Origin of the sequence: Mesorhizobium waimense (assembly GCF_003601975.1) — a bacterium.
GTDB classification, from domain to species: domain Bacteria; phylum Pseudomonadota; class Alphaproteobacteria; order Rhizobiales; family Rhizobiaceae; genus Mesorhizobium; species Mesorhizobium waimense.
The window spans coordinates 172,476-229,083 of sequence record NZ_QZWZ01000003.1 but is presented as its reverse complement, the minus strand read 5'-3'; the positions used below and the strand labels follow the sequence as shown (position 1 = coordinate 229,083).

Genomic DNA, 56,608 nt, shown 5'->3' with positions numbered 1-56,608 from the left:
CGCGCGGCCGAATTTGCATGGTGCTGAACAGAACAAAATTCCGTGCTGTCCGGGGCGTCGGCCTTTTCAAAAGCCCGGAAATTTGAGCCTTCTGGCCTTGTCTTAAAAGCAGTCTGGCACTTCCCCCGCGCTGGATTCGCCGAAAAGGCGCAGGGCTGCGGCACAAAATTGCGAAATCATCTGCCCCAGCGATATTTCGAGACACGACATATTCGTCATCCTTCATGCCAGGGCCTGGCGGACATCGGGATCGTCCAGCGTCTGGTCAAGCGTTCGGCGTGTGCGCTCGACGATCGCATCGATGTCGCTATCGGTGCAGCAGAGTGGGGGGGCATAGCCGATTACCCCGTGCGCAAAGGCGCGGATGATGAGGCCGTTGTCCCACGCCCTGTCGAAGACCCGCCGCGCCGGCATGGCCGACGCGGGAAGCGGTGTCTTCTTCTGCTTGTCGACCACCAGTTCGAGTGCGGCTAGCATGCCGCGACCGCGCACCTCGCCCACCAACGGGTGGTCTCTGAGGCTTGCCAACCCGGCCATCAGGCGAACGCCGGCCTTGATGCCATTCTCCAGAAGGCCATCTTCGTAGAGCTTCAACACCTCGAGCGCGACGGCGGCACTGACGGGATGGGCCGAATAGGTGTAGCCGTGCCCGACCGCCGAGGCGCCCGCGCCGTCAGCGATGACGTCGTAGACATGATCGGCCATGAACACGGCGCCCATGGGAACATAGCCCGAGGTCAGCCCTTTGGCCGTCGTCATGAAATCGGGAACGATGTCCTCGTCCGTGCAGGCAAACAATGGCCCCGTGCGACCGAATCCGGTGATCACTTCGTCGGCGATGAACAGGATGCCGTACTCCCGGCAGAGTTCGCGCGTCGCCTTGATCCAACCTTTCGGCGGGACAATGACACCGCCCGAGCCCTGGATCGGCTCGGCATAGAAGGCGGCAACCCGGTCCGGTCCGATCTCCTCGATCTTGGCCTTCAGCGCGGCGAGCGACGCGGCAATGATCGCGTTCCCGTCTTCGCCCACCGGGTTGCGATAGGGATAGGGGGAGGGGATCTTATGCTGCCATTCGAGGGGAATTCCGAAGCCGGCATGAAAGGCGGGCAGTGCGGTCAGCCCTGCGCCGACCACTGACGACCCGTGATAGCCCTGCTCGATGGAGATGAACTGGTCGCGTTGTGGCTCGCCCCGGGCGTTCCAGTAGTAGCGGACGAAACGGATCGTGCTGTCGACCGCGTCAGACCCGCCAAGCGTGAAATAGACGTGATTGAGGTCTCCAGGCGCCCGCTCGGCCAGTTCCGAGGCGAGGCGGATGGCCGGCTCCGAGCCGAGGTCGAAATAGGCGGTGGCGTAGGGAAGCTCGCGCATCTGCCGGGCCGCCGCCTCGACGATGCTGTCGTGGCCGTAGCCGGCATTGACGCACCATAGCCCCGCAAAACCGTCAACGAGTTGCTTGCCGGACGCATCAGTCACGGTCGCGCCCTTCGCCGATTTCAAGACGCGCACGCCGAGCGCCTCATGGCCGCGATATGACGAGACCGGATGGATGAGATGGGCGCGGTCGAGTTCGATCAGGGAATTGGCGAGCATTGTTGTCCTCCGGACTAACCGAGCGCCTGGTTGGCGAGTGCGTAAACTTTTGGCCTGGCCTGTTGCGCGTCCTTCTTGGACGGACGGTCCATGGCCACGCCGCCGCCGACATGGGCGAGGCCGATTTCCGTGAGCCAGTCGGCAATGCCGCTCCTGCTGTCAGTGTCCACGCGCAGGAAGGCGCCGGGACGGTTTGCGGCGAAGAAACTAACAAGAGCCCTGGCGTCAACGGCGCTTCCCGCGATGACCGGACCGATCACCTCGCCGCGTCCGAACGGGCGGATTGCGGCATAGCCCTCGATGGCGCCGTCGCGGCGGATGACCGCGAACTCACCGCGCTCCGCCAGCGCATTGATCAAAGCTTCACGGTCGGCGCCATAAGCATCGCGGTCCAGCGCCTTGATTTCCAAAACATCGTCCGAGCCTGCTGCTTCCACGCCGCCGGGCGCGCCAAGCGCCGCAACCTTGCCCTGATGCTGCAGGATCGTGCCCGAGGGCACAAAGCCCAGTTTCTGATAGAGAGGCATGCCATCCGCCGTCGCGACGAGCCGCAGCGGACGGTCCTCGGCAAGGGCGAAAGCCTTTTCCATTAACCGGCGCGCCAGCCCCTTGCCACGCTCGTTCCTATCGACGATCACCATGTTGATCATGGCGCAATCCGCGCCGTAGGGCGTTACCAGAATGGTCCCGGTGAGCCGACCCTGGTCGCTTATCGCGACCGCGCCCCTCGAGAGCTGCAGAGCCATCTGCCAGTCTTGCGCACGATGCGGCCAATTCTCCTGACGAGAAAGCGCCACGGCGCCCTCGATATGGTCCGGTCCGAAGTCCCGGATTTCGATCTCTTCCTGCTGCATGAGGCGTCCTTCCGTCTGCGCTCAAGTCTCGACCATCGCCGCGCCACAGATCGTCTGAAGACTTCGATTGCGGCGGTATCTTTCGCCGTAGCGCGGGCGATGCGCCGCATCTTCTGCTGGTGCTGTCCCCGGCGGATGCGCTTCACGGCGCGCGCGGCGCGGGTATCGACCAGCAAGATGCTACAGCGTGCCAAACCGGACGCCGGATACGGAACTTTCTGCTTTCGAAAGGCCCATTTCGGGCAGGTGGCTCGCCGCCTACCGGCATATGATGAAATACATCCCAATGCGGATGTGCTTCCACCGGAGATCGACGGACATGGCTTCCTTCAGGCCCAAATACATCACCTTCGACTGCTACGGCACGTTGACCTTTTTCCAGATGGCGGAAGCGGCGCGCGACCTATATGGCAGCCGGCTCGACGAGCCGCGCATGCAGGAGTTCATCAAGAACTTCGCGGCGTATCGGCTCGACGAGATCATGGGCGACTGGAAGCCCTATGCCGACGTCGTCCACAATGCGCTCGAGCGCGCCTGCAAGCGCAACGGCGTCGCCTTCAGCCCCGACGACGCCAGGATGGTCTATGAGCGTGTCCCGAGCTGGGGGCCTCACGCCGACGTGCCGGCCGGCCTTGCCAAGGTCGCCAAGGAAATTCCGCTGGTCATCCTCTCCAACGCCATGAACGCGCAGATCATGTCCAATGTCGAGAAGCTCGGCGCGCCGTTCCATGCCGTCTACACGGCCGAGCAGGCGCAGGCCTACAAGCCTCGCTTCAGAGCCTTCGAATACATGTTCGACATGCTTGGCTGCGGACCGCAGGACATCCTTCACTGCTCGTCTTCGTTCCGCTACGACCTGATGTCGGCACATGACCTCGGCATCAAGAACAAGGTTTGGGTCAACCGTGGCCACGAACCCGCCAACCCCTACTACGGCTATGTCGAGATCGCCGACATTTCGGGTCTTCCAGGCGTGGTCGGTCTCTGAAACAGGCGGATTGCCGATGAAACTGGTCTCCTACTGGCACGACACCGCCCCTGTCTTTACCGGCGGGGCGCAAGGCCCGGTCCAGGGGCACTACGATGCCGCCATCATCGGCGGCGGCTTCACCGGTCTCGCCGCGGCGCGGCAACTGGCGAAGGCCGGCGCGAAGGTGGCAGTGCTGGAAGCGGAGCGGGTGGGCTGGGGCGCATCCGGTCGCAATGGCGGGCACCTGAATAACGGCCTCGCCCACAGCTACCTTTCGGCCAAGGCGGAGCTCGGCAAGGAACGGGCGATCGCGCTCTACCGGGCGCTGGACGACTCCGTCGACACCATCGAAGCTCTGGTCGCCGAGGAAGGCATCGACTGCAATTTCCGCCGCGCCGGCAAGCTGAAGCTCGCCTCCAAGCCGCAGCATTTCGAAGCGATCGCCCGCAACTTCGAAGCCCTTCATGCGGAAGTGGATCCGGATACGGCACTGCTGTCTGCGGCCGATCTCAGATCCGAGATTGGCTCGCCCTTCTATGGCGCGATGCTGTCGAAGAAGAGCGCCATGATGCATATGGGCCGCTATGTGGCAGGCTTGGCCACGGCCGCCGCCCGCCACGGTGCGGTGATCCACGAGAACGTGGCTGTGACCGACCGCAAGCAGGCCGGTGGCAGGCATGAGCTGACTACCTCCCAAGGCCGGATCAGTGCCGATAATGTGCTGGTGGCGACCGGCGCCTACACCACGCCGAATTTCAGTTACTTCCGCCGCAGGATCATTTCGGTCGGTAGCTTCATCATCGCCACGCGGCCGTTGAGCGACACTGAGATCGCCGCGACCATGCCCGGCAACCGGACATGCGTAACCTCAATGAACATCGGCAACTACTTCCGGCTTTCGCCGGACAGGCGCCTGATCTTTGGCGGCCGCGCACGCTTCTCTGCGACATCGGACCAGCGCTCCGATGCCAGGAGCGGACAGATATTGCAAGCGGGCCTCGCGGCGATCTTCCCGCAACTCGCCAAGGTCGAGATCGACTATTGCTGGGGTGGGCTGGTCGACATGACCAAGGACCGCTTCCCTCGGGCCGGCTACCACGACGGTGTCTGGTACGCGATGGGCTATTCCGGCCACGGCGCACAGCTTTCCACCCATCTCGGCATGATCCTGGCCGATGCCATGCTCGGCCGCGAGGACCGCAATCCGATGAAGGGGCTCGATTGGCCTTCCATTCCCGGCTATTCCGGCAAGCCCTGGTTCCTGCCGATGGTCGGCCTCTACTACAAGGCGCTCGACCGGATTCAATGATCGTCGATCCAGCAGGGTCTTTAGCCCAGCCCACCCATGTGGAAGCTTTTCATCTCGAGATATTCCTCGATGCCGGCCTGCGCTCCCTCGCGGCCGAGGCCGGACTGCTTGACACCGCCGAAGGGGGCCACTTCCATGGAGACCGAGCCGGTGTTGAGCCCCACCATGCCGAACTCCAGCGCCTCGCCGACGCGCCAAGCGCGTTTAAGGTTTTCGGTGTAAAAGTAGGACGCAAGCCCGTAGGGTGTGCCATTGGCCAGCGCGATCGCCTCCCCTTCCGTCTCGAACCGGAAAAGCGGTGCGACCGGGCCGAACGTTTCCTCGCCGGCGAGCTGCATGTCCTTTGTGGCGCCGGTCAGCACTAGCGGCGCGACATACTGAGGACCCTCCGGCAGCGCCGTCTTCTCGGTGATGATCGCCGCGCCTTTGGCGAGCGCGTCCTCGACATGGCGGTTGATCTTCTCGACTGCCGCCATGTTGATCATCGGCCCGATGGTGACGCCGGGCTGCGTGCCGGGTCCCACCGTCATGGCGTTGACGCGGGCGCAAAGCTTCGCGGCGAAGGTTTCGTAGACAGAGGTCTGGACAAGGATACGGTTGGCGCAGACGCAGGTCTGGCCGCCATTGCGGAATTTCGAGACAAGCGCGCCCTCGACGGCGAGATCCAGATCGGCGTCGTCGAAGACAATGAGGGGCGCGTTGCCGCCGAGTTCGAGGCTGAGCCGTTTCACGGTATCGGCCGCGCCGCGCATCAGCAGCGAACCGACCCGCGTCGAGCCGGTGAAGGAGATCTTGCGAACGGTCTCGTTCGCCATGATCTCGTTGCCGATTTCGGCCGGCATGCCGGTGACGATGTTGATGACGCCGGCGGGGATGCCCGCCCGTTCGGCAAGCACGCCGAGCGCCAGCGCCGAGTAGGGCGTGAACTCGGACGGCTTGATGACCACAGTACAGCCGGCCGCCAGCGCCGGCGCGACCTTGCGGGTGATCATCGCGTTGGGGAAATTCCACGGCGTGATGATGCCGCACACCCCGACCGGCTCCTTCAGCACGATGATGCGTCGGTCCGACGTCGGCGAGGGGATGGTATGGCCGTTGATGCGGCGTGCCTCCTCCGCGAACCATTTGACGAAGGAAGCGCCGTAACGGATCTCGCCCCTGGCCTCGTCCAGCGGCTTGCCCTGTTCCGTCGTCAGGATCAGCGCCAGATCGTCCAGATGCGCAAGCATCAGGCCATGCCAGGCCTCCAGGAGGCCAGCGCGCTCGGCGTTGGTCTTCTTCTTCCAGTCACCATAGGCGGAAGCCGCGGCCTCTATAGCCGCGCGGGTCTCCGGACCGGCCATGTCGGGCACCGTGCCGATTGCTGCCTGGGTCGCCGGATCGACGACATCGACCGTCTTGCCGGAACCGGAAGCGACCCATTTACCGCCGACCAGGCCGGCTTCGCGGAAGAGACTTTTGTCTTTCAGGTTTTTCATCGAAAACGACCTTGCAATCAGGTGAGTGCCGCAACGATGGCGGCCGTAATGGCTTCCGTGTTGTCCTTGCCGGGAGTTGTTCCAATGCCTCGCGCGGTCGTCGCTTCTACCGCCTTCATGACGCGTCCGGCCGCAGCCTTTTCGCCGAGATGATCGAGCATCATCGCGCCGGACCAGATGGTGGCGATCGGATTGGCGATGCCGAGATGGGCGATGTCGGGCGCGGAGCCGTGCACCGGCTCGAACATGGAAGGCGCCGAGCGGTCGGGATTGATGTTGGCGGAGGCGGCGTAGCCGAGCCCGCCCTGGATCGCCGCGCCGATATCGGTCAGGATGTCGCCGAAGAGGTTGGAGGCAACGACCACGTCAAGGCTCTCCGGCGCCATGATCATGCGCGCGGCGAGCGCGTCGACATGATAGCTGGTTACATCGACGTCCGGATAATCCGCAGCCAGCTTTCGCGTGATCTCGTCCCAGAACACCATCGAATATTTCTGCGCGTTGGACTTGGTGACGGAGGCCAGTTTGCGCCGCCGCGACCGCGCCTGCTCGAAGCCGAAGCGCAGGATGCGCTCGACGCCGGCACGGGTGAAGATCGAGGTCTCCACCGCGACCTCGTTCAGAGTGCCTTGATGCACGCGCCCGCCGGCGCCCGAATATTCGCCTTCGGTGTTCTCGCGGATGCACAGGATGTCGAAGCTCTCTGCCCGCAGCGGGCCCTTTACGCCCGGCAGCAGACGGTGCGGCCGGATGTTGGCATATTGCACGAACGCCTTGCGGATCGGCAGCAGCAGGCCGTGGAGCGAGACCGAATCCGGCACCTCCGCCGGCCAGCCGACGGCGCCGAGAAGGATGGCGTCGAAGCCGCGCAAGGTGTCGATGCCGTGCTCCGGCATCATGCGACCGGTCTCCTTGAAGAAGCGACAAGACCAGGGCAATTCGGTTCCCGTCAGGACAAAGCCGCAGTGCTTGGCCACTGTTTCCAGCACCGTCCAAGCGGCGGCGGTCACATCGCGGCCGATGCCGTCACCGGGGATCAGGGCGATCGAGTAGGACTTCATCGGTATCTCTTTACAGGCTGATCAGGACGCTCTTGGTCCTGCGGTTGGCAAGATAAGCCTCGCGGCCGAGATCCTTTCCGATGCCGGAGCGCTTGTAGCCGCCGGTCGGCAGGATGTGGTCGCGCGAGCGACTGTAGCGGTTCACCCAGACGGTACCCGCTTCGAGCTTGCGCGCGAGACGAATGGTGCGAGAGAGGTCGGAGGTGAACAGGCCGGAGGCCAGTCCGTAGGTCGGATGGGTGGACAGCGCCAGCGCCTCCTCCTCGGTCTCGAAGGTCTGGACGGTCAGGACCGGGCCGAAGATCTCCTCGACGATCGCCGGATTGGCCTGGTCGACATTGGTGATCAGCGTCGGCTCGTAGAAATAGCCGGGAGCATCCATGGCGTCACCGCCGGTCAGGCATTCGCCGCCGCCCTCGACCGCGGCCCGCACGATGCCATCGACACGTGTCCGCTGCAGGTCCGAAATGATCGGCGAATAGTGGGTGGCCTCGTCCCAGGTCGGACCGCAACGCACGGCCTTCATCTGCGTGATGATGGCCGTCGTCAGTCTTTCGGCCACGCCCTTCTCGGCGATCAGGCGCGTGCCAGCCACGCAGGCCTGGCCGGCATTGAAGGTGACGCTGCCGGCGATCGCCGTCGCCGCCTTGTCGAGATCGGCGTCGGCAAAGACGATCTGCGGGCTCTTACCCCCGAGTTCCAGCGTCATCGGCTTGACGCCAGTGCGGGCAACGTTCTCCATGATGGCCGATCCGGCGCGGGTCGAACCGGTGAAGCTCACCTTGGCAATCTCCGGATGGCCGGTCAGTGCCGTGCCGGTGGTTGGCCCATCGCCGAGCACCACGTTGATAAGCCCTGCCGGCAAACCCGCTCTGACGGCAAGCTGCGCCATATAGACGCTCGAGAAGGGCGTCATTTCTGAGGGTTTCAGGACGATGGCGTTGCCTGCGGCCAGTGCAGGGCCGAGCTTCCAGCCGGCCATCGAGATGGGAAAATTCCAGGGCGTGATCGCGCCGACGACGCCGTAGGGCTCGCTGATGATCATGCCGAGACTCGCGTCGTCAGTCGGCACGAGCTCGCTTCCTTCCTTGTCGGCGAATTCGGCGAAGAAACGAATCTGCTCTGCGGTTACGGCAATGTCGCCGGCGATGACCTGGCCGACAGGACGGGTCGAGCACAACGCCTCGATCCTGGCGAGCGTTTCGGCTTCCGCCTCGATCAGGTCGGCCCAGGCGTGAAGCGCCCTGGTGCGCTCGCGCGGCCGAACGCCGCCCCAGTTGCTGGCCTTCAGCGCCGCCTTGGCGCTTTCCACCGCCCGGTCGACCATGCCGAGGCCAGCCACGGGGCAGGCGGTGTATGCCTTACCGTCCGAAGGGCGGCGCATCTCGATCCCGCCCTCAGCCGAAATCAGTTTCCCGCCGATGAAGTGGCCGACGGGAAGGGGGATCGTATCGGGATCGAAGCTCAGGCTCATCGGCAATCACTCTGGCAGCATCGACCCGAGCCTAGCGCGTGCTGGCACGCAGCATGCACCGTTCGGTGATCCGCCGCCGACGAATGTTGCGTGCCAGACCTGGAGGACGGCAAAATCTTCGGCGGGGGCCAGCACCTCACGCGGATACGGTTATCCCACCGTCACGTAGATCTTGCGCACCGTTTCGATGGTCTTCCAAACACCGGTGAAGCCAGGCTTCATCACGAAGCTGTCGCCGGCGCGGTAGGTCACCTTCTCGCCGGTGTCGGGCGTGATTTCGATCACGCCGGAGAGGATGTGGCAGAACTCGAACGTGTCACCCTTGATCGAGCGCGTCTCGCCCGGCGTCGCCTCCCAGACGCCGGTGTGGACGAGGTCGCCCTTGGCGATATCCTGCGCCCAGGTCTTGAATGCAGGGTTGCCGGCAATCAGCCGTTCGGGCAGCGCCCTGGATTCGCGCGGCGGGAAGGCTGGGCTGGTGTCGACGGTTTTGAGCAGGGACAAGGGATGGCCTTTCAGGTTGGAGTTCAATAGCCGCGCGACCGGTCGACGACCCCGATGGGGTCGAGCCCGGCGCGGTGGCGTCGGATGTTTTCGATAACGGCCTGCGCGGCGCTCGCGGGCTGGGTGACGCTGGCAACATGCGGGGTCAGGATGATCTTCGGATGCGACCAGAAAGGATGGCCGGCCGGCAGCGGTTCGGGATCGGTGACGTCGATCATCGCCGCCGAAAGTTGGCCGCGGTCGAGCGCGGCGACAAGCGCTTCATGATCGAGCTGCGGCCCTCGGCCCGTGTGGACAAGCGCCGCGCCCTTGGGCAGTTTCGCAAACAGGTCGGCATCGAGGAAGCCGCGCGTGTCTTCGGTCAGTGGCAGCAGGCAGACCAGTATGTCGCTGGCCGCGAGCATCTCCGCCAGCCCAAGCTCGCCATGATGACAGGTCACGCCCTCGATCCGCCGCGGCGAGCGGCTCCAGCCGGCGAGCGGAAAGCCGAAGGACTTCAACTGGTCGAGGACGGCTTGGCCGAGCTGCCCGAGGCCGAGCACGCCGAGCCGGCGCGACCCGGCCTGAAGTTGCGTGATATCGCTCCATTCGCCGGCGCGCTGCTGGGCCAGATAGGCCGGCAGATTGCGGTGGAGCGCGAGCACGGCCAGCGTCACATATTCCTGCATCATGCGCACGATGCCTTCCTCGATCATGCGCACGATCGTCACGTTTGGAGGCACCGCATCGAGGCGAAGCTGGTCGACGCCAGCGCCGATGGAAAACAGGATTTCCAGGTTCCTGTAGCGGGTGAGGTTGTCCGGCACGGTCCAGCTGATCAGATAGTGTACGGCGTCGGGATCGACCGTCGCGGCATCCATCGTGAAGTGGACGTCCGGAAGTTCTTTGGCGAACGCTTCGGCGAAGATCGCTCCGCGGCGCGCGTCGGAATTGAACAGGAATGTCATCGCCGCTGCTCCTTTAAATCGTGCAGCGGGCGCCGAGCGCCTCGATCATTCGCTGGCAGGCGGCGAGTTCGCTGGCGAGGATGTATTCGTCCGGCTTGTGAGCGCGGTCGATGTCACTGGGGCCGCAGATGATCGCGTCGAACCCGGCGGCCTGGTAGAGCCCGGCCTCCGTGCCGTAGCTGACGGCGGCGAGCGGCGCTTCGCCGGTCAGATCGCGCAGCAGTCCCGCCAGTGCCGCGTCTTGCGGCAGCGACAGCGCCGGATAGGCGCTGATCGGCGTCCACTCGACCTGAAAGCCCTCAGTTGCATAGGCTTCGGCCTTCGCCCTGACGGGCGCGAGTAGGCTGGCCGGGTCGACGCCGGGTATGGCGCGGGCCTCCAGGTCCAGCGTGCACGTGTCGGGGATGATGTTGACCGACTGTCCGCCCGCGACCACGCCAGCCTGCAGCGAGGAGTAGGGTGGCTCGAAGGCCGTGTCGAGCGGCCCGCGCGTCAGCCGCTCGGCTTCGCTTACGGCCGCGCTCAGCGCCCCGGCCATGGCGTGGACGGCGTTGAGCCCGAGATCGGGCCGCGAGGAGTGGCCGGAGCGCCCTTTGACGATTACGCGGGCGGCCGCCTTGCCCTTGTGGCCGCGCACGGCGCGCATGCCGCTCGGCTCACCGACGATGACGCCGAGCGGCTTCGCGCAGAGTTCGGGGAGGCGGGCAATCAGATGCGGCACGCCGCGGCATCCCACCTCCTCGTCGTAGGAGAAGGCGAGGTGGATCGGTGTGGCGAGGCGCAGTTTCGCCAGCGCAGGCACGACCGCGAGCACCGCGGCAAGAAACCCTTTCATGTCTGTGCTGCCGCGCCCATAGAGCCGCTCGCCCTCCCGGCGCAGTGTAAAAGGGGCTGAACTCCATTGCGGCTCGTTGGCGGGCACGACGTCCATGTGGCCGGACAGGATGTAGCCCGGGACACCGGCGGGGCCGATCGTCGCGAAAAGATTGGAACGGTCGCCTTCCGGTCCTGGAAGGAGGGCGATCTGTATTCCGTATCCTGAGAGGTAGGCCTCGATCCACCCAGCGATGTCGCCGTTCGGTTTGCCGGCGACCGATGGAAAGGCGACGAGACGGTCGAGGATGTCGAAGACGTCCATTCCAGCCCTCAAAGCATTCGGGTGCGCCGGGATTGGTGCCGTCGACCGTGTGCTGCAACAATTCGGGTGAGGATGTGCGCCTTCCTTCGCGATTGCGTGCCGAAAGCGGAAATGTTTCAGTCGAATCTTGCGTTGGCGCGTGGCTTTCAGCCAAATCGTATCGGTCTTGGTCGTCTAGCGTTGGCAGGGGCAAGGGCGGCTATTGTGTGGCACCCTTTACGCGATCTTTCAGAGGCATGAAATTGAAGCCGTCCGGAAGCTTGAAAATCGATGCCTTCTCGATGCGCATTGGCGCCATCGAAGGCGTCGAACTGGATCGGTTGCACGCGCTATCTTTGTCCGTAGGATGGCCGCATCGGGCCGAGGACTGGCAAATCCTGCGCGAATCGGGACAGGGGCTCGTGGCGCTCGATGACATCGGCCGGGTCCTCGGTTCAGCCATGTGGTTCGCGCATGGCGCCGGTTTCGCGACCGTCGGGATGGTCATCACCTCGCCGCGACTGCAGACGCTGGGAGCCGGTCAGTGGCTGATGAAGCGGGTCTTCGACAATGTGGTCGGGCGCGACTTGCGCCTCAATGCGACCCGGGCGGCAAAGCGGCTCTATCTTTCGCTCGACTTCAAGCCGGAGAAGACTGTCTATCAGTGCCAGGGGATCGCCCGCGCTACCTGGGCGGCTAAAATAGACAAGCCGCGTGGCGAGGTCCGTCGGCTGTGGGCCGAGCACTTGCCGGCGATCATCGCACTCGATGCGGCTGGTTTCGGGGTGCATAGATCAGCACTTGTCGAAAAACTGTTCGACCAGTCCGTTGGCTACGGGCTCTTCGACGAGGGCGCGCTCAAGGCTTTTGCCCTCTGCCGGCCCTTCGGCCGTGGCCACGTCATCGGCCCAGTCATGGCAGAAGGAGATACCGATGCTATCGCGGTGGTCCGGCCGCACGTGGCCGACCATTCGGGCAGCTTCCTGCGGGTGGATACTCATATGGAAAGCGGCGAGTTCGCCGCATTTCTGCCGCACAGCGGAATGCCGGTCTTTGACACGGTGCTGACCATGTCGCTGGGCAAACGCCTCGCTGATTTTTCCGTCGGCGGCGCGGCTACACCGAGGGCCTATGCCCTTGCCAGTCAAACTCTCGGGTAGTTCAGCCCAGAACGCGCTCCGAGAGCCAGTCCGACGTTCAGCCCGATTGCCAGACGTCCGGCGGCAATGTTGCGTGCAAAGCCTTCAACTCCGCTTGCATCTCGGCAATCATCCAAGCGCAGATCTCGGAGACGACAGGCCGCAGCAGCCTTGAGCGCGGCGCAATCAGGTGATGAGTCCGGCCGGTGTTGATCTGTCGGTCCGAAGCCGGAACAAGTGCTCCCTGAAGCAAAGCCCTCGAAACATTGCTGAGCCAGCCGAGCGCGACACCTTCCCCGTTCATCGCGGCCTGAAGCACAACCGCGTAGTCCGAAAATTCGAGCCACTTTGCCCTGCTGGCCTTGCGGTCGGCGACGTGGCCCCAAGCGTCCAGCCACTGCAATTTGGGATCGGTGAGATGGAGCAGGACATGACCCCCACCGTCCGCGTCGTGCTTCAACGGGCCACGAGCCGACAGGTAGGACGGACTGCATACCGGAACGATGATTTCCGGCGAGAACGCCCAACGATGATAGCTCGTGTCGTCATCGGCCAGGATTCTCGTGGCAAGGTCGACGTTTTCGGCCGGCCCGCGCAGAACGCCCGCGATCAATTCGAATCTCAGGTCCACATCTGGAAATCTTGTGTTGAAGGCGCTCAGCCTCGGAACGAACCAATGCGTCACCAGCGAACTCGAAAGGGAGAGCGTCACGACCGGCTTTGCAGCATTCTTCTCCTTGATCCCGTGGATGACCTCCTCGATTCCGTCAAATCCTTCGCGCACCGCCGCATAGAGCGCCCGGCCACCCGCGGTCGGGGTCAAACCCGTCGTGCCCCGGGTGAAAAGCGCGACGCCAAGATCGGCCTCCAACTGGGCGATGCTGCGGCTGATGGACGGTTGCGTGACGTTGAATTCCCGGGCGGCGGCCGTGAAACTTGCCAGCCGGACAGCCGACTCGAAGACCAGAAGTCCGCGTGCGGAAGAAACGAGTTTTGCGAAGCCAGCCATACGCCAAGCGTATAGCTACCCCAAGAATTTTCAAGCTTTCTGCGGCACCGCAAATAGCAGACTATAACTTTCATGAATGGTTCGGAGCAGAACGTGATCATAACGGCGCCCCAGTCAAAAACACCGGCGGCATCGAGGGATCCTCTGCTTGAGCCGTTTCGGCTCAAGGGACTGGTGTTACGCAACCGCGTCATAAGCACCAGTCACGCTTCGATGCTGGACGACGGCGGCCTGCCGCTTGAGCGTTACCAGCGCTATCATGAGGAAAAGGCACGCGGCGGCCTCGCCATGACAATGGCAGGCGGCTCGGCGATGACGTCGCCGGATTCCAGTTGGGGTGGCGGTCAGCTGGACCTTTCGAGCGATCGCATCGTCCCGCATCTCCAGTCGCTGTCGCAGCGAATCCATCGCCATGGTGCCGCCGTCATGTGCCAGGTGTCGCACCTTGGCCGGCGCGCCACCGCCTATTCTGGCAACTGGCTCCCGCCGGTGGCGCCGTCGCGCGTTCGCGAGACGCGAAACCGGAATTTCCCGAAGGAGATGGATGCTGCGGACATCAGCAGGATCGTCAAGGATTACGCAAGTGCCGCCAGGCGCTGCCGCGATGGCGATCTCGACGGCGTCGAGACTGTTACCGGCGGACATCTGATCGGCCAATTCCTTTCTCGCAGGACCAACAGACGTACGGACGCCTTCGGCGGTTCGCTCGAAAATCGCGTGCGCTTCGGGCTGATGGTGCACGAGGCGATCCGTCGAGCGGTTGGCGATGACTTTGCTGTCGGGATTAGGTTCGTGATCGACGAGGCGGTCGAGGATGGCTCGGATTTCGAGGAATGCCTTGCCTTCGCCAGTCTGTTCGAACGGGAAGGCCATATCGATTTCTTCAACTGCATCTTCGGCCGCATGGACACCGACCTGTCCCTGGCCGAACAGAATATGCCCGGCATGTTCAGCCAGAGCGCGCCGTTCTTGCCGCTGGTTGGACAGTTCAAGCGCGAAACAAGGCTCCCCGTCATCCACGCCGCAGGCATTCGCGACGTAGCCACGGCGCGGCATGCGATCCGCGAGAACCTCGTCGACCTGGTCGGTATGACGCGGGCGCATATCGCCGACCCGCATATCGTCAACAAGGTAATGCGCGGGGAAGAAGAACGCATCCGCCCATGCGTCGGCGCATCCTACTGCCTCTACAAGAAGGTCCAGTGTATCCACAACCCGGCCAGCGGCCACGAAACGATCGTCAGCCACATCATCGACCGGGCCGAAACACCGAGACGGGTGGTCGTGGTCGGCGGGGGCCCGGGCGGGATGGAAGCGGCACGGGTCGCCGCCGAGCGCGGGCACGGCGTGATCCTGCTCGAAGCCGGGGCGCGGCTTGGTGGCCAGTTGCTGATCGCCGCCTCCGCCTCCGATCGCAGGGATCTCATCGGCATCGTCGACTGGCGTGGCGACGAACTCGCCCGCCTTGGCGTGGATGTCCGCCTCAACACATATGCGGTTGCGGAGATCGTCCTTGCCGACAATCCCGACGCGGTGATTGTCGCCACAGGCGGCATTCCGGACATGGAATGGCTTGAAGGCGCTGAACACTGCGACAGCGTCTGGGACGTGCTGAGCGGGGTCGTGCCGGCGAAGGACGATCTGCTCATCTACGACGAGACCGGTCGCCAGGCCGCTGTCTCCTGCGCCCTCCATCTCGCCCGTTTGGGGCGCACGGTTACACTCGCCATCGCGGACGACACGCTGGCGATCGAGACCCCCTACCCGGATAGGGTAAGTTTCCGCAAGCGCGTGTCAGAACTCGGCATCCGGGTCGTCAGTGATGTCCGGTTGGCCAAGGCAGCGCGCCAAGACAACGGGATCATCGCCAGGTTCCGGCATGAGCTCACAGGTGCAGAAACTGAATTGAGTGCTGCCCAACTCATCATCGAGCGTGGCACGGTCCCCATGGAGGACGTCTATCAGGAATTGCGTGCCCGCTCTTCCAACGACGGCGTCACCGACATTGCGTTGATGACGGGAGTGAGGGCGAAGGGGGACACCCCCTCCCCAATCGTGGGATCGTTCGAGTTACACCGCATTGGGGACGCGGTTGCCAGCCGGGATATCTACTCGTCGATCTATGAGGCCTACCGTCTCTGTTCGCAACTGTAGACGGGCGGAAGCCCGACAGCCGCGAAGGGGGCGGTGGCCGCGACCTTCCCTCGATCGTGGGTGACATTGGACCGCATACCTAACGTCCCAAAGCCGTGGATGATCCAGGTTGCGTTCAAATTGGATTGTGGGCGTCGTCACGACGTTGCTCGGAGCTAGGTGGCTTGTCGTCGGTACCAACCCTAACAGGATGATTCTCATGTCGCACCGATCGGAAGCTCGCGGAGTTCACGAAGGCGCTGACGACGCGATGAGTGGGCCATCGCGCCCGTGCCGACGCGATGGTCCTCCGTTTCAGATCGATGGACGTCCGGCCCGAGCCTTCCGTTTCTACGGCCATGGTCGGGGTCTATCGTGGATGCGAAGTCATTCTCGGCGCCCTGATTGGCACCGTGCTGCACTGGTTGCCGAGGTGGTCATCAAGACGCTTGGATACAGACCGGCGGCCGTTGGTGTTTCCTAATTTCGGTCCTTCACGTCACGCGTCTCTTTTCGAGCTTCCGCGCTAGCGTTCGCCGATGCATGCCGAGGCGCCGCGCCGTCTCCGAAATGTTGAAGTCGGTGTCGACAAGGGTCTCGTGAATGCGCTCCCATTCGAGGTTCTTTATCGAGGTGTGCCGTTCGGTGAGCGGGACTGACGCGTCCCCGTCGACCTTGCCGAAAGCAGCCTCGATGTCGTCCGTATTGGCGGGCTTCGCGAGATACTGGCAGGCGCCGAGCTTTATCGCCTCGACAGCCGTGGCGATGCTGGCGAAACCCGTCAGGACAACGATCCTCATCTCCGGGTCGTGTTCGTGCAGTGCCTTGACGCATTCGAGGCCAGAACCGCCGGCAAGCTTGAGATCCACGACGGCATATCGAAACGCAACCCTGCCGACGAGCGCCAGCACGCCATCGACGCTCTGGCAGATATGCGTATCGTAGTCGCGTCGTTCGAAGGACCGGCGCAGCGCGTTTGCAAAGGCGGTGTCGTCCTCGACGATCAACAGCGCGCGTTTAGTCGGCATGGTGGCCTTCTGGGGACAGAGCAGCCAGCGGTAGCTGCAACGTGACCGAAGCTCCCCCCTCGGATCTGTTCCTTACGGCGACGGTACCCCCCAGCTTGCGGATGACGTTGACGACGAGAAACAGGCCAAGCCCACTGCCGGGCCGGTTCTTCGTCGAACTGTAGGGCTTGCCGAATTCCGCAAGCATGGCTTTTTCAAATCCCGGCCCCGCATCGGCCACTTCGACAACGAGACTGTCCACCTGACGGCTGATGACCAGCCCGACCCAATGAGGCGACGCTTCGAGTGCATTGTCCAGCACATTGAACATCACCTGCTTGAGCGCGGGGTCGGAAACGATTTCCTGGTTGGTTCCGTAACCGTTGCTATATTCAAAAACGTGAGGCAGCCGTGTGGATTTCCACTCGGCCACCAGTTCTGCCAGGAAGGCATCTACGGAGGTGCGAACGGTTCCTTCGCCACGCAGTTCACCCGACGACATCAGGATACCCGAAACGATCTTCTTGCAGCGATCCAGCTGGCCCTGCATCTCACGGATTTCCTGCGTCAACTCCGGATCGGCCTTGAGGGTCGGCATGCGCCGCCAATCGTTGAGGATGACGGAAAGCGTGGCGAGTGGCGTGCCGAGTTCATGCGCGGCGCCCGAGGCGAGAAGGCCCATCCTGACGATATGATCCTCCTCCGCAGATTGCTGGCGCAGATCGGCCAGATGCGCGTCGCGGGTGCGAAGGTTGTGCTGGACCCTAGTGATGAAGAGCACCAGAAGCGTGGCCGCCAGGACGAAGCAGATGAACATGCCCTGGATGTGCAGGCTGAACAGCCCGGTACCGTGCGCATGCGGCAGGCTGATCTCCCGGTAGAAGCTGGTCAGCGCGACGAAGCACGCGCTGGTGATGAGAACCAGCGCCCATACCGACCAGGTCTCGAGCAGCACAGCGCCCAGAATGACCTGGAGCAAATAGAGGGAAATGAAGGGGTTGGACGCGCCGCCGCTCAAATACAGCTGAACAGTCAATGCTGCGACATCGAGCAGGAGTTCGAGAAAGAGCTCCGTGTTGGTGATGGCGTCCCGGCTGCTGTGCCGAAGCAGGCTGGCGATGTTGAGCGCGGTCAATAGCAAGATCACCACCGCCATAGGGATGAGCGGCAGGCCAATGCCGAGCCCGTAGCGGACGAAGAGAATCGTCACGATCTGACCGCCGACCGCAATCCAGCGCAATTGAATCAGAAGCAGGAAATTCTGCTTGTTGGTTTTATCGTGCAGGGTCATTCAGGTCGGTTCCGGTACCCGGCTTCAATCTACTGGCCAATCGGTCGATATGCTTGTCGGGACAACTCCAATCTTCCGATCTGCCCTTTGATCGGCCAGGGCGAGACAGCGCAAGTCTTGGAACCCTCCGACTCAAGCAGCGGTCCGGTCCAGACGCTGGCTCAGCCTGAGTGCCAGCAGGGTACAGGCTGCCCCTGAGAGCAAATAGGCGCCCGATGAAATCAGTCCGAAATGGCTTGAGAGGAACAGGGCGACGATGGGCGCGAAGCCGGCGCCGAACAGCCAGGCGAGATCGGAGGTCAACGCCGCGCCGGTATAGCGGTAGGTCCTGGAAAAGTTCGATGCCACCGCGCCAGAAGACTGACCGAACGACAGGCCGAGCAGGATGAAGCCCAGCACCATGAAGGCGGCCTCGCCCAGAATGCCGCCATCGAGAAGCTGCGGAGCAAAGCCGCTGAACGCTGCGATGGCAACGGCCGAGCCGCCCAGCAGGGGCCAGCGTCCGACCCGGTCGGCGACGAAGCCGGAGATCACGATTGCCGCAAGACCGAAGATGGCTCCGATCGTCTCGATGACCAGGAACCGTGCCGGCCCTTCGCGCGTGAACAGGAATATCCAGGACAGCGGAAACACCGTGACCATGTGGAACAGGGCAAAGCTTGCCAGCGGCGCGAAGGCACCAAGCACGACGGTGCGCCCTTCCGCCCGCAATGTCTCGCTCACCGAAGTAGGCTGCAGCTCCTGGCTTTCGAACAGCCTGGTGTATTCGGGCGTCACGACGATTCGCAGCCGCGCGAACAGGGCAACGACATTGATGGCGAAAGCGACGAAGAACGGGTAGCGCCAGCCCCAGCTGAAAAAGTCTTCTGCCGACAGATTGCCGACGAAGAATGCAAACAGCGCGCTGGCGACGATCAGTCCGAGCGGTGCGCCGAGCTGCGGGATCATAGCGTACCAGCCGCGACGATTTCCCGGTGCGTTCAGGGCCAGCAGAGAGGCAAGCCCGTCCCAGGTGCCGCCAAGGGCCAGGCCCTGGCCGATCCGGAACAATGCCAGTAGCCAGGCGGAAGCCGAGCCGATCTGCTCATGACCCGGAAGAAAGGCGATTGCGACCGTCGAAGTGCCCAGCAGGAATAGAGCGATGGTCAGTTTGGCGCTGCGTCCATAGGCCCGGTCGACTGCCGTGAAGATGGTCGTTCCGAACGGCCGCGCGATGAAGGCAAGCGCGAAGATGCCAAACGAGTAAAGCGTGCCTGTTAGCGGATCGAGGTAGGGAAACACGAGTTTTGGAAAGACGATGACGGAAGCGATCGCATAGACGAAGAAATCGAAGAACTCCGATGTCCGTCCGATGATGACGCCGACGGCGATTTCGCCGGGGTTCACCTCATGATGGCGCGCGGTGATGCGTCTCGCGTCGGCCTCGATCTTCGAAGTTGGACTCACAGCGTTCTCCGTTGCCCGGGAGACGCGTCTGGCACCACATTCAGATGCGATCGCGTGCCATGTGCGCGGGCCAGATGCCTTGATGCCGGTTGGCGCATGATTGCGGCATTGGACAAATTGTCCAATGCCTTCATTGCTGCAGTGCAGCTAGCACTTGGGGGAACAACCGACAGGTCATCCATTGAGCCGTCTTCGCACCCTCGTCCTGCTGCCCCTGCTGGCATCGCTCGGTTCCTGCAGCATGGTGGTCATGAACCCGTCTGGCGACGTGGCCGCGCAGCAGCGCGACCTGTTGGTGATATCCACGGCATTGATGCTGATCGTCATCATACCGGTGATGGCGCTCACCATATTCTTCGCCTGGCGCTATCGCCAGTCGAACCGCGAGGCGCGCTACGAGCCGGACTGGGACCATTCGACCCATCTCGAACTCGTCATCTGGGCAGTGCCGCTCCTGATCATCATCTGTCTTGGCGCGGTAACCTGGATGGGTACGCATCTGCTGGACCCGTATCGGCCGATCGGCCGTGTCGCTGCCGGCAAGTCGCTCACGCCGGGCGCGCGTCCGCTCGAGGTCGAGGTCGTCGCCCTCGACTGGAAATGGCTGTTCATCTACCCGGAATACGGCGTCGCCGCGATCAATGAACTCGCCGCGCCGGTCGATCGGCCGATCACCTTCCGCATCACCTCCGCATCGGTGATGAACTCCTTCTACGTCCCCGCTCTCGCCGGACAGATCTATGCGATGCCGGGCATGGAAACGAAGCTGCACGCCGTCATAAACAAATCCGGCGACTATGAGGGATTCTCCGCCAACTACAGTGGCGCCGGCTTTTCCGGGATGCGCTTCGCATTCCATGGGCTGAACGATGCTGACTTCCAGGCATGGGTTGCGAAGGCGAAAGACGGCGGCGGCAAGCTCGACCGAAGCAGCTATCTGGAGCTCGAGCGGCCCAGCGAGAACGAGCCGGCGCGGCGCTACGCCTCCATCCAGTCAGACCTGTACAAGGCGGTCCTCAACATGTGCGTCGAGCCCGGCAAGATGTGCATGAGCGAGATGACGCAGATCGACGCCAAGGGCGGCCTTGGCCTGGCCGGCATCTACAACACCGTTCCGCTGCTATACGACAAGTTCGCTCGGCGCGGCACGGTCTTCGGCCCCGCTCCATCCTATGTCGCCAGCATATGCACAACAGAGGAAGCGCTGGCGGCAGCCACGAACGCGGCGCAACCCGCCTTGCCGACAACCTTCACGCCAATCCTCGGTGCAGGTCTGCAACGGCCACCCGCCATGTCGATCCGACTGCCATCACGCTCCGCAACCGGCGCGTTTCGGTCGCCGTTCAACTCCTGAGGCGCCACGCAAGACATGTTCGACAATCCCACACTTCTCAAGGCGATCTTCGGCCGCCTGACGCTCGAGTCGCTTCCACTCCATGAGCCCATCGTCGTGGCAACCTTCGTTGTCGTCGCGCTGGGCGGCATCACCCTTGTCGGCGCGCTGAGCTATTTCCGGCTCTGGTCTTATCTGTGGCGCGAGTGGTTCACCAGTGTCGACCACAAGCGCATCGGCGTCATGTACATGGTGCTCGGTATCGTCATGCTGCTGCGCGGCTTCAGCGACGCGATCATGATGCGCCTCCAGCAGGCGATGGCCTTCGGCGGCTCGGAAGGCTACCTGAACTCACATCACTACGACCAGATATTCACCGCGCACGGCGTGATCATGATCTTCTTCGTGGCGATGCCGCTGGTCACCGGCCTGATGAATTTCGTCGTCCCGCTGCAGATCGGCGCGCGCGACGTGTCGTTTCCGTTCCTCAACAATTTCAGCTTCTGGATGACTGCCGGCGGTGCGGTCATCGTCATGATGTCGCTGTTCGTCGGCGAGTTTGCGCGCACCGGCTGGCTGGCCTACCCGCCGCTTTCGAGCATCGGCTACAGTCCGGATGTCGGCGTCGACTACTACATATGGGCGCTGCAGGTGGCAGGCGTCGGCACGCTGCTGTCGGGCGTCAACCTCGTCTGCACCATCGTCAAGATGCGCGCTCCTGGCATGACCATGATGCGGATGCCGATCTTCACCTGGACCGCGCTCTGCACCAACGTGCTCATCGTCGCTGCCTTTCCGGTGCTGACGGCGGTGCTGGCGCTGCTCTCCCTCGACCGCTATGTCGGCACCAACTTTTTCACGAACGATTTCGGCGGCAACCCGATGATGTACGTGAACCTGATCTGGATCTGGGGCCACCCCGAGGTCTACATCCTGATCCTGCCGGCATTCGGCATATTCTCCGAAGTGACGTCAACCTTCTGCGGCAAGCGCCTCTTCGGCTACACCTCGATGGTCTACGCCACCATCGTCATCACCATCCTGTCCTATCTCGTCTGGCTGCACCACTTCTTCACCATGGGCTCGGGCGCCAGCGTCAATTCGTTCTTCGGCATCACCACGATGATCATCTCGATCCCGACGGGCGCCAAGATATTCAACTGGCTGTTCACCATGTACCGCGGCCGCATCCGCTTCGAACTGCCGATGATGTGGACGGTAGCCTTCATGCTGACCTTCGTGGTCGGCGGCATGACGGGCGTGCTGCTCGCTGTTCCCCCGGCCGACTTCGTGCTCCACAACAGCCTGTTCCTGGTCGCGCATTTCCACAACGTCATCATCGGCGGCGTGCTGTTCGGCCTGTTCGCCGGCATTAGCTACTGGTTCCCCAAGGCGTTCGGTTTCCGGCTCGATCCGTTCTGGGGGAAGATGTCGTTCTGGTTCTGGATCGTCGGCTTCTGGTTCGCCTTCATGCCGCTCTACATCCTCGGCCTGATGGGCGTGACGCGCCGGCTGCGTGTCTTCGACGATCCGTCGCTGCAGATCTGGTTCATCATCGCCGCGTTCGGCGCATTCCTGATCCTGCTCGGCATCTTGTCGTTCCTCATCCAGATCTTCGTCAGCGTGCGGCGGCGCGAGGACCTGCGCGATGACACCGGCGATCCCTGGGACGGACGCACGCTCGAATGGGCAACCGCTTCGCCGCCGCCGGCCTACAATTTCGCATTCACGCCCGTGATCCATGACGGCGACGCCTGGGCCGACATGAAGAAACGCGGCTACCAGCGCCCGTTGACGGGCTTCCGCGACATCCACATGCCGCGCAACACCGGAGCCGGCGTCATCCTGGCCGGGTTGAGCGTGGTGCTTGCTGTGGCGCTCATCTGGTACATCTGGTGGCTGGCGATCGTCAGCTTCGTCGCCCTGATCGGCTACGCCATCGCGCATACGTTCAACTACGACCGCGACTTCCACATTGCGTCCAGCGACGTCACGCGGGTCGAGGACGAGCGCACGCGCCTGCTAACGGCCAACGGTCAGGTGGGGTGAACACAATGGCACTTGCGCATGATGTGAGCGACGACACGATCTTCCACCTGGAAGACGACCACGGGCTTGCCGAGGGCGGCAGCAGCACCATGCTCGGCTTCTGGATCTACCTGATGAGCGACTGCCTCATCTTCGCGATGCTGTTCGCGGTCTACGGCGTTCTCGGCGGCAATTATGCAGCCGGGCCCGCGCCGAAGGATCTGTTCGATCTGCCGCTCGTGGCGCTCAACACCACCATGCTGCTCCTGTCCTCCATCACTTACGGCTTCGCGATGCTGGAGATGGCGAAAGGGCGCGTCGGGTCCATGCAGGCCTGGCTGGTGGTCACCGGCCTGTTCGGCCTCGCTTTCCTCGGCATCGAACTCTACGAATTCGCGCATCTGATCCATGAAGGCGCGACGCCGCAGCGCAGCGGCTTCCTGTCGTCGCTCTTCACGCTGGTCGGAACCCATGGCCTGCACGTCACCTTCGGTCTGGTCTGGCTGGTGGTGCTGATGGTCCAGGTCTCCCGGCATGGGCTCATCGCCGCGAACCAACGGCGGCTGATGTGCCTGAGCATGTTCTGGCACTTCCTCGACGTCATCTGGATCGGCGTCTTCACCTTCGTCTATCTGATGGGAATGTTGCGATGAGCGCCGGACACCACGCCGACACCAAGGAACACGGGCATGCGGATCACGGCGTAGATCATGGCTCGCTGCGCGGCTACCTGACCGGCTTCGGCCTGTCGGTGGTGCTGACCGCAATCCCCTTCGCGCTGGTCATGAGCAACGCGCTCGGCAACCAGATGGCGTCGGCGATCGCCATCATGGCTTTTGCCGTGGTGCAGATCGTCGTCCACATGGTGTTCTTCCTGCATATGAACACCCGCTCGGAGAGCGGTTGGACCATGATGGCGCTGATCTTCACCCTCATTCTGGTGGTCATCGCGCTGACCGGATCGCTCTGGGTTATGTACCATCTGAACATCAACATGATGCCTGGCCACGACATGAGCCAGATGCCCTGAGAGGCTTGGCGGCTTGCACGAAGAGGCGCAGACGCGGCCGCATTCCGGTCCCGGCGATGGCCGGCGCGCACCGCGTTCGAAATGGGCACTGCTGTCGCTTTGCCTTTGCTTCGCCATCGGCGTGGCCGGGTTTTCAGCGCTTGGGATCTGGCAGCTGGAGCGCCGGGTCTGGAAGCTCGACCTGATCGACCGTGTCGACCAGCGTCTCAAGGCAGTACCCGTGGCCGCCCCGGGGCCTTCGGCCTGGCCGGCGATCAACGCCGGGGATGACGAGTATCGCCAGCTTGCCGTCTCGGGCAGGTTCGTCGATGGCCGAGAAACGCTGGTTCAGGCGGTGACCGATCTCGGCGGTGGCTTCTGGGTGATGGCGCCGTTCCGGACGGATGATGGTTTCACCGTGTTGGTGAACAGGGGTTTCGTGCCGCCGGACAAGCGTGATCCGGCAACGCGTCAGCGAGCCCGACCGTCAGGCGATCGCACTGTGGTTCATGGTCTGCTGCGCATGACAGAGCCGAAGGGCGGCTTCCTGCGTGCCAACGATGCGGCAGCCAACCGATGGTATTCGCGCGATGTCCAGGCGATCGCCGCAACACTGCGCATCCCTCAGGCCGCCCCCTACTTCATTGATGCCGACGCCACACCCAATCCGGGCGGATGGCCTGTGGGCGGTCTGACAGTTATCGCATTCCACAACAACCATCTGGTCTATGCCGTGACGTGGTTTGGGCTGGCTTTGATGGTGCTGGGCGCCGCCGTTGTCTTTGTCCTGTTTTGCGGGTCTGACAGGCGTAGTTGGCGTCCAGACCGGCAGGCATAGGAGCGCGCAGACCGACGAGGCGAAATAAGGATGCACGGACTGGTCGAACGCGACCAGTTCAGGGCCTGTCGTGCATCCACCCCGAGCGCTTCGTCGAGGACGGCTGGTCGCCGCCGGGCTTCACCCTGCGCACCCGGATCGTCACGTCCACGAGATCGACGGGACGCACGTGAAGCACCGCCGAAACGACCTCGCGAAAAGTGTGTTCGGCAATCGGCGGGGTCGGCATGATGCAAGTGTCGCGTGTCGGCTGAGATCGCGGCGCAGTTCCCCGTCAAGTCGGAAGAACGCGTCGCAAAGGGAAGTCGGCCTTGATCTTCTTGACCCCTGGGAGTCTGGAAAGGATGTTCCGATGCACCTCTTCGAATTCTTCGATCCCGTCGACCGCGACGAACAGTAGATAGTCGGTGTTGCCTGTCACGGCGTAGCATTCCTCGATCATCGGATGGCCCCGAAGAGAGCGCTCGAAAATCTCGCTCTCTTGTGAGTTCACCACTTCCAGTTCGATCCGGATCGCGACCTTTGTGCTCACTGACAGCTCCTCCTGCTGGCCGGACTGGTCGAAGCCTCGGGGCCATTACCCAAGCGCAACACAGACCGCTGAAATACGCCGCAACGCCTCCTCAAGCTCGGGCACGCCGGTCGCATAGGAAATGCGGAAATAAGGCGAGAGCCCAAAGGCCGAGCCTGGCACCACGGCGACATGGGCCTCTTCAAGCAGATGGTCGGTGAAGTCCGAATCCGTTCCGATGTACTTGCCGGCGGGTGTCGTCTTGCCAAGCAGGCCTGCGCAACCGGCAAACGTGTAGAATGCACCTTCAGGTGTGCGGCAGTCGATGCCGGGAATGGCGTTCAGCGCCGAAACGACCATATCGCGGCGGCGGCGGAAGCTCTCCTGGCGCTCTTTGAGGAAGTCCTGCGGACCGTTGAGCGCCTCGACCGAGGCCGCCTGACTGACCGAGCAGGGGCACGATGTCGCCTGGCTCTGGATCACGGCCATCGCCTTGATCAGCGCCCTCGGGCCGCTGGCATAGCCGATGCGCCAGCCCGTCATCGCATAGGCCTTCGACACGCCATTGATCGTCAGCGCGCGCTCTTTGAGCTTCGGTTCGAGCGCGACAGGCGTGACGAAGCGAAACCCGTCATAAACGATATGCTCGTACATGTCGTCGACCATCAGCCAGACATGCGGATGGCGCAGCAGCACTTCAAGCAGGGGGCGGTAGTCCGCCTCGCCATAGCCCGCGCCCGAAGGGTTCGACGGCGAATTGAATAGGACCCAGCGCGTCTTCGGCGTAATCGCCTTCTCGAGCTGGTCAGCCTCGAGGCGGAAGCCGGCTTCGGCGTTGCAGGGGATCAGCACGGGCACGCCGCCGCAGATCTCGATGATGTCCGAATAGGAGGTCCAGTAGGGCGTAGGGATGATGACCTCATCGCCCGGGTCGATCGTCGCCATGAAGGCGTTGAACAGGATCTGCTTCGCGCCGGTTGCGACAGTGATCTCGTCCAACGCGTAGTCGACACCGTTCTCGCGGCGGAATTTGTCGGCGATCGCCTTTTTCAGCTCCGGCGTGCCATCGAGCGCGGTGTATTTTGTGTCGCCACGGTCAATGGCAGCTTTTGCAGCCTCCTTGACATTGGCGGGCGTATCGAAATCCGGTTCGCCCGCGCCGAGGATGATGACGGGCAGACCTTCGCGTTTCATTGCCGCAGCGCGGGCACCGATCTGGAGGATCCTGGAGACGCCCACGGAGGCGATGCGCGAGGCGGGCTTGAAGCCCGTCTCGGAAACTTTGGAAGCGATGTTCAAAGATCCTACTCGATGTCGAAGGAGACGCCCTGGGCGAGTGGCAGCGCCTTGGAATAATTCACCGTGTTGGTGGCGCGGCGCATATAGGCCTTCCAGGCGTCGGAACCGCTCTCGCGTCCGCCGCCGGTCTCCTTCTCGCCGCCGAAAGCGCCGCCGATCTCGGCGCCGGACGTGCCGATGTTGACGTTGGCGATGCCGCAGTCGGAGCCGTCGACGCTGAGGAAGCGTTCCGATTCCATGATGTCGCGGGTGAAGATGGATGAGGACAGGCCGGCGCCGACCGCATTGTGGGCGGCGATCGCTTCGTCGAAATCGGAATATTTCATCACATAAAGGATCGGCGCGAACGTCTCCTCCAGCACCGGGCCTTCCTGCTTTGGCATCTCGACCAGGGCCGGGCGGACATAATACGCCCCCGAGTGACCGTTTTCGACGCGATCGCCGCCAGTGATCTTGCCACCATGCGCGGTCGCTTCCTTCAGAGCCTTCTGCATGCCGTCGAAAGCGGCCTTGTCAATCAGCGGACCGACCAGCGCCTTGGTCTCCAGCGGGCTGCCGACCGACACACTTTCATAGGCCCTCTTGAGGCGCGGTACCAACTGGTTGTAGACGCTCTCATGCACAAACAGCCGACGCATAGTCGTGCAGCGCTGGCCGGCGGTGCCCATGGCGCCGAAGGCGGTGGCGCGCAGCGCCATGTCCAGATCGGCCGACGGGCAGACGATACCGGCATTGTTGCCACCAAGTTCCAGGATGGCGCGGGCGAAGCGCTTGGCGAGCCGCGGGCCGACATCTCGGCCCATGCGGGTCGAGCCGGTTGCCGAAACCAGCAGCACCTTGGGATTATCGACCAGAACCTCGCCGACCGAGCGGTCGCCGATCAGCACTTCCGACAATCCCTCCGGCGCGTCGCCGAAACGCTTTGCCGCGCTTTCGAAGATCGCTTGGCAGGCGAGCGCGGTCAGTGGCGTCTTCTCCGACGGCTTCCACACAACCGCGTTGCCGCACACCAGGGCCAGCGCCGCGTTCCATGACCAGACCGCGACCGGGAAATTGAACGCCGAGATGACACCGACCACGCCCAGCGGATGCCACGTCTCCATCATGCGGTGGCCGGGGCGCTCGGTGGCGATGGTCAGGCCGTAGAGTTGGCGCGAGAGGCCGACAGCGAAATCGCAAATGTCGATCATCTCTTGCACTTCGCCAAGACCTTCGGAAGGGATTTTTCCGGCCTCGATCGACACCAGCCGGCCGAGCTCGGCCTTGTGGGCGCGCAATTCCTCGCCGAGCAACCGCACCAGCTCGCCGCGCTTGGGTGCAGGTACCAGCCGCCAGGCGCGGAAGGCCTTGTCGGCGCGTTCGATCGCCTCGGCCGTACCCGACGCCGAGATCATGGTCACGGCGCCGATCTGTTCGCCTGTCACCGGGCTTTGTAAGCGCATGTCGCCGCCTGTCCAGGCGTCGCGCGAAACGCCAAGCCCGTCGAGGATGCTCGCTGTTTCCTGCTTGACGTCGACTGCCTTGCTCATCGTGTTTTCTCCAATGTTTCGTTGTTTCGCAGCGACGTTGCCGCCGCCATTATCTCAAAATGCGACAGAGCCGAGCGGACCCGGTGATGCTTCCGCCTTTAGCGCCGCAGCGAGCCGCCGCAGTTTCGCGGGCGTGTATCGGTCGTAGAAGCTCTGGTTCTTGCGGCCGATGGCGTGCTCGGCACTGAAGCTGCCCTGAAAATCCTCGACGCAGACCGAAAAGACCCATTCGCGCAGCGCCGCCTCGAACGCTTCGTCTGCCAGGCGCGGATCGTCCTTCGCGACGACGAGGTTGAGGTGCACCCCACCATCGCCGACATGGCCGAAATCGCAGATGGTAATTCCGGGAAAGCGTTGCGGAATCTCGGCCTTCATCCGGTCGAGAAAACGCATGATGTCGCCGCGGCTGAAGGAGAGGTCGAAGGCGATCAGCCGCCCGGCATGCTTCACGCCCTCCGACAGGACATGGCGCAGCGCCCACAGCTCACTCGGCGGGCCAACGAAGGCGTCGGCGAGGAGTGCGTCTTCGTTTTCCCAGATTGCGGCCAGCACCTCTTCGAGCGCCGCATCGAGCTTCTGTTCGCCCTTGCGTGGCGCGTTTATGCGCGAGACTTCAGTCAGGATCACGAAATCCGGCACAACGCCGCGGCCGAACGGGTTGCGCAGGGAAGGGACATGTTCGAGCGCGGCGCGAACCGCGTTGCCGGACATGCCCTCAAAGGCGGACAGGTACGAGCCCAGCGCGTCCTCCATCGCCGTCAGGAGGGCGGGGATGGTCTGCGAGGACGATGGCACCAGCAGCGCAGTGGCGGTCTGGCGCGGCAGTGGCTCGAGGTTGAGCACGCATTCCGTCACCACGCCGAACGCGCCGGACGTGCCGATGAAGAGTTGTTTCCAGTCGACCCCAGTGTTGTTCTTGCGAAGCTGCGAGGAAAGGTCGAGCACCGTTCCCGCCTCGTCGGCAAGGACTACGGTAAGGCCCAGCGTGTTGCGGCGTACGTCGCCGTAGCGCAGGAAGCGCGAACCGCCGGTGTTTGTGGCGATCATGCCGCCGAGACGCGGATCGGCGCCGAGATCTACAGGAAAGAACAGTCCGTATTCCCCAAGCTTTGCGTTGAGGTCGGAAAGGCACATGCCGGCACCGGTTCGCACGGTGCGGTTGACCTGGTCGAGCTCAAAGCCACCCGTCATGCGGTCGAGGCTGAGTACGCCCTGCGCTCCGCTCATATCGGGAGTCGAGGCCGAGACGAGACCCGTGTTGCCGGATTGCGGGATGAGCGCAATGCTGTTGCGCACGCACCAGGAGACGACCGCCGAGACTTCGGCGGTCGACGTGGGGCGGGCGACAAAAGCGGCCCTTCCCCTGTCGTAGCGCGCGCCGGTCTCGTAGGCGGCGATATCGGCAGGCTTGTCGAGAAGGCCCTTCTCGCCGACCAGTCCGCGCAGCGCCGCAATGTGGCGGGCATCGATCATCGCTGTCCGTCACTCCGCCGCCGTCGTCAGGTCGATCACGGCGAGGCAGGCTTCGATCGAGGCCCGCTCGATCTCGGCGTAGTGGGCGAACTCGTCCAGCACCGAAGCGCCGAGATCGCGCTCGAACTTGATTTGATTCGGGCTCGCGACGAACGCTTGCGTCGCCTCGTCGCCGAGATTCGACTGGAAGATACCTGCGGCGCTCACTGGCAGAAAGTCCTCGTACACGATGGGATCGAACTGTATTAGCCCTTCCTCGATCGCGGTTTCGAGGTCGGCGCGGCGGCTTGCAGTGCGGCCCTTTTCCGTCAGCGAGTAGCTGAAATAGCCGAGCCCCGCCCTGCGGATTTCGTTCCAGTCGTCGGGGAACGCTTTGAAGACGCTGGTGAGCGTCGACATATACTCGTGTACGTTCGACCCGTCCGCCGCCGGAGTCACGAGGGCCCGCGTCTTGCTCAGGAGTTTGTCGTAGAGCGTCCGGCCCTTCGGCGTCAGCGCAACGCCGCGCTGTTCGATCTCGCCAAATCGCGCCGAATGCGAGCCCGCCTGCCACGCGCCATTCTCACCAATGAAGGAAACTGGCTCCTCCAGCGCCTTGAATGAGGTTTGCCGCAGCAGGATCGGGCACCTGCGTGTCGGCGGCCCTTCGACCACGGCTTTGGGCACGATGCCTTCTCCAGGCATCCGCTCTTGCACCTTATCGATGTCGAGCGTACGCGGCGTGAGGTGATTGATGTGTGGTCCCCTGAAAGAGACGACGTCGGCGACCAGCCGGTGCGCGTCATGCAGGCGCCTATACAGCGCCTCATCGACGATTGCCTTGTCGTGCCAGCGGAAGGTTTCCACAACCTCCTGGACGAGGCGAGCGGCATCGGGCGCGTCGAGGCCGCCGGAGCGCTCGGCCTTTTCGACCAGCTCGATCGCGCCATCCGTGAATATCTTTCGCGCCGCTAGAACCGTAGCCGCTTCTCTGCGGAGGGCTTCGTCCGCGATGAGATCCAGCCTCAGCAGCGAGGTGAACACCCGAAATGGGTTGCGCTTCAGGCTCGACTCTTCGACCGGCCGAAAGGCTGTGGAGTGGACGGGAACGCCGGCGCTCGACAGGTCATAGTAGCCCACCGGAACCATGCCCATGACGGCAAAGACCCGCCGCATCATCGAAAGTTCTTGCGCAGTGCCGAGGCGGACCGCGCCGTGGCGCTCTTCCGAAATTCGGGTCAGGGAATCGGTCGCTTCAAGCCTTGCCTGCAGGGCTGGATCGGCCGACAGCGTCTCCAGATTGACCTCGGCGACCAGCGCCATCAGCGTGCCGTAGGCCGGCACCTCATTGCAGTACATGGCCGACATCGCCGCCGAGAACGCGGCACGGATATCGTCGGCAGCGACAAAGCCTTCCGGCATGGTCCTCACCTCGAAAAGGTTGCACAAGGTCATTCTGATTACTAATCATATAGCGACAGATCGGCCGTTTGTTGTGATAGCTGTGACTGACTTGATGCGAGGTGGGAATGAACCTGAGCAGAGCACTGATACCCGACCTCGCCGTGCTGCAGGCGTTTGAATGTGCCGCCCGCCACGAGAACTTCACCAAGGCGGCGGCCGAACTAAACCTGACCCAGAGCGCCGTCAGCCGTCAGATCAAGATACTCGAGGCCCAATTGGGTGTGCTTCTGTTCGGAAGGATCCGCAAGCGGGTCGTCCTATCGGCGGCGGGCCGCAAGCTGTTGCCTGAGGTGTCGCGGCTGCTGCTCCAATCGGAGGAGATGGTGGTGCGCGCGAGGGCGTCCGCCGGCGGCAGGGAGGTTCTCTCGATCGCCACCCTTCCGACGTTCGGCAGCCGCTGGCTGCTACCCCGCCTGCCGGATTTCAAGCGGCGCCATCCCGGCACAGCGATCAACGTGGCATCGCGCGCCGAGCCTTTCGACCTTTCCGCCGAAGACTTCGATCTCGCCATTCACTACGGCCAGCCCGTCTGGGCGCATGCCACATGCACATATCTTTGCAGCGAGATCATCCTGCCTGTCGCAAGTCCTTCCCTGATCGGATCCTGCACAGTGGAGCGTCTTGAAGACCTGGAAGACAAGCCACTCCTGCATCTTGCGACGAGGCCGAAGCTGTGGGCTGAATGGTTCGAGCACAACGACCTCAGCCAGAAGCAAGCCTATCGGGGCGACCGTTTCGATCAGTTTGCCATGATCATCGAGGCCGCGGTCCGCAGCCTCGGCTTCGCCCTTCTGCCGCTCTATCTGATCGAGGACGAGATCTCCTCCGGCAGGCTGCGCGTCGTCTTCGAAAGGCCGATGACGACCGACAACAGCTACTACGTGGTTCTGCCGGAAGAAAGGCAGGGGAGCGCGGTGGGACGCGCCTTCCAATCTTGGCTTCTGGAGCAGGTCGGCACGAACGCGTTCCCGATCGATCCAGGCAAGGTTTCCTAAACGCGCGCACCGACGAAATGCGCAAGCTGTGCGCCGGTTTCATAGAAGGCTTCGCGCAGCGAACGGAAGCTCTGTTCGCGTGGGTCCGTCACCGGCAAGGGTATATCCCGCTCGCTGATCTCGCCGCGGATCAGACGGGCCAGGTATTGTCCGAAGACAGTGCCCGGGGCAATGCCGCGTCCGTTGTAACCGCTGAAGCCAACCACATTCCGGTCGAAGCGATGGAATCTTGGCGTGGCATCGGCCGTCATGCCGATCTTGCCGTACCAACTGCTTTCAAAGGCGACGTCGTCGAGGAAGGGAAAGAGCTTGCGCAGGCTGCGTCGAGCCCATGCGCTGTGCACTGCCGCACCCGGACCGCGTAGTGCGCCGACGCTGCCGAAGATAAGGCGGCCCTGTCGATCGCGGCGCAGCGAACTCAGGATCGTCTTCGTGTCCCAGGCACCTTCCAGGCCTGGCAGGATGCGTTTCAGCGCGGATTCGGAAAGTGGTGAGGTGGCGAAGTTGAAATAGGGCAGGTGGACAAGTTCGGCGCGCACCTGTGGCCAGGGAGCAGTGGTATAGGCGTTGGTGGCGACGATCACCCACTCCGCCCTGACGCTTCCTTCTGTTGTGCGGACGCGCCAGCCGTGGCCTTCCCGTTCGGTCCCGCTCACCGGGGAGGCGGTGAATATCTCCGCGCCGGCCCGGAGCGCCGCGTTGGCAAGCCCGCGGACATAACCCAGCGGCTGGATCGTGCCGGCGCGCTCATCGAGCAGCGATCCGAGATAGGCTATCGTGCCGACGCGCGCGGCCGTTTCATCCCCGCCGAGAAGACGCACGGGCGCTCCGCGCGCCTGCCACTGCCGGGCGCGCTCTTCCAATTCCCGCAGTCCTTTCCTGTCGGCCGCGCAATGCAGCGTTCCAGCATGCTCGGCCTCGCAGTCGATGCCATTCTCACGGATCAGATCGAAGACCAGTGCCGGTCCGTCGGCAAGCGTCTTCAGCAACCGCTGGCCATACTCCTCGCCAAGTATGGCCGAAACCTCGTCGGGCATGATCCATAGGCCGGCGTTCACCAGCCCGACATTGCGGCCGGAGCCGCCGAACCCGACCCCGGCGCCTTCCAGCACCGCGACGGAAACGCCGGACCGCGCGAGATCAAGGGCCGCGGACAGTCCGGTGAAGCCCGCACCCACAACGGCCACGTCGACATGCTTCTCGCCCGCAAGCCGCCCTGTCCGCGGGGCAGGCGGCGCGGTCTTCTCCCACAGGCCGTGCGAAAAGGTATTACTTTGCATCCCTTAGTTCTTTCGGCAGATCCGCAGCACTGCAAGTGCCGAATGCGCATAACCTCATGCGCAGAATTCATCGTCCCATTCTCATCAAACAGTCGCAAAGACGGTCCTGGAAGTTGTCGGCATATCGTCCGCCCGCTGATCCACGCGGCCGCCTCGGCGTTCGGTAGGCGATTGAGTCGACCCACAAGTATCCATGTTGGTCAAGGCCGGTTTGGGGTCCAGTTTCGTTGGTCCCTAAGGAGGGTGTTTGCGAGAATGATGAGTTTTCGCATGATTGCCGTGAGAGCCACCTTTGAGGGTTTGCCGGCGGCTTTCAACTTGCCGTATTTTGCCTTGAGATCGGGATTGAAGCGCATGGCGACGAGGGCGGGCATGTAGAGTGCCTGTCGGACCATGGCCCGCCCGCCGCGGATGAAGGCGCGGCCGGTCCATTGTCCAGACTGCCGGGCGACTGGAGCGAGGCCTGCGAGGGAAGCGGCCTGAGCCTGGCCGAGCGTGCCGAGTTCGGGCATGTCGATGAGAAGCGCGCAGGCGGTGATTGCCGAGACGCCCGGAATCGAGACGAGGATGGCGAAGCGGCGGGAGAGATCTGGATCGGCCTGGATGAGCGCCATGATCTCCTTTTCGACAGCAGCCATTTGACGATCGATCTGCCTGAGCTGCTCGGCATTGTGGCGCTTGAGGATGGGAAGGGTCAGCGCCTTGGCCCTGTTCCTCGCCGCCGTCCGGTTCTTCACCAGCGCCTGGCGCGCCATCTGCAGGTCCTTGAGATCGTTGAGGAGCGGACCGCGCAGCGGCCGCGCCTCCAGATCGAGCAGCGCGCCCATGCGGGCGAGCATGGCGGCGTCCAGCCGGTCCGTCTTGGCGAGCCTGCCGGTGGCCTCGGCGAAGCGCCGGGCCTGGCGTGGGTTGACCTTGACCAACGCCAGGCCCGCTGCCGCCAGACCCCGCTCGAAGGCCCGATGATAGGGACCTGTCGGCTCGTAGACGATGCGGACGCTGGGCGGGTCCAACTGGCTCGGGCTCAGCCAGCCCATCAACGCCTTGTGGCCGCGGCTGTCGTTGGCGAAGCGCCGGCTCGCACCGTCGCTCAGCCTGTGGGCATCGAGATGGTCTTTCGATATGTCGACCCCGATGGTATCGTTGGTCATCTTTCGCTTGTCCTGTGCTTGTCGTTCGGAGCCGAACTCCGGGTATCCGTTCAGGCCTCAAGGGAAAGACGAGGGCGATCCGACTCTAGCTCGACCCGTCAAACGGTCGGCAATTCCACCGATCCGACCCTCGCCGCTGCGGGAGGGCGGCTACCCTCTCCCAGCGGTTCCTTTCTGCCCCGTTCGGCAGCGAATGTCATAAGACAAGCAATTCCAGGAAAAGTGCGTAGCGGTTTTCCGCCCGGGATTGTGTAAAAACAAATACTTAGAGTGGATCTGCGATTCTATCAAAAGCAGAACCGTTCTAGCCGCTTCGTCACAACTGTTTGACCAAAGTTCCTCCTACAAAAAGCGTTTTCACCTCGGAACAAGCACCGCTTTTTCCACCACCGTCTCCAGCGATCCCGCGAATGGTGTCGCCAGGTGATGGCGGTGCGGCAGGCGGGCTTGCCGTTGATGAAGACGTGGCAGGTTCTTGCGCCACAGAACCGATTGATCAGGTCATGCTTTCAAGCCCGCGAGGATCCGCTTCGGCGTGAACGGGATACGGCGGAACCTCACCCCGGTTGCATCGAATACGGCATTCCCAAGAGCGGCTGCGGTTGGTCCCTGCGCTGCCTCACCCGTGCCGAGAAACGGTTCGCCGGGCCGATTGATCAAGGTAACATCGATGGGCGGCACCTCTTCGAAGGTGAGGATTGGATAACTGTAGCTCTTCCAATCCTCCGACAGCACACTCGTCTTGTCGAACCTGACTTCCTCCTTGAGCGTCCAGCTCAACGATTGAATGACTCCGCCTTCGATCTGATTCGTGATGCCGTCGGGACTGATGGTCTGGCCGCTGTCGTTGGCGGCGACAACGCGGATGAGGCGTATACGACCATTCTTCCGATTGACCTCGACTTCAATCGCCACCGCTGTCATGGCGGCAAGGTTCTTGTACCGCGCAAAGCCGATTCCCCGGCCTCGGCCTTCCGATTTGCGCCACTGATCCCAGCCGAACTTTTGCGCTGCCGATTTCAAGACGTCTCGCGCACGTTCTTCCTTGAGGAAGCGCAGTCGGTATTCTACCGGATCGGCGCCCGCCGCATGGGCAAGCGCATCCATAGTCGATTCGATGGCAAACACATTGGCGTAGGCCCCGAGACTGCGGGTGGAAGACACGCGAAGCGGCATCTCGCTGATGAAATGCGTGACCACGCGCTGGGCCGGGAAATCATAGAGCGCTATGGCGTTTCGATCGGCGGCGTAGTTGGGCGGACCGCCGTTCTTCGGCATTGGCATCGCAAACGGTTTTGCGAGATAGCGGGCCGAAAGCAGATTGCCAGGCTCACCATCCGGCCGCGTGCCATGCGGGGTTGACCAGAGTTCCAGATTCCAGGTGAGCACGTCGCCGCGATCATCCACTCCCACCCTTGTCTTGACGACCATGGCGGAGCCGTAAGGTTCCCATTTGTGTTCCTGCGGCCTGGTGTATTGCAGGCGGACAGGTTTGCCAGGTATCTCCATTGCCAGAAGTGCTGCGTCCGCGGCGGCATCGTCTGCCAGGTTGTGACCGTAACAGCCGGATCCGGGGATGTGCTGACAGCGGACTTTCGCAGGATCGAGACCGAGCATTCGCGCAATCGCTTTTGCAGTTTCGAAAACGCTTTGGCTGTGGGTCTGGATTGTTAGCATCCCACCATCGGACAGTGTGGCGATAGCCGCTGATGGACCGATCGAGCCATGCATTTGATACGGCCGTTCGTAAGTCGCCTCGAAAACTCTTGACGGCGTGTGTGGGGCGCCCGCCGTCTCGTTCATGATTTCTTCGTCACGAGTCGGCGCGCTAAGGAGCCAGTCAAAAATTCCCTCATCGCCCGGCAGGTCGTTCTCGACGTCCCATTCGGCCACCTTGGCCAGTGCCGATGAGGCGTCATAGGCCTGGTCCTGTCGGCTGGCGATGATCCCGAGGAAACTGCCGTTGCGCACGACCTTGAGCACGCCAGGCATATTTCCGACTTTCGAAGTATCGACCTTCTTGAGCTTCGCCTTGTAGGTCGGGGGGCGGACAACTGCGCCGTGAACCATGCCGTCCGGTCTTCGCTCTTGGATATACAGTGCTTGCCCCGTCATGATGGCCGGGATGTCGAGGCGCGGAACGGATGTGCCGATGTATTTATAGTCGGCGACGTCCTTTGGTTTGACCTTGCCGGTAGCCTTGCGCTCCAATTCTCGCCCGGTGACGAGCTCCCAATAGGTAATCTTGGATTCGCCTTCGCCGCTGATCGTCCCGTCCTCTACTTTGAGGCTTGAGATCGGGGCTTTCAGTTTCTCAGCGGCCAGTTGCAATAAAATGTGCCGTACCTCCGCCGCCGCCTGCTTTACGGCAGACGCGCAGTTGGGCATCGATTGTGAACCGGCGGTAACACCTTCGTTCGGCACCAGTGCGGTATCCCCCGAGATTGTTCGCAAACGCTTCAAGTCAATGTCGAGTTCATCGGCGCACACCTGCGCAACGGCCGTGACGGCCCCTTGGCCGAGTTCGACCTTGCCGATCATCAACGCAACTGTTTCGTCGGCATCGATCCTAATCCAGGCACTCAGGAGGGGCGTATCCTCCAGATCGCCAGGAAGCTTCACCGCTTCGGCCGCGGTAGCGTGGCTGCGATTGCCGGCGATCCCGAAGGAAAGCGTCAAGAAGCCCCCTGCGCGAATTAAGTCTCGCCTATTGAGCCTGAATTGTTGTGCCATCGCGTCATGCCTCGTTGGCGGCACGCAAAACGGCCCGAACGACCCGGTTATGCGTTCCGCACCGGCATAGATTGCCTTGGAGGGCAGATCGGACATCGGCGTCGGTCGGGTGGGGATTGCGCTCAAGGAGAGCGTGAGCTTCCATGATAATGCCGGCCGTGCAGTAGCCGCATTAAGCTGCCTGTTCGTCGATAAAAGCCTGTTGCAACCGGCTCGGGCGACCATCAGTCGTGAGGCCCTCAAGGGTCGTCACCTCAAGGCCTTCCGCCGCCTTCGTCGGGGTAACGCAGGATCGGATAGCCTCTCCATCGAGCAGCACGGTGCAGGATCCGCATTGCGCGCGACCGCATCCGAGCTTTGGGCCATTCACCTTGAGATCGTTCAATAGAACATAGAGCAGGTCGGCCTCTTCAGGCGCATCGACGCTTACGTCCTTTCCATTCAGCCGAAACGAAATCAACTCAACCTCCTGCACGCAAACGACCTCAGCGTGATCGCTGAGGTGCAGTTTTTGGTCAGACCGGTACGGGGGTCAGATGGTCACGAATTCTCGACTTCTGACCGTCGCCATGAGCTTTTTTCATTTTAGTGCCTTTCCTCGCCTGCACGGCCGACCACCAGCCATGGTTTTGATTTCAAGCACTTTCAATGCGAACTAATTCACTAACGCCAAGGGATGCGAAAAAATTCCCCGTTGCGGATAATTCCCTGCGTCGGTGCCATCTGATGTCGCGCTCCAACCGCGGCCATGGCGTCGTTGGCGGCGGTGGCGCGTTGAGGCCGCCGTGCTCGCCTTCACGGACCTGCCCGGGTACGCAAATTCCCCTGACGCTCTTGGGTGCCGCCCTTGCGAGCGCTCTTTGGGCGTGATCCGACACCGGCCCGGCAAAAATGAGTGCAGGTCAGGACTGCGCCATGGGCGGCCGTTCTTGATAGCGCCGTTCGGAACGGGCTTGAACGGCTTTTTCTGTTACTCTGGAGGAGACGCCTTTTCCACCGGCAGAAATGGAGAGCCATGACCGGAATGTTCGCCTGATATACGCTTCCGGCGCTTCAGGTCGTCTTGCCACAACAACGTGACTGCGCCCAACGGAGATGCATATGACGATCAGCCGAAGAACATTAGTTCAAGCCGCCGCGGCAGCCGCCGCGGCCGCGGCGATCTTGCCAGCGCCCGCGATCGGCCAGGCCACCGCACCCATGATGCGTCCTATTCCGTCCTCGGGAGAACAAATCCCCGCGATCGGGCTCGGCACGTGGATCACCTTCAATGTCGGTGACGATCCGGCGCTCAGAGATGAATGCGCCGACGTGATGGGCGTATTTTTTGAGGCGGGCGGGCGCATGATCGACTCCTCGCCCATGTACGGCTCGTCCCAGCCAGTCATCGGCTACGGCCTCGACCGGCTCGGCCGGCCGGAGACCTTGTTCGCGGCTGAGAAGGTCTGGGCATCGTCCTCCGCGGACGGGGCCGCCCAGCTGGAACGATCGCGCAGCTTCTGGGGTGTTCAGCGCTTTGACCTTGTCCAGGTCCACAATCTCGTCGCCTGGGAAGCGCATCTGCAGACGCTATTCGAGATGAAAGCGGCCGGACAAATCCGCTATGTCGGGATCACGACATCGGAAGGGCGCCGCCACGATCTGTTCGAAAAGATCATGGGTTCTCATCCTCTCGATTTTGTGCAGCTAACCTACAACATCGTGGATCGCGAGGCGGAGGAGCAGCTCCTGCCGCTGGCAGCCGAACGCGGCATTGCCGTGATCGTCAATCGGCCTTTCCGTCAGGGCGCGCTCACCCGACAGCTTGATGGCCATCAATTGCCCGAATGGGCCAAAGAGATCGGCACCACAACCTGGGCTCAATTCATCCTGAAGTTCATTCTCTCGCATCCCGCCATTACCGTCGCCATCCCAGCTACCACCCGGGTCAATCATGTCCGCGAGAACGTGGCGGCCGCGTACGGTGTTTTTCCCGACGCCGCCATGCGTGAACAGATGGCGGCTTACGTTCGCGATCTCTGATGTCGGAGTGGTGGACATATCGGCCTGAAGATTTCCTGCTATTTTCCCCGCGCGTGTACTGGCGCATGTTCGAACTGCAGAATGAGGCGCTGTGGTCATTGCACCTTGTCACGGTCGCCGCGGGCCTGGCGATTTTTATGTTCCTGCTCCGGCGACCGAACCGTGATAGTGGATGGATCGGGCTTCTCCTCGCGGCACTCTGGGTCTTCGTCGGCTGGACCTTCCTGTGGAACCGCTACGTGGCCATCAACTGGGCGATCTTCTATGTCGCCCCGCTCTTCGCCTTCCAGGCGGTTGTGCTGCTGATCGCCGCCATCATGCCCGGCGGACTGCGCCTCGATCGGCGGGACGTCGCCGGCTGGACCGGGCTGCTGTTCGCAGCCGCCGGCCTCGTCCTCTATCCGCTTTTCCCGCCCCTCGTCGGACGACCGTGGACAAGCGCGGAAGTCTTTGGCATCGCGCCCGATCCCACAGTGATCGTGACGCTGGGATTGTTGCTTGCGGCCCGCGGCAAATTGCTTCCATTGCTCTTTCCCATTCCTTCGCTTTGGTGCCTGCTCAGCGGCGTCACGCTTTGGACCATGGATGATCGGCAGGCCTGGCTGCCCCTTGTCATGGTCGCGATTGTGCTCGCGGCACTTGGGCTACGGTCTTTAATCAGGCGATCCGCTTCCTAGGGTCCGCTCCGCGTCGATTTCGACGCGCCCCATCTTCCGACAACATGATGGACTTGGAGCGGGCGTTGCGGTCGAGCGGCGGCGGGGAGGAGGGGAGATCGGGTCTGGACGGCAGGAGAGCGGCTCCGTCTGCTCGATGCCAAAATCATGTTAAGAGCCCAAATTGCTGCTCATGAACTGTTCGGCGAGCCATTCCGCACGACGAACGACGCGCATCGTTTGATCATGGGGAAATTTCATCCGGCTCGAATCTCGAGTACGTTTCTGCTCTGAACCTGGATGCTGCAGCAACGAGATATTGCTAAGGCCGTTGCTGAACGCCAAGCGCGAAGGCCGACCATGCTTACTTTATCTCAGACCCTCTCCTTTGTGGTCATTGCGTTGATGATGGGAGCCTTCGTGTGGGGCCGTTTTCGCTATGACCTTGTCGCTGCGTTGGCTCTGCTGCTCGCCCTGGCGGTCGGCGTTGTTCCGCTCGACGAAGCGTTCACCGGATTCAGCGATGACATCGTCATTATTGTCGGCAGCGCCCTGCTGGTCAGCGCCGGAGTGGCGCGTAGCGGCATCATGGAATTTGCTATTCAGCGCTATGCACCCAGCGTCAGTTCAGTCCGAACTCAGCTTGCCCTGTTGGTCATACTGGTCGCAGTTCTGTCAGCGTTCCTGAAAAACATTGGTGCACTGGCTATCATGATTCCAATCGCATTCCAGTTCGCCCGGCGCTCCAACACCTCGCCATCGACCTTCCTGATGCCGATGGCTTTCGCATCGCTGCTCGGGGGCCTGATGACCCAGATCGGGACCTCGCCAAACATCGTGGTATCGCGGGTCCGCGAGGAGATCACGGGTACTGCTTTTACGATGTTCGACTTTACCCCAGTCGGTTTGGCGCTAACAGCGGCCGGGTCAATCTTTCTGATCCTGTTTTACTGGATTCTGCCGCAGCGGACCCGGCAGGAGGCCTCGCTTCACGAAGCGCTCGACATCAAGAACTACTCTGCGGAGGCAAAGGTCGTGAAGGAATCGAGCGTCGTTGGCCAGACCGTCGCCGATCTGATGAAAATTTCTGCCGGCGAAGCTGTTGTCACCTCAATCTTGCGATCTGGCGGCTTGCGGATCACGCCGTTCCCCGATGCCGTCCTCCGCGTCGACGACATCCTTCTGATTGAAGGCGACCATGCGGCGCTGGACAGACTGGTCGCACACGCAAAGCTTAGCCTCGAAGGCAGCCGGAAACTGGCGGACAAAACAAAGGCTGGCGTCGAAGCAATAGCGATCGAGGCTGTTGTTAGCGAGACTTCGAGCCTCATCGGCTGGTCAGCGCAGCGCCTGCTCCTCTTTGACCGGTTCAACGTGAATCTGCTTGCGGTAAGCCGCAAGGGCCAACGGCTGGACCAGCGGCTTGGCTCGATCGAGCTAAGGATCGGCGACATCATTGTGCTTCAGGGCAACCAGTCATCGATGCCTGACTTTCTGCGCGAGTTCGGGCTGTTGCCACTGGCGGAGCGCCCACTTCTGCTCGGCAGTGCCAGACGGGGTCTTGTGCCGCTTCTGATCCTGCTGGCTGCGATGGGCACAACTGCCTTCGGCGTCGTCACGGTGCCAGTGGCATTCTTTGCGGCCGCCGTCATGATGGTGCTGTTCAAGGTAATACCCATACGAGAGATCTACGCCTCGGTAGACGGACCGATCCTGGTAATGCTGGCGGCTCTCATCCCGGTCAGCGACTCGCTGCGCCGCACAGGTGCAGCAGATGTCATAGCCTCAATTTTGGCTGACGTGGGCGCCGCCCTGCCGGGCTACGGAGCGTTGACTCTCATCCTCATCGCCGCCATGACGGTTACGCCTTTCCTCAACAACGCCGCGACTGTGCTGGTTATGGCTCCGATCGCCGCTGGGTTTGCGACCAGCCTGCATTACAGGCCCGAAGCGTTTTTGATGGCAGTAGCAATCGGCGCCGGCTGCGATTTCCTGACGCCTGTCGGCCATCAATGCAATACTTTGGTCATGGGCCCCGGCGGATATCGCTTCTTAGACTATTCGCGGCTCGGCCTGCCTCTTTCCGTCATTGTCATAATCGTCGCCGTGCCGGTCCTGATGATCGTCTGGCCGTTGGCCTGATGCATCAAACGTGGACGTCCGGTGAGCGAGTTCTCGTCACCTCCCGCGGCCAGTCATCGCGCAAAAGCCCAAAGCATAATTGACCATATATTAGCTATCACTTGAATAAGCTTTCGACTGCTCCAGAATCTAAAATATGGCGCGGGAGATCAGCATTGGTGACAAGGTGGCGATCCTCGCCACGGCGGGAAAGCGCATCGAGGATCGCGTGACCCTGCACATCCCGACCGCCAATTTTCCCTATTCGATCGTCGACCCGAAGGCCAAGCCTGGCGACAAGATCAGGTTCGAGGGCGAAGCCGTACACGTCGACGAGGAATTGGATCGGGTCACTGTTCAGGTGCTGGGACGCGTGACGGTCGATGCTGCGACTGTCCAGATGGTGGCGAAGTACCGCCGGCCGCGAGGAACGACGCCGTTGCATCAAAAGCCGATCTGACAGGTCAATGCTCACAAAGAGAGCTAGCCTTGGACCGGCTGCAGCTCGAACTTGATCGCGACCTGCATAAGTTGGCGCCCGCTATCATCGCGGACCGTGTAAGCCAGTTCGCGGTAGGCACCATCTGGCAAGATCCTGATGATATCCACGAGCGCTCTGACCGCCTCGTCTTTCGCGTCATCGATGCAATGAAGTTCGGTCCCTTTTTTGTCAGGGAACTGAAGGCAGCTGTCCGACAAGTCGAAGAAATACCGAGGCATCCCCTTAAATATCGCACGGCTGTTTCGGTTCCGTTAGCGGCTACTAAAAGACCCTTGGACCCGGATCGGTTGACAAGCCAAGCCCGCACCACGGGCGCCCGATGGCGCGGGCCGGCCGATGTTTTGCGCACCAGCCGGCTAAGGAGCCAAGCAGCGGCATCCAAAGCATGAGCCCAACTATTCGAATCCGCTAATGTTCCTTTCGCAGATGGTCTCCAAACCAAACAGTCACATTCTCTCATCGGGGAGGGCTTGGACAAAATAGCGATACGACAACCGGTCTGCCCAATGGCGCAAACGGACCGGGGGTTGCGCTGAGGACATCAATGGCTGCCGAGCCGCCGCAACCGCGATGGAAAGATTCGAGCGGGGATATATCAAAGTTAAATGCAGGCGATAGGCGCCAGGTGTTAACCAACGCTCGGCGGGGGCGCTCATGCAGGAGACGCCCATGGAAATTCGAGACTTTCTTGGCAGGTTGTCGGCCGCGCTGCTGCGCCGCCGTGCTGCCACGTCACCGGCGCCGTCCGAAAGGCCCCTCCGCAACTCGCTCGCCAACGTCCCGCTAAGGCCGCGCCAATTGCCACCACACAGACCACGGCCCCTGCCGACCGGCCAGCAATATGTAGCTCGACCCGCTGCAATCTCCTTTGGAGCGGTCACGCAAGCATCCAACAAGGGAATTGAACAAACATGTCCACGGCCAATCCTCTTCGATGCAAAAATTGAAGCCGCTACAGAGAAATAGCCCCATCGTGGTTTTGGGCGCCGCTCTATTTTTGTTGGCGCCATTCGTTGGATTGCTGTGGCGAACAAGAGATTGGTTTGGGTGGTAAATCTATGACCAGGTTTCTTCCCGTTACGATCAAATTTGTGGACGGCAGCACGACGGTGGTTTCATCGATCGCCGGTGCTAAAAAAGCCCTTGGCGGACGGTGGAAAAACAAGGAAGCGATAGCCTATGGGGCAGCCGTCCGGTTGGTGGACGACGCATTGAGCGGGATTTGCCGCCCGGCGGTTGCTTTCGCCGCTTTTAAGGAAGCAGCCAAGGAACAAGGGCTGCTGAAACCGGCGAACACAAGCGCTGCGCTTGCGATGCTCGACAAATTGTGGTCCCGAGACGGAGGCTGACCGGTCATCATCACATGGCTTTGAACCTTGATATCGGCGACGAGGTGACGTTGAGTGCCACCATCCTGAAGTTGCTTCAGAGTGGTCGAGCGAGTGTCAAAATTCCTACTCATAATTTCCCCTTTGCTATTGACCCTCCAGCGAACGCCAAACCGGGAGACCGAGTTGCCGTCACTGGCCACGTCATTGGCGTCGACCTTGACAATGGCCGGGTGACAATAAAGGTCGGCGGCCTGGTCACCGTCGACATCGTGTCCGTCTTAGCGTGGAAGCCATCACGCAACGGTTCGCGCTGAACCAAGAAGCGGTGCCCTTCCTGAGGTGGAACCTTGGTATCATCTAGGCTCGCGGTTCATGCTGAGATAGGTGGGGTCGAATTCGGCTATTTGTACAAGCCGCTCCCAGTCCAGGATCGTTACTGTATGGTTCGCCCAGCCAATGACCCCGATGTTGCGTAGCGCGGCGATAACTCGGTTCATATGGACGACCGACAGTCCAAGCACGTCGGCCAATTCCAATTGAGACAAAGGAAGCCGGAAACTCATGCCGATCGTTCGTTTGACGCCCTGAAGTCGAACAAAGAGCTCGCACACAAGATGTGCCAAGTGAGACGTTTTTGACCGCCTACCCATGGCCACGATCCATTCCCGATGAATGGCGCCGTCCACGAGTGTATCCAACCACAAAAGGCGGGTCAGATGGGGCGCTTCCTCGGTGATGGCACGTAGCCGACTATGCTCGGCAACGATCACCCGGCAGGGTGACAGGGCGATGATGCCGTGGTCCATGGTCTTCAGCAGAAAGGCGTGCAGATCCACAAAATCCCCAGGCACCTGCAAGGACGTGAATTGCCGCCCGCCATCCTCCAGCACTTTGTATCGCGCAGCCAGACCGTCAAGGATCAGGGTGCTGTAGGTCGGCCTTGAGCCCTCCGAAACAATATCCTGCCCCGTGGCAAAGTCCTTTTCGACCGACATGGCACCAGCGAGCAGCGCCTTTTCATGTTCCGAGAGGGCGTCGTGCTGGCCAAGGTTCAGATAAAGGGACTCTAGCATCAAATTCCCTGCTGTGTTCGACGGCCTAGGTCAAACGCCGGAGATCGGGGGTGGTTGCAGGCAGCTACGGACTGCATTCCCCGACACGTTCGGCAAGGGGCGTCGATCGCTACCTTTGAGGCTAACTCTTTGGAACAATGATCCCGGACGGGAATTCTGAATCTAATGCGGTCTCGGATGCTGTACCAATGGAACGCTTCTATTTCGACTTGTATAACTCGGAGGGGCCCGAGATGGATCGTGAGGGGCAGCTTTTCCCGACGCGCGATCGCGCGAGGATCGAAGCGCTGCGGATACTGCATGATGTTGCCCACGACGAGATGCCGACTGGCGATCTGATGGTGATCAGCGTCAAAGTTCGGGATGAAAACCGGCAACAGATATTCGAGGCGTCGCTCACTCTTGCCTCTGCCTGGAGTTGAACCTTCGCCGTGCTGGCGTCTGCAAGGCTTGTCCGCAGGAACAATTCCAGATTGAGACTGTTTCGGGATTGTTAGTGGATAGACACGATGGCTCACGATAAACGCCGCTCCGAGGCCATTGCCGAGTTCCTGCGACGCCAGTTTTCGAATGAGGCGGTAAGGCGCCATTTGCGCGCCTGGCCTTTCTTTCGAGTTGAACCCCTTTTATCCGATCGGCTTCGAGCCCTGCTCGACCGGTTGTCCCGAAAAGACCGCCGGGGCCGCTAGGCCGCCTAACAAATCTGCACCTCTGTCCGCCTTCGAACGGGCAGGCGGGGAGTGGCCCGAGCGGTTTTGACGGAGGGTTCCGCAGAACCCGCTAGGCAACCAGATTCTCCGAGTCTGTGTCAACGAGCACCCGGAAAAGCGGACTGCTCATTCTCTGGGGACTCGTTCTCTGCCTCGGTCCAGCAAAGTCGACAGCAGTGATGCGGCGGCCTGGCTCTTGCCACGAAGCCGTTTTGCTATCGGGATAAGTCGGAACGCCTCCCGCAGTTTCTGCTCAGTCACCGCAGCGTTATCTTTCAACGCCGCGCGGATTCGTGAGAGTTGCTTTGCCACGCCATGCTTTTTCCGGCGACTTTTTTTGAACGGATTTCTTCAACCTCTGCGGAATGTTCATAGAGCAATGATTCGAAGCGTTACTGGGACTGAAGACCGCCAGTGTTCGCAATCTCGCCTTCGAAGCTAACTTTCGTGCCCTTGTCTACCATTGATGCCAAGTCTTCGGCGTCCCAGTTGGTAAGACGAATGCAGCCATGCGAAAAGGTCCTGCCGATCTTTCCGGGTTCGGGCGTGCCGTGGATGCCGTAGCTTTCGATCGAGAGGTCAATCCAGGTTGATCCAACGGGATTGTTTGGCCCGGCGGCGATAGTGAACGGCCGTTTGGCTTTCACTCCCTTGAAAGCGAACTTCGGATCGTAGTGATAGGTTGGGTTGTGCACCACGCGTTTGACCTCAGCCATACCGCTCGGCGCCGGCTTTTCCCCGCTGCCGATTGAGGCGGGGTAGACTGCGACCACTTTGCCGGAAGGAGCGCGGGCCCGCACCTGGCGGGCACTCTTGTCGATCTCGAGGCTGGCAACCGCCTTGGGAAGATCACTCCGCCCAACGTCGGGTACGACCAAGGCCGTGCCGACCTTGCGGAAGTTGGCGCCAGGATTGAGCCTTCTCAGCAATTGCTCGCTGACATGGAAGCGCTCAGCGAGCTTCTCGACCGCGTTGCGATAGCCCAGCCTCGACAGACGGGCCATCCTCTCCATCCGCGGCGGGATACGCTTGGTGAACGGGCCACTCACATCCTTGCGTGTCAGCTCATGAGTTACCAGGGCAGGGCTGGCGGAGGTCGCCATCAGTCGGTCCCAGGTCTCCCGAGTAAGCTTGCCGTCGGACTGCAGGCCGTTCGCCGCCTGGAAGCCTCCAACCGCCTTGGTGAAATTTTCCGACAGGCGGCCATCGATCAGACCTGGAGAGAAGCGCGCGCGATCCAAAAGAATCTGCGCCTTCAATATGGTGGGGTCGACGCCCTTCGGTTCGGCGGCGGTGAACTGGGCCTGATTGACAACGGCAGGGTCCAGCTTGGCGGCCTCTGTTCCGCCGCTTGCGAGGGAAAGCATCGCGGCCACGACGAGAAGAAGTCTGATCATCCAAGCTACTCCTCAGGAACCAGAAGCCTTCCTCTATGACGCAGCAAGGCCTTATCTGGTTCCCCGGGGGCCGCGCGCAACACTGCCGGGACCAATTTAGCTGCCGGAGGTGGGCCTCACCTTCTCCGCCCGATCCAACCAAGTCTGGTTGAATGCATGAACTAACGCTTGCCGTTCCCCGGCTTGCGATTATGGTTGGCGAGTTTCTGAGGCGGCAGGGGAAACGGATTTGCCTCGTCGACCAGCTCGATCGCACCTGCTCGGTCTGATCGCAGCCGCGGTGATACCCGTCTGGCTCTTCGCAGCCTATCTGCTTGGCCAATATGCTCTGCATGAGCGATCCCGATTCGAGCAGGATGCTTTGCAAACGGCCCGCCAGGTCTCACTTGTTGTCGAAGGCGAAATCGCCAATCTGCAAACGATTCTCGACGGCCTGTCGAAATCGGCCGCTCTCGCGAATGGCGACCTGGCAGGCTTTCGTGGCGAGGCGCTCCGCGTTGTCCAGGGCACGGATCGGATCATTGTCCTGCGCGATCTTGGTCGCAATCAACTGTTGAATACAGAGATCGGTTACGGCGCGCAGCTGCCGCCAGTCGAGCCGATGTCGGCGAGGGATCGCGAGAAGCTCAAGGCTTCTGGAATTTTCGTCAGCAATGTCTTTGCCAGCAAGGACCCTCAAGACCATCGCATCTCCGTTGCCATAGCGGTGCCGGTTCTGACGGGCGAAGACCTGCTTCTTTCGATCTCTGTCCCAACCGCCCGCATTCGTGATGTGATGATGCCAGCAGTGCCTGAGGGCTGGACCGTAGGTATTGGAGATCGCGATGGAACTTACGTGGCGCGTTCCAAGTCGCATGAGGAGATGACCGGTAAGCCCGGATTGCCCGAATATCTGGAAAAAATCGTCGGCCGCTCCGGCAGTTTCACATCCCGCAACTTCGAGGGCACGACGCTGCTGGCAGGCTACTACAGATCCTCGTATTCCGATTGGTTCTATACCGCCAACGTGCCGCTTTCGGTGGTGCAAGCGCCGCTTTGGCGTTCGCTCGCGGCGATTTGCGGGATCGGCCTGCTCGCGCTTCTTGTGTCAATGGCCCTCGGGTACGTCGTTGGAAAGCGCTTCACTGTAGCGACCGCCGAGCTTGCCGCTCGCGCTGAGGCGCTGGGGCATGGCCGCACAGTTGAACCCATGTCAACCTCGGTTGCCGAGTTCGCTGCTGTCGCGCAGGCGTTGGTTGACGCAGAGCATGCCATCGCTGAGCGCCGGTATGAGTTGGAAACGGTGTTGGAGACGGTGCCGGCTGCGGTCTGGTTTACCTACGACCCGAAGGCTCTCCAAGTTATCCGCAATCGCTTCGCAGCGGAACTCATGGGTTTGCCGACGGACGGCCGTAAGTCGTTTGGCGCGCCCGACCTCGTGATCAACACCGTAGCAGTCAAGGACGGTCACACCGTGAGCCGTGAGGACCGACCATTGAGCCGGGCAATGCGCGGAGAGCTGACCGACAACGAAGAATTCGCCTATATCCTTCCGTCGGGGATAGAGCGCTTCCTGCTTTCGAGCGCGCGGCCAATCCGCGATCCGGGCGGTAGCATCATAGGCGCTGTCCAGATCAGCCTTGACATAACCGATCGCAAGCGCGGCGAAGAGCACCGCAAATTGCTGGCCAACGAACTGAACCACCGCGTCAAGAACACGCTTGCAGTGGTCCAATCCATCGCAAGCCAGACGATCCGCAACGCCACCAGCTTGCCCGAGGCAGGGCGAACCCTGTCCAGCCGGCTTGTCTCCCTGGCAAAGGCGCACAACCTCCTCACGCAGAAGAACTGGAGCGGCGCCGATCTCAATGATCTGATCACGGCGTCAATCAACCCGCACGCGCCGATGGAGCGCTTTCAAATCAGCGGAGAGAAGGTCTGGCTCCCGCCCAACGTCGCGCTTTCATTGGCGTTGGCAATTCATGAACTCACGACAAATGCGATTAAATATGGAGCGCTGTCGAATGCGAAGGGCAGTGTTTCGATATCCTGGAAGCTCGTCAGTCAAAAACGTCATCGCCGACTTGAACTCGACTGGCGTGAAAAGAACGGCCCGACCGTCGGGCCTGTCGAGCGCAAGGGATTTGGCACCCAGCTGCTGGAGCGTGTATTCGCCTCCGATTCCGCTGGTCGAATTGTGCTGACATTCGAAAAATCAGGGCTGGTCTGCAATTTCCAGGTGAATTTGTCTGGATCGAATGAGGCTCAGGTGCCGAAAGCCTTTTCCTCCTAACTGCCTGCGGCCAGGGAGCTTCGTTGAGCCGTTAGAATTGACCACCTTCTATCCCTATGCACTGCGCGCAAACCTTGACTACGGTTGGGGCAGATGGCGCTCGGCGACGCCGCCCGAACTCGTCAGAACGTGGCCCGCTCGACGGTCGCCCGACCCAGCGAACACTGCAGGGGCTGGTGGCAACCGACGCTTGTTGAACTCCGAGCTGCTCGTCGAAATGCGCGAAGCATCGAGCGCAGAAGGCGAAGCCGCGATCTCCAGATGCCGCGCTGACATTTCCAGCTTTGTTGAAGCTTGATCAGCCAGACCGCATGACACCCGGCTCCTCGGCAGGTGGATCGCCGCTCGGCCGTTGCAACTCGGAACTGTCGCGCATTACGTCGGAGAAATTAACGATAGCAACCAAATAGCCTGCTTCATCATAAACCCTGATTGTCGAGCCTGATTGATCGGCGCCGGTCGGAGGGCCCACGATAGCTGCGCGGGCGATTTCGATTGCTCTCGGGCTGGCAAGGTCTGCGCTGGCTAGCTCTTCCTCGAAAATCGTGGCTTTGCCGACTTCGATGGTCTCAAAGCGGAACTTGGGCAGAGAAACCTCCTGTACCCACGGAATGCCCCGGTGGCAGTTTAACGCGATCAATGGCCTGTATTGCTATGTGGGTCGGATACAGCCTTGCTCTCCGGCGAGCCGCGCTCACGAAGAAAGATTGCCATCAGGATGAGGATGGCGGTCGACAAAAACTCGCTTTGCCAGTTCTGAAAACTCTCAAACCAGAACGCACCGGAGAAAGCGTGCTGCCACATGGTCATCGGTTGTGCGCCATGCTGAAGCGCTTCTTCGGCGGCGCGGCGCGTGCTGTTCCAGACATGGAGGACGAAGGTGACGATGAAAAGCGCCATAGCGCCAGGCCCAGCGAATGCAAATACACTGCCCTGGCCCAGCCGCCGGTACGTATACCGGCCAAGGCGCATCGGTACGGTCCTTGTCCAGAGCCGGATCGCGATCTTGAGGGGAGGGTTTGTCCGGATCCTTCGATTCGGCAGATCCGCGCTGGATCAAAAACGCGGTCAGCATGACGAAGGCCCATTTTTCCAGAAATTCACTTTCCCAATTTTCAAAGAGCGCCGAAAGGAAGGAGCCTGAACCAAGAAACATTGAAATACTGCGCTGCGGTTCGCCATGGAGGGCGCGTTCCTGATTGTCCGCAGCCCAGCCAGTCAGCGCCTGGCCAACGAGGCAAGCCAGGAAAATAGCCAGCATCATGAGCACGAGGCCATTGTTTTTCAGAGCAGATCGCATGCCTTCGCCGAGTTGAAGTCAGAGGCCGCAGTTGGCCAATGCTGGAACGGCTTTGCGTCAAACATTGTTCCTGTCTCGATCATGATTATCCGACCGTTCATCCGGCGCTTCCGAACCGGACCCCCTCGGGCTGCGCGGCGTTTCGAGGAAGGTGCAGTCAAGGAGAACTGGGACACGCGAAGGTCCCAATGCCCGGAGTGAACTGGTATGTGAAACCGGGCTGAAAGAGTTTGTTGCAATTCCGAATATTAGCAACCTCTTGACGACCGCCGACCGTGCTCCAGAATCTCTGTATGGTGCGGGAACATAGGGGCATCGACATTGGCCACGAGGTGACGATAGGCGTCACCAATCTGGAACTGCTCGACAACGGCGGGGCCAGCGTGACCGTTCCGACCGACCACTTCCCCTTCTTGATCGACGCGCCGAAGAAGGCAAAGCCGTCGCACGATTTGGATCTCACCAGACACGTCACGCGGGTCGATGACGAAGATGGCAAGGTGATCGGGAAGGTCGGCGGTTTGCTCACGGTCGATCAGGATTCCCTGACGAAATGGAAGTGCGTCCGGCCGGTGCTTGGCGATGAGCAAAGGTAGGACCAACAATCCAGTCACGACTGTCAAGAGCACCGGCCATGCGCCGTGGGTAAAGGACCCAAAGCATTTCGAGATTTTCCGTGACTACTGGCAGGGGATCAACGAGCACCACCTGATAGCGGCAGCAGTGGTGGCCGTGCCGCTAATGTTCGGTATCACTGGACTTGCCATTCGTTATGCCGCTGTTGCTTCGATGTCGGTGGAACCAGGTTTCGAGTCTTATGCTCGTGCGCTCTGCCGGTGGGATTGCCACTGGTATGTGGATATTTCCGAGCGTGGCTACGAGCGCTTTCCCATTCCGAACCAAAGCAATGTCGGACGATGGGGCTTCTTTCCATTCTATCCGATGCTGGTAGCGGTGATCCGGGGGGCTTTCCCTTTCCCCACGATACTGGTCGCGACGATTACCTCGATTGCATGCAGCTACGCTGCATGTCTGGTGGCATGGCCGCTGCTGGAGAAGAACATGCGGGCCTATGTGCTGTATTGCGCATTTCTGCTTAGCGGCCCGTTCTCCTTCCACTTCACCACTTTCCTTTCAGAACCTCTTTTCGTGCTCCTGACCTCGTGCGTTTTTCTGGCACTCAAACGCTCCAGCTATCTCGTCGCGGGCGTCTCGTCCGCGCTCCTGTCGGCAACGAGGCTTGTCGGGGTCCTAGTTGTCTTTGCGACCGTCATTCAAATGTTCCAGCAGCATCGCGAACGGGGCGGGTCGACACTCTCCTTTCCACGTTGGGTGCTCGGTCGACCGGATCTGCTCGTTGCTGTCCTTATCTCGCCTGCCGGCTTGTTCGCTTACATCCTGTTTTTGTATGTCACTGTCGGCGACGGCTTTGCGTTTCTACACGTCCAGCGCGCGTTTGGACGGGTGGCTGGGAATCCGCTCCTGTTTCTATGGGACGGGCTGTCAGCGGTTCCGACGACCGGATGGCTGCCCACGGCGCCGCAATGGAGCGCGCTCGCGGCGATCACCGGGCTGGCGCTATCAGTCGTGCTAGTGGCTCGCAAGCAATATGGCGCTGGGGTCTTCTGCGCGATCTGCATTGTCCTGCCACTGATAACGAATCTGGCCTCCATGGTAAGATACGTCATTGGGCTTGCGCCTCTGATAATGTTGATGGCCGTCCTGTTGTCTGCGTCGAAACTGACTTGGCTCGCCGCTTTGGTTCTTTTCCTGGGCGCCTGCTATTTCATGACGCTGGCATGGATTGGAGGCTACCTTGCCCTGGTCTGACACCCTTGACCCCTATGGACGCACCATCTCGCTTGGCGGCTACTCGCTCGCGGCCGTTCTGGCCGTGTCCGAAATCGTCATCCTTGCGCTGGCTCTCCATCCGAATGTCAACGCCGACTATCGTGCCTATTACATCGATCGCACGACGACATGCCTCAACCGCGATGCCATTGGCAGCTACTCACTCGGCCAGACAGTGTCCTTCCGGTCCGATGGCGCCAAACTGGCAGCCGGCATGATAGTTTGTGGCTGGTCGGGGCCAGTAGCCGACGGCACGCATTCGCTGGGCGAGACCTCGCGGCTTCGCCTGCAGATACCGCCGCTTCGCAACGGCCTTAAGGCAACGCTACAAATGGCCGCCGTCATTCGTCCGCCACAGATCACGCAGAGGGTAATGATCTCGGTGCATGGCGTTTCGGTGCATAAGGTCACACTGTCGGGCAAAGAACCGACGACAGTCTCGTTCGTCATTCCGCACGCAGCTTTTTCGAACGCGAGGACGTTCGAAATGGCCTTTGACTATCTCGACGGGATTCCGCCCAGCCAGGCCGCCAGCAACATTTACAAGCGCTCCATCAAGTTGGTGTCGTTCCGACTGGACGCCGTTTAGAGCATTATTGCCTCTGGCGGGAGCGATCGCCGTGCTGACCGGGAATGCGCGCGGCAAAGACCCATCGGTCGAGCACGAAAAAATTGATCGCGGGGACAAGCAAGCAGGTAACCAGAACGGGAATGACGAGCGGCAAGCCGAGCTTCACCGTCAACAGGGCCGGCGCCCCATAGGCGATGGCCAAGCCTGTCGCCGCCAGCAGAAGAAACCGCGGGGCTTCAGATTGATGCGATCCGCCAGACACGAAAGTTACGGATTTGTGAGCGAGATACGAAAACAGAGTGGCTGTGGCATATGCCGCAAGCGAGGCCTGGATGGGCGTGAAGCCGATCCGTTCCGATTTGGTAAAAGCGGCAGCCAAAGCAGCATACAGGATTGTGGCGGCGATGCCGACAAAGCCGAAGCGCGCCAGAAGTTTCAGGCCGCCGCCGGCAGACCGATGCTTAGACATGCGCACTACACGCATACTGTGCTCCCAGCGGCAGGGGGGCGAGCGTGCGCTCAACTTTTCGGGCGAAGGGCCTGCCTGACGGCAGCAGCAGGAAGTGCTCGGATCGGATGTTCCTGAAGCCTGCTTCTTGAAAGAGGGACGCTGTTTTGGCTGCGCTGAGCAGGACCGCGTCTTGGTCGAAGGGACACCGGAACACAGCGAGACGCGTCAGCGGGTTATAGGGATTGTGCTCGATGATGCAGGCGACACCGCCCGGGCGCACGACGCGCCGCATCTCCCGAAGGAAATCGAGCCAGGAGGCGGGCGCAACATGATGGACGACGCAACTGGCGAAAGCCAGATCGAACGTGCCATTGTCGTATGGCAGGTTCGGCGTGGTGCAGGCTCTGTAGGCGACGTTTGGATTTTCCTGGCTGGCACGCAGGATCGATTCTTGCGAGACGTCGCAGCCGTCAAGGCACTCGAAGGCGCCTTCGAGATAGGGATGGAGCGCACCCACGCCGCAGCCGACATCCAGCGCCCGTACACCCGAGCCGACGTGACGAAGCCCTCGCTCGACCACAACGCGTCGCAGCAGGTCGGCCTTCGCCAAGAGAAAGAAGTCGTGTTTAAGGCCTGAAAAGCGGATCGACCCTTGGACCGCCTCGCTATAATTGAATCTATAGCTGTCGAAGAGTTCGGACATGGGCCGAGACTCCATTGCGGGGTTTGCGAAAGGATCGGCGGTTCTCACCCGGGACGCCACGTATCGCCTCGTCGAAGCCGGTGAGGCGATCGATCACGTAAAGGGGGCGCCGTTTCACCTCGGCGTGAATGCTGCCGACATAAAGTCCGACCACGCCGGTCATGAAAAGATTGATCCCGCACAGGAGCGATACGATCACCACGGTGGATGTCCAGCCGGCAATAATGCCGGTTTCAAAAATCCAGGCGAAGATGGCGTAAGCACCAAAGGCCACGGCAAGCGCGGAAATGGTCAAGCCGCCCCAGAGTGCCAGGCGCAGCGGTTGCTCCGAGAAGCTAACGATGCCGTGCACCGCAAGGTGCACCATTTTCCAGAATGGGTATTTGGTCTGGCCAAGGGTCCGTGCTGGGCGTTCGAAAGGCACCGCCGTCTGCTTGAAGCCCATCCAGCCGAACAAGCCTCTGACGAAGCGGTCGTGTTCGGGCATTTGCCGGAAAGTCTCTAGCGCTTTGCGGCCGACCAAGCGGAAATCCCCGACGTCGCGCGGGATGTCAACAGAGGTCATCTTTTCGAGCAGGCGGTAGAACAGACTTGCAGTAAGGCGCTTGAACCATGATTCGCCCTCGCGCTTGATGCGGCGTGCATAAACAATCTCGAAACCCTCCCTCCACTTCGCCACCAGATCGAGAACGACCTCGGGGGGGTCTTGAAGGTCGGCATCCATGACGATGACGGCTTCCCCTTCGGCGGCGTCCATGCCGGCTGTGATGGCGATCTGGTGCCCGAAATTGCGGGAAAGCTCGATCAGCCGAAAACGAGGCTCGGCTCCGACCGCACGACGAAGGTATCTGACGCTGCCGTCGCGGCTTCCATCATCGACGAAAATCACCTCCGTCTCGCCGTCCAACTGGGAGATCAGCGACCTGATCCGCTCGACCAGCCGAGGCAAAACCTGTTCTTCATTGTAAATCGGCAGGACCAGCGAGTACCGCGGCAGCGACGGCGCGTTTACTCCCGTCCTTATGGTTTGGAGCACAGAGCTTCGCATGCGGTTGAAATGAAACGCGCGTCCCAAAGTTCCATAAGTCATTCCTAATTTAGAGAAATTTTGTATGCGGCTCGTCGATGTAGGAGGCTGCATTGCTCACACACTCGATCGATCGACGTTCGCCTGCAGCCTCGCGTCCCGAGCATCGCATAAGCACCCACTACAAAGTTGGCATGTCAATCCGCTAGACCGCCTTCGCGATGTTCGACGGCATGAATGATCGCTTCATAGACGCTGCCAATCTCTTCATCGATCTCCTGAATCGAAATACCCTCGGCGTTGGCAGCCCGCATTGCCCGGTCTGCCAAATCGGTCACAAACCGGCCAGGGTCGTCGATTGGCCCCTCCGGCATATGTTCGGAAATCCACTTGTGCAGAAAGTCAGCGCCTCGGGTGCTCATCGGCAGTAGGCCAAATCTGACGATCCCATTGCGGCACTAGCACTGGGATGACGACAAGCCTCGTGCGTCGTCGTGGCATTTACAGCAATTGGGCCGTCAGCCGTAGCATTTCTCCTTTCCAGCCCAAAACCTTCGGGTGCCGAACGTGGAGTAGCTTCAAGGGGTTCCGTGGCTGGCCCTCAGTCGCATCCAATTGCGGACTTAGGTCTCATTTCGGCATCCACCCTGGCCGACCCAGGCGGCGCCAACAATGAAGTGGGCGATACGGCTCCTCACCAAATGGGTGGGGGTTCGTTTCCGCGACGTCGCCTACGGCTTTTTCTCCAGCAAGCGAGTGGTACCCGCTCGACGGTGGTCTGAGACCAAAGCGACGGCCACGGCTGGGCAAGCTGCGCGAAGCAGACCACCAGGCTTGCCAACATAGTGGGAAACTAACTGGCCTTTCCTGCGTTGGCATGATGGAAAGGAGACCGTCATGCCAGCGGACCCGGCACAACTTTACCCTCGCTACCCAGATCGAATCTCTGGCAGCGAGGCTTACATAATCAGACATTTTGCTCGGGAGAACGGCATCACGCCGGCGCAAGTGCATCAGCTCCTAAGAAAATGCGGAAGCGACCGTGCCAGGTTGACCGCCGCTGCAAAAGCGCTTCGTGGACATGCCAGAATGTAGGCTTGGCGCACCACCATTTGGCTCCTTCACCGCTTCCTAGTTGCTGTATGCGAACCGTGAGCTTCCCCCCTTCGTCAGAATGGCTTTCATAGCTCCTCTTCATTTTCGCTTTAGTCGGTAAGCGAAGCGGTTGCGAATGTGATCATTGAAATGGGGGCCCGGCAAAGGCGGCTTTGAACAAGGCGAACGTCGCCGGCGGAACATCTTGGTCCGCCCGTGAGAGGAGGGCGAGACAGTTCCTCCCAAATGTGATTTTGCGGCGGGAGGGAAGACGCGTTACGCTGTGTCGTCAACGAAAGAGGAGATGACGAATGAAAACGTTCCTCTCAATAGCCGCCGCACTGGGCCTCACCATATCCGCCGCTTCCGCAGAGTGCCCCGGGCATTCGAAGGTGCAGGCGTCGGTCGACACGCAGACGAAGACCGCGAGCGTCGAAAAAGCCGACACGTCGACTTCGGCAGATATCAAGGAAGAGGTGCCGCCGAAGGCCGAATAGAGGCAACCCCGGTAACTAATGTCCCGCGGCCGTCGGGCAATTTGCCGGTGTCGGAATAAGCCCAAAAATGCA

Annotated in this window: 54 protein-coding genes and 1 pseudogene; 22 read left to right on the top strand and 33 right to left on the bottom strand. The window is 61.5% G+C overall.

The annotated features are described in order from the left end of the window. Positions 1-222: 222 nt before the first annotated feature. Entirely contained in the window at positions 223-1,596 is a 1,374-nt protein-coding gene (locus D3227_RS06220; RefSeq protein WP_120013240.1) for an aspartate aminotransferase family protein, read from the bottom strand. Between the two features lie 14 nt (positions 1,597-1,610). Next, the gene (locus tag D3227_RS06215; protein WP_120013239.1) at positions 1,611-2,450 is read right to left on the bottom strand and encodes a GNAT family N-acetyltransferase; all 840 of its coding nucleotides are present in this window, start codon (positions 2,448-2,450) and stop codon (positions 1,611-1,613) included. A 319-nt stretch (positions 2,451-2,769) separates the two neighbouring features. Between D3227_RS06215 and D3227_RS06210 the strand changes: the two genes are divergently transcribed. Together D3227_RS06210 and D3227_RS06205 are read left to right on the top strand one after the other, a co-directional pair. Next, positions 2,770-3,438 (top strand): haloacid dehalogenase type II, encoded by a 669-nt coding sequence (locus tag D3227_RS06210; protein ID WP_120013238.1) that lies wholly within the window; start codon positions 2,770-2,772, stop codon positions 3,436-3,438. Between the two features lie 16 nt (positions 3,439-3,454). Continuing rightward, on the top strand, positions 3,455-4,729 hold the full coding sequence (locus D3227_RS06205; protein WP_120013237.1) for an NAD(P)/FAD-dependent oxidoreductase: 1,275 nt from the start codon (positions 3,455-3,457) through the stop codon (positions 4,727-4,729). Positions 4,730-4,749: 20 nt separating this feature from the next. Here D3227_RS06205 and D3227_RS06200 read toward each other — a convergent pair whose 3' ends face one another. The 6 genes from D3227_RS06200 to argE all read right to left on the bottom strand — a co-directional run bounded on the left by D3227_RS06200 (position 4,750) and on the right by argE (position 11,331). Continuing rightward, positions 4,750-6,207, bottom strand: a complete 1,458-nt coding sequence (locus D3227_RS06200; protein ID WP_120013236.1) for an NAD-dependent succinate-semialdehyde dehydrogenase — start codon at positions 6,205-6,207, stop codon at positions 4,750-4,752. Between the two features lie 17 nt (positions 6,208-6,224). Further along, complete coding sequence (locus tag D3227_RS06195; protein WP_120013235.1) at positions 6,225-7,268, bottom strand: tartrate dehydrogenase; 1,044 nt, start codon at positions 7,266-7,268, stop codon at positions 6,225-6,227. 10 nt (positions 7,269-7,278) lie between these two features. After that, positions 7,279-8,742 carry an aldehyde dehydrogenase family protein gene (locus D3227_RS06190; protein WP_120013234.1) on the bottom strand — a complete coding sequence of 488 codons (1,464 nt, stop codon included), beginning with the start codon at positions 8,740-8,742 and terminating at the stop codon, positions 7,279-7,281. A gap of 150 nt (positions 8,743-8,892) precedes the next feature. After that, positions 8,893-9,246, bottom strand: coding sequence for a cupin domain-containing protein (locus tag D3227_RS06185; RefSeq protein WP_120013358.1), 354 nt, complete (start codon positions 9,244-9,246; stop codon positions 8,893-8,895). 23 nt (positions 9,247-9,269) lie between these two features. Next, positions 9,270-10,193 (bottom strand): 2-hydroxyacid dehydrogenase, encoded by a 924-nt coding sequence (locus D3227_RS06180; RefSeq protein WP_120013233.1) that lies wholly within the window; start codon positions 10,191-10,193, stop codon positions 9,270-9,272. A gap of 13 nt (positions 10,194-10,206) precedes the next feature. Then, entirely contained in the window at positions 10,207-11,331 is a 1,125-nt protein-coding gene (gene argE, locus D3227_RS06175; protein ID WP_120013232.1) for an acetylornithine deacetylase, read from the bottom strand. Between the two features lie 236 nt (positions 11,332-11,567). Here argE and D3227_RS06170 point away from each other — a divergent pair, with 236 nt between their 5' ends. Next, positions 11,568-12,470, top strand: coding sequence for a GNAT family N-acetyltransferase (locus D3227_RS06170; protein WP_120013231.1), 903 nt, complete (start codon positions 11,568-11,570; stop codon positions 12,468-12,470). 37 nt (positions 12,471-12,507) lie between these two features. On the opposite strand, the gene D3227_RS06165 is transcribed toward D3227_RS06170, so the two are convergent. Then, a complete protein-coding gene (locus D3227_RS06165) occupies positions 12,508-13,458 on the bottom strand; it encodes a LysR substrate-binding domain-containing protein (RefSeq protein WP_120013230.1) in 951 nt (316 codons plus the stop codon). Between the two features lie 72 nt (positions 13,459-13,530). On the opposite strand from D3227_RS06165, the gene D3227_RS06160 reads away from it, so the two are divergent. Then, entirely contained in the window at positions 13,531-15,612 is a 2,082-nt protein-coding gene (locus D3227_RS06160) for an oxidoreductase (RefSeq protein WP_120013229.1), read from the top strand. 473 nt (positions 15,613-16,085) lie between these two features. Here D3227_RS06160 and D3227_RS06155 read toward each other — a convergent pair whose 3' ends face one another. From D3227_RS06155 to D3227_RS06145, 3 genes are all read right to left on the bottom strand, one after another. Next, a complete protein-coding gene (locus tag D3227_RS06155; RefSeq protein ID WP_120013228.1) occupies positions 16,086-16,619 on the bottom strand; it encodes a response regulator transcription factor in 534 nt (177 codons plus the stop codon). Then, on the bottom strand, positions 16,609-17,889 hold the full coding sequence (locus tag D3227_RS06150) for an ATP-binding protein (RefSeq protein WP_120013227.1): 1,281 nt from the start codon (positions 17,887-17,889) through the stop codon (positions 16,609-16,611). Before D3227_RS06150 ends, D3227_RS06155 begins: the two co-directional genes overlap by 11 nt. A gap of 132 nt (positions 17,890-18,021) precedes the next feature. Continuing rightward, positions 18,022-19,335 (bottom strand): MFS transporter, encoded by a 1,314-nt coding sequence (locus D3227_RS06145; RefSeq protein WP_120013226.1) that lies wholly within the window; start codon positions 19,333-19,335, stop codon positions 18,022-18,024. Between the two features lie 181 nt (positions 19,336-19,516). Here D3227_RS06145 and cyoA point away from each other — a divergent pair, with 181 nt between their 5' ends. The 5 genes from cyoA to D3227_RS06120 are packed head-to-tail and all read left to right on the top strand — an operon-like array spanning position 19,517 to position 24,543. Further along, positions 19,517-20,689 carry a ubiquinol oxidase subunit II gene (cyoA, locus tag D3227_RS06140; protein ID WP_120013225.1) on the top strand — a complete coding sequence of 391 codons (1,173 nt, stop codon included), beginning with the start codon at positions 19,517-19,519 and terminating at the stop codon, positions 20,687-20,689. A 15-nt stretch (positions 20,690-20,704) separates the two neighbouring features. Further along, the gene (gene cyoB, locus D3227_RS06135) at positions 20,705-22,717 is read left to right on the top strand and encodes a cytochrome o ubiquinol oxidase subunit I (RefSeq protein WP_120013224.1); all 2,013 of its coding nucleotides are present in this window, start codon (positions 20,705-20,707) and stop codon (positions 22,715-22,717) included. 5 nt (positions 22,718-22,722) lie between these two features. Continuing rightward, positions 22,723-23,349: a cytochrome o ubiquinol oxidase subunit III gene (cyoC, locus tag D3227_RS06130; protein ID WP_120013223.1), complete on the top strand. Its 627-nt coding sequence runs from the start codon at positions 22,723-22,725 to the stop codon at positions 23,347-23,349. Beyond that, entirely contained in the window at positions 23,346-23,726 is a 381-nt protein-coding gene (gene cyoD / locus D3227_RS06125) for a cytochrome o ubiquinol oxidase subunit IV (RefSeq protein ID WP_120013222.1), read from the top strand. Before cyoC ends, cyoD begins: the two co-directional genes overlap by 4 nt. 13 nt (positions 23,727-23,739) lie before the next feature. Beyond that, positions 23,740-24,543 (top strand): SURF1 family protein, encoded by an 804-nt coding sequence (locus D3227_RS06120; protein ID WP_120013221.1) that lies wholly within the window; start codon positions 23,740-23,742, stop codon positions 24,541-24,543. A gap of 58 nt (positions 24,544-24,601) precedes the next feature. Here the strand turns inward: D3227_RS06120 and D3227_RS42175 are convergent, their stop codons facing one another. From D3227_RS42175 to hglS, 6 genes are read right to left on the bottom strand one after another with little or no spacing between them, the layout of a single operon-like run. After that, the gene (locus D3227_RS42175; protein ID WP_208646342.1) at positions 24,602-24,772 is read right to left on the bottom strand and encodes a hypothetical protein; all 171 of its coding nucleotides are present in this window, start codon (positions 24,770-24,772) and stop codon (positions 24,602-24,604) included. Positions 24,773-24,817: 45 nt separating this feature from the next. After that, positions 24,818-25,075, bottom strand: coding sequence for an Lrp/AsnC ligand binding domain-containing protein (locus D3227_RS06110; protein WP_167480614.1), 258 nt, complete (start codon positions 25,073-25,075; stop codon positions 24,818-24,820). A 45-nt stretch (positions 25,076-25,120) separates the two neighbouring features. Further along, positions 25,121-26,353: a pyridoxal phosphate-dependent aminotransferase gene (locus D3227_RS06105; protein ID WP_120013219.1), complete on the bottom strand. Its 1,233-nt coding sequence runs from the start codon at positions 26,351-26,353 to the stop codon at positions 25,121-25,123. A gap of 5 nt (positions 26,354-26,358) precedes the next feature. Then, positions 26,359-27,882 carry an L-piperidine-6-carboxylate dehydrogenase gene (gene amaB, locus D3227_RS06100; RefSeq protein WP_120013218.1) on the bottom strand — a complete coding sequence of 508 codons (1,524 nt, stop codon included), beginning with the start codon at positions 27,880-27,882 and terminating at the stop codon, positions 26,359-26,361. 54 nt (positions 27,883-27,936) lie between these two features. After that, positions 27,937-29,355, bottom strand: a complete 1,419-nt coding sequence (locus D3227_RS06095; protein ID WP_120013217.1) for an FAD-binding oxidoreductase — start codon at positions 29,353-29,355, stop codon at positions 27,937-27,939. 9 nt (positions 29,356-29,364) lie between these two features. Continuing rightward, positions 29,365-30,756 carry a 2-oxoadipate dioxygenase/decarboxylase HglS gene (hglS, locus tag D3227_RS06090; RefSeq protein WP_120013357.1) on the bottom strand — a complete coding sequence of 464 codons (1,392 nt, stop codon included), beginning with the start codon at positions 30,754-30,756 and terminating at the stop codon, positions 29,365-29,367. Between the two features lie 107 nt (positions 30,757-30,863). Here hglS and D3227_RS06085 point away from each other — a divergent pair, with 107 nt between their 5' ends. Then, entirely contained in the window at positions 30,864-31,793 is a 930-nt protein-coding gene (locus D3227_RS06085) for a LysR family transcriptional regulator (protein ID WP_120013216.1), read from the top strand. Here the strand turns inward: D3227_RS06085 and D3227_RS06080 are convergent. From D3227_RS06080 to D3227_RS44030, 5 genes are all read right to left on the bottom strand, one after another. Then, entirely contained in the window at positions 31,790-33,073 is a 1,284-nt protein-coding gene (locus D3227_RS06080; protein WP_120013215.1) for an NAD(P)/FAD-dependent oxidoreductase, read from the bottom strand. The genes D3227_RS06085 and D3227_RS06080 overlap by 4 nt on opposite strands. Positions 33,074-33,273: 200 nt before the next feature. After that, positions 33,274-34,224, bottom strand: a complete 951-nt coding sequence (locus D3227_RS06075) for an IS110 family transposase (protein ID WP_120013214.1) — start codon at positions 34,222-34,224, stop codon at positions 33,274-33,276. Between the two features lie 501 nt (positions 34,225-34,725). Then, complete coding sequence (locus D3227_RS06070) at positions 34,726-36,957, bottom strand: xanthine dehydrogenase family protein molybdopterin-binding subunit (protein ID WP_120013213.1); 2,232 nt, start codon at positions 36,955-36,957, stop codon at positions 34,726-34,728. 4 nt (positions 36,958-36,961) lie between these two features. Beyond that, complete coding sequence (locus D3227_RS44035) at positions 36,962-37,102, bottom strand: 2Fe-2S iron-sulfur cluster-binding protein (protein ID WP_342633994.1); 141 nt, start codon at positions 37,100-37,102, stop codon at positions 36,962-36,964. Positions 37,103-37,129: 27 nt separating this feature from the next. Then, entirely contained in the window at positions 37,130-37,432 is a 303-nt protein-coding gene (locus D3227_RS44030; protein WP_342633993.1) for a (2Fe-2S)-binding protein, read from the bottom strand. Between the two features lie 626 nt (positions 37,433-38,058). Here D3227_RS44030 and D3227_RS06060 point away from each other — a divergent pair. The 4 genes from D3227_RS06060 (at position 38,059) to D3227_RS06045 (ending at position 42,216) form a co-directional block, all read left to right on the top strand. After that, positions 38,059-38,979: an aldo/keto reductase gene (locus D3227_RS06060; RefSeq protein ID WP_120013356.1), complete on the top strand. Its 921-nt coding sequence runs from the start codon at positions 38,059-38,061 to the stop codon at positions 38,977-38,979. After that, positions 38,979-39,656, top strand: coding sequence for a DUF6064 family protein (locus tag D3227_RS06055; protein ID WP_120013212.1), 678 nt, complete (start codon positions 38,979-38,981; stop codon positions 39,654-39,656). Before D3227_RS06060 ends, D3227_RS06055 begins: the two co-directional genes overlap by 1 nt. A 339-nt stretch (positions 39,657-39,995) precedes the next feature. Further along, positions 39,996-41,777, top strand: coding sequence for an SLC13 family permease (locus D3227_RS06050; RefSeq protein ID WP_120013355.1), 1,782 nt, complete (start codon positions 39,996-39,998; stop codon positions 41,775-41,777). Between the two features lie 136 nt (positions 41,778-41,913). Beyond that, positions 41,914-42,216, top strand: coding sequence for a hypothetical protein (locus D3227_RS06045; RefSeq protein ID WP_120013211.1), 303 nt, complete (start codon positions 41,914-41,916; stop codon positions 42,214-42,216). Positions 42,217-42,239: 23 nt separating this feature from the next. On the opposite strand, the gene D3227_RS44245 is transcribed toward D3227_RS06045, so the two are convergent. After that, positions 42,240-42,476 (bottom strand): DUF6894 family protein, encoded by a 237-nt coding sequence (locus tag D3227_RS44245; RefSeq protein ID WP_120013210.1) that lies wholly within the window; start codon positions 42,474-42,476, stop codon positions 42,240-42,242. Positions 42,477-43,316: 840 nt separating this feature from the next. Between D3227_RS44245 and D3227_RS06035 the strand changes: the two genes are divergently transcribed. Next, positions 43,317-43,607 (top strand): DUF982 domain-containing protein, encoded by a 291-nt coding sequence (locus D3227_RS06035; RefSeq protein WP_120013209.1) that lies wholly within the window; start codon positions 43,317-43,319, stop codon positions 43,605-43,607. A gap of 14 nt (positions 43,608-43,621) precedes the next feature. Beyond that, the gene (locus D3227_RS06030; RefSeq protein WP_120013208.1) at positions 43,622-43,903 is read left to right on the top strand and encodes a hypothetical protein; all 282 of its coding nucleotides are present in this window, start codon (positions 43,622-43,624) and stop codon (positions 43,901-43,903) included. 39 nt (positions 43,904-43,942) lie between these two features. Here D3227_RS06030 and D3227_RS06025 read toward each other — a convergent pair whose 3' ends face one another. Next, a complete protein-coding gene (locus tag D3227_RS06025) occupies positions 43,943-44,662 on the bottom strand; it encodes a Crp/Fnr family transcriptional regulator (protein ID WP_120013207.1) in 720 nt (239 codons plus the stop codon). A 188-nt stretch (positions 44,663-44,850) separates the two neighbouring features. On the opposite strand from D3227_RS06025, the gene D3227_RS06020 reads away from it, so the two are divergent. Continuing rightward, positions 44,851-45,084: a DUF6894 family protein gene (locus D3227_RS06020; protein WP_120013354.1), complete on the top strand. Its 234-nt coding sequence runs from the start codon at positions 44,851-44,853 to the stop codon at positions 45,082-45,084. A gap of 680 nt (positions 45,085-45,764) precedes the next feature. Here the strand turns inward: D3227_RS06020 and D3227_RS06015 are convergent. After that, positions 45,765-46,769 (bottom strand): L,D-transpeptidase family protein, encoded by a 1,005-nt coding sequence (locus D3227_RS06015; protein WP_120013206.1) that lies wholly within the window; start codon positions 46,767-46,769, stop codon positions 45,765-45,767. 229 nt (positions 46,770-46,998) lie between these two features. On the opposite strand from D3227_RS06015, the gene D3227_RS06010 reads away from it, so the two are divergent. After that, positions 46,999-49,041 (top strand): sensor histidine kinase, encoded by a 2,043-nt coding sequence (locus D3227_RS06010; RefSeq protein ID WP_120013205.1) that lies wholly within the window; start codon positions 46,999-47,001, stop codon positions 49,039-49,041. Between the two features lie 298 nt (positions 49,042-49,339). Here the strand turns inward: D3227_RS06010 and D3227_RS06005 are convergent, their stop codons facing one another. The 3 genes and pseudogenes from D3227_RS06005 to D3227_RS44020 all read right to left on the bottom strand — a co-directional run. After that, entirely contained in the window at positions 49,340-49,681 is a 342-nt protein-coding gene (locus tag D3227_RS06005) for a hypothetical protein (protein ID WP_245451667.1), read from the bottom strand. Continuing rightward, positions 49,678-49,941, bottom strand: coding sequence for a DUF6766 family protein (locus D3227_RS44025; RefSeq protein ID WP_342633992.1), 264 nt, complete (start codon positions 49,939-49,941; stop codon positions 49,678-49,680). Before D3227_RS44025 ends, D3227_RS06005 begins: the two co-directional genes overlap by 4 nt. A gap of 115 nt (positions 49,942-50,056) precedes the next feature. After that, a pseudogene (locus tag D3227_RS44020) lies at positions 50,057-50,302 on the bottom strand (DUF6766 family protein); the annotation flags it as partial. Between the two features lie 314 nt (positions 50,303-50,616). Here D3227_RS44020 and D3227_RS05995 point away from each other — a divergent pair. From D3227_RS05995 to D3227_RS05985, 3 genes are read left to right on the top strand one after another with little or no spacing between them, the layout of a single operon-like run. Beyond that, positions 50,617-50,937, top strand: a complete 321-nt coding sequence (locus D3227_RS05995; protein WP_245451666.1) for a hypothetical protein — start codon at positions 50,617-50,619, stop codon at positions 50,935-50,937. Beyond that, entirely contained in the window at positions 50,924-52,171 is a 1,248-nt protein-coding gene (locus D3227_RS05990) for a hypothetical protein (RefSeq protein ID WP_120013352.1), read from the top strand. The genes D3227_RS05995 and D3227_RS05990 overlap by 14 nt, the downstream gene beginning before the upstream one ends. Beyond that, complete coding sequence (locus tag D3227_RS05985) at positions 52,158-52,781, top strand: hypothetical protein (RefSeq protein WP_120013203.1); 624 nt, start codon at positions 52,158-52,160, stop codon at positions 52,779-52,781. The genes D3227_RS05990 and D3227_RS05985 overlap by 14 nt, the downstream gene beginning before the upstream one ends. Before the next feature lie 4 nt (positions 52,782-52,785). Here D3227_RS05985 and D3227_RS05980 read toward each other — a convergent pair whose 3' ends face one another. From D3227_RS05980 to D3227_RS05965, 4 genes are all read right to left on the bottom strand, one after another. Beyond that, positions 52,786-53,286 carry a GtrA family protein gene (locus D3227_RS05980; RefSeq protein ID WP_245451665.1) on the bottom strand — a complete coding sequence of 167 codons (501 nt, stop codon included), beginning with the start codon at positions 53,284-53,286 and terminating at the stop codon, positions 52,786-52,788. Then, complete coding sequence (locus tag D3227_RS05975; RefSeq protein WP_120013201.1) at positions 53,225-53,917, bottom strand: class I SAM-dependent methyltransferase; 693 nt, start codon at positions 53,915-53,917, stop codon at positions 53,225-53,227. Before D3227_RS05975 ends, D3227_RS05980 begins: the two co-directional genes overlap by 62 nt. Continuing rightward, positions 53,892-54,953: a glycosyltransferase family 2 protein gene (locus D3227_RS05970; RefSeq protein ID WP_120013351.1), complete on the bottom strand. Its 1,062-nt coding sequence runs from the start codon at positions 54,951-54,953 to the stop codon at positions 53,892-53,894. Before D3227_RS05970 ends, D3227_RS05975 begins: the two co-directional genes overlap by 26 nt. 188 nt (positions 54,954-55,141) lie before the next feature. Beyond that, positions 55,142-55,366: a DUF768 domain-containing protein gene (locus tag D3227_RS05965; RefSeq protein ID WP_120013200.1), complete on the bottom strand. Its 225-nt coding sequence runs from the start codon at positions 55,364-55,366 to the stop codon at positions 55,142-55,144. Positions 55,367-56,350: 984 nt separating this feature from the next. Between D3227_RS05965 and D3227_RS05955 the strand changes: the two genes are divergently transcribed. Beyond that, on the top strand, positions 56,351-56,536 hold the full coding sequence (locus D3227_RS05955; protein ID WP_120013198.1) for a hypothetical protein: 186 nt from the start codon (positions 56,351-56,353) through the stop codon (positions 56,534-56,536). The last annotated feature ends 72 nt before the right edge of the window (positions 56,537-56,608 follow it).

Coding starts and splice junctions, on each gene's coding strand:
- D3227_RS06220 (WP_120013240.1), bottom strand. CDS start 1,596: ATGCTCGCCAATTCCCTGATCGAACTCGACCGCGCCCATCTCATCCAT.
- D3227_RS06215 (WP_120013239.1), bottom strand. CDS start 2,450: ATGCAGCAGGAAGAGATCGAAATCCGGGACTTCGGACCGGACCATATC.
- D3227_RS06210 (WP_120013238.1), top strand. CDS start 2,770: ATGGCTTCCTTCAGGCCCAAATACATCACCTTCGACTGCTACGGCACG.
- D3227_RS06205 (WP_120013237.1), top strand. CDS start 3,455: ATGAAACTGGTCTCCTACTGGCACGACACCGCCCCTGTCTTTACCGGC.
- D3227_RS06200 (WP_120013236.1), bottom strand. CDS start 6,207: ATGAAAAACCTGAAAGACAAAAGTCTCTTCCGCGAAGCCGGCCTGGTC.
- D3227_RS06195 (WP_120013235.1), bottom strand. CDS start 7,268: ATGAAGTCCTACTCGATCGCCCTGATCCCCGGTGACGGCATCGGCCGC.
- D3227_RS06190 (WP_120013234.1), bottom strand. CDS start 8,742: ATGAGCCTGAGCTTCGATCCCGATACGATCCCCCTTCCCGTCGGCCAC.
- D3227_RS06180 (WP_120013233.1), bottom strand. CDS start 10,193: ATGACATTCCTGTTCAATTCCGACGCGCGCCGCGGAGCGATCTTCGCC.
- argE (WP_120013232.1), bottom strand. CDS start 11,331: ATGGACGTCTTCGACATCCTCGACCGTCTCGTCGCCTTTCCATCGGTC.
- D3227_RS06170 (WP_120013231.1), top strand. CDS start 11,568: ATGAAATTGAAGCCGTCCGGAAGCTTGAAAATCGATGCCTTCTCGATG.
- D3227_RS06165 (WP_120013230.1), bottom strand. CDS start 13,458: ATGGCTGGCTTCGCAAAACTCGTTTCTTCCGCACGCGGACTTCTGGTC.
- D3227_RS06160 (WP_120013229.1), top strand. CDS start 13,531: ATGAATGGTTCGGAGCAGAACGTGATCATAACGGCGCCCCAGTCAAAA.
- D3227_RS06155 (WP_120013228.1), bottom strand. CDS start 16,619: ATGCCGACTAAACGCGCGCTGTTGATCGTCGAGGACGACACCGCCTTT.
- D3227_RS06150 (WP_120013227.1), bottom strand. CDS start 17,889: ATGACCCTGCACGATAAAACCAACAAGCAGAATTTCCTGCTTCTGATT.
- cyoB (WP_120013224.1), top strand. CDS start 20,705: ATGTTCGACAATCCCACACTTCTCAAGGCGATCTTCGGCCGCCTGACG.
- cyoC (WP_120013223.1), top strand. CDS start 22,723: ATGGCACTTGCGCATGATGTGAGCGACGACACGATCTTCCACCTGGAA.
- cyoD (WP_120013222.1), top strand. CDS start 23,346: ATGAGCGCCGGACACCACGCCGACACCAAGGAACACGGGCATGCGGAT.
- D3227_RS42175 (WP_208646342.1), bottom strand. CDS start 24,772: ATGCCGACCCCGCCGATTGCCGAACACACTTTTCGCGAGGTCGTTTCG.
- amaB (WP_120013218.1), bottom strand. CDS start 27,882: ATGAGCAAGGCAGTCGACGTCAAGCAGGAAACAGCGAGCATCCTCGAC.
- D3227_RS06095 (WP_120013217.1), bottom strand. CDS start 29,355: ATGATCGATGCCCGCCACATTGCGGCGCTGCGCGGACTGGTCGGCGAG.
- hglS (WP_120013357.1), bottom strand. CDS start 30,756: ATGCCGGAAGGCTTTGTCGCTGCCGACGATATCCGTGCCGCGTTCTCG.
- D3227_RS06085 (WP_120013216.1), top strand. CDS start 30,864: ATGAACCTGAGCAGAGCACTGATACCCGACCTCGCCGTGCTGCAGGCG.
- D3227_RS06080 (WP_120013215.1), bottom strand. CDS start 33,073: ATGCAAAGTAATACCTTTTCGCACGGCCTGTGGGAGAAGACCGCGCCG.
- D3227_RS06075 (WP_120013214.1), bottom strand. CDS start 34,224: ATGACCAACGATACCATCGGGGTCGACATATCGAAAGACCATCTCGAT.
- D3227_RS06070 (WP_120013213.1), bottom strand. CDS start 36,957: ATGGCACAACAATTCAGGCTCAATAGGCGAGACTTAATTCGCGCAGGG.
- D3227_RS44035 (WP_342633994.1), bottom strand. CDS start 37,102: ATGGAAGCTCACGCTCTCCTTGAGCGCAATCCCCACCCGACCGACGCC.
- D3227_RS06060 (WP_120013356.1), top strand. CDS start 38,059: ATGACGATCAGCCGAAGAACATTAGTTCAAGCCGCCGCGGCAGCCGCC.
- D3227_RS06055 (WP_120013212.1), top strand. CDS start 38,979: ATGTCGGAGTGGTGGACATATCGGCCTGAAGATTTCCTGCTATTTTCC.
- D3227_RS06050 (WP_120013355.1), top strand. CDS start 39,996: ATGCTTACTTTATCTCAGACCCTCTCCTTTGTGGTCATTGCGTTGATG.
- D3227_RS06045 (WP_120013211.1), top strand. CDS start 41,914: ATGGCGCGGGAGATCAGCATTGGTGACAAGGTGGCGATCCTCGCCACG.
- D3227_RS44245 (WP_120013210.1), bottom strand. CDS start 42,476: ATGCCTCGGTATTTCTTCGACTTGTCGGACAGCTGCCTTCAGTTCCCT.
- D3227_RS06035 (WP_120013209.1), top strand. CDS start 43,317: ATGACCAGGTTTCTTCCCGTTACGATCAAATTTGTGGACGGCAGCACG.
- D3227_RS06030 (WP_120013208.1), top strand. CDS start 43,622: ATGGCTTTGAACCTTGATATCGGCGACGAGGTGACGTTGAGTGCCACC.
- D3227_RS06025 (WP_120013207.1), bottom strand. CDS start 44,662: ATGCTAGAGTCCCTTTATCTGAACCTTGGCCAGCACGACGCCCTCTCG.
- D3227_RS06020 (WP_120013354.1), top strand. CDS start 44,851: ATGGAACGCTTCTATTTCGACTTGTATAACTCGGAGGGGCCCGAGATG.
- D3227_RS06015 (WP_120013206.1), bottom strand. CDS start 46,769: ATGATCAGACTTCTTCTCGTCGTGGCCGCGATGCTTTCCCTCGCAAGC.
- D3227_RS44025 (WP_342633992.1), bottom strand. CDS start 49,941: ATGGCGCTTTTCATCGTCACCTTCGTCCTCCATGTCTGGAACAGCACG.
- D3227_RS05990 (WP_120013352.1), top strand. CDS start 50,924: ATGAGCAAAGGTAGGACCAACAATCCAGTCACGACTGTCAAGAGCACC.
- D3227_RS05975 (WP_120013201.1), bottom strand. CDS start 53,917: ATGTCCGAACTCTTCGACAGCTATAGATTCAATTATAGCGAGGCGGTC.
- D3227_RS05965 (WP_120013200.1), bottom strand. CDS start 55,366: ATGAGCACCCGAGGCGCTGACTTTCTGCACAAGTGGATTTCCGAACAT.
- D3227_RS05955 (WP_120013198.1), top strand. CDS start 56,351: ATGAAAACGTTCCTCTCAATAGCCGCCGCACTGGGCCTCACCATATCC.